Source organism: Pseudomonas sp. FW305-7, assembly GCF_058786735.1.
Window position 1 is genome coordinate 1 of the sequence record NZ_JBYSZA010000015.1, and the last position, 57671, is coordinate 57671.

Genomic DNA, 57671 nt, shown 5'->3' on the forward strand with positions numbered 1-57671 from the left:
GAGCCACCCCCTCACCCCAGCCCTTTCCCCCAGGGGGGAGAGGGGGAAAGGGAGCCGATCGGGGGCCTTTCAATATTGGAGTTCGGCTCGGTGGTGCAGGTCGGCGTAGCTCGCATGAACAACGCGGTCAGTCCCCTCTACCCCTGGGAGAGGGCTAGGGTGAGGGCAACGGTTTGAAGCGAACGCATTACTCGCTGAAACTCATCCCATGCTTTTCCTTGGTGGTTTTCACCGCCTCAAGCACCGCCAGCAAACAATCATCACGATAGCGCTCCAGCGCCGAAATGCTGTGGCGGCCAAGCTGCTCACTGGTGCCATCCACCACATCATCGATCAACTTGTCCGTCAGCTCGGGCGCCGGCAGATACGTCCACGGCAACTGCAAGGCCGGACCGAATTGCGACATGAAGTGGCGCATACCGGCATCACCACCGGCCAGCGTGTAAGTCAGAAACGTGCCCATGAACGACCAGCGCAAACCGGCGCCAAAGCGGATCGCATCGTCGATTTCACCGGTAGTCGCCACGCCGTCGTTGACCAGATGCAGCGCCTCACGCCACAGCGCTTCGAGCAAACGGTCGGCGATGAAACCGGGCACTTCCTTGCGTACGTGCAACGGGCGCATGCCGAGGGATTCGTAGACTTTCATCGCTGCCTGAATAGCTTCCGGCGCGGTGTTCTTGCCACCCACGACTTCGACCAATGGCAGCAGATAAACCGGGTTGAACGGGTGACCGACCACGCAGCGCTCTGGATGCGTCGAACTCTCGTAGAACTCGCTCGGCAGCAGACCCGAAGTGCTCGAACCAATCAGCGCATCGGCCTTGGCCGCCGCGCTGATTTTGCTGTGCAGATCGAGTTTCAGCTCCAGTCGTTCCGGGGCGCTTTCCTGAATGAAATCGGCATCACAGACGCACTCTTCGATGGTCGCGACAAAACGCAGACGATCCTGCGAGGCGCCGGGCGCCAGACCGTTTTTCTCCAGCGCACCCCAGGCATTGGCTACGCGTTTGCGCAGTGCCGCTTCAGCGCCGGGCGCCGGGTCCCAGGCCACCACGTCGAGGCCATGGGCGAGGGCACGGGCCACCCAGCCGCTGCCGATGACACCGCTGCCCAGTGCGGCGAAGGTTTTGATTTCGGTGATAAAGCTCATGGCGAATTCCTGAAAATATTCGGTGATCCCGTGTGAAACCGGTTCTTGTGGCGAGGGGATTTATCCCCGTTGGGTCGCGCAGCGGCCCCAAGAATTTTGCGACTGCTGCGCAGCCGAACGGGGATAAATCCCCTCGCCACAATTCCGGTTCCCAAAGGGAATAGATGTAGGGTTAACCGCGCTGGGTCAGGCCCATTTTCTTGCGACCTTCCGCCGGGGTCAGTACCCGGGCGCCCAAGCGGCTGAGGATCTCGGTGGCGCGTTCGACCAGTTGGCCGTTGGTTGCCAGCACGCCCTTGTCCAGCCACAGGTTGTCTTCCAGCCCGACCCGCACGTTGCCGCCGAGCAGGACTGCTTGCGCGGCCATCGGCATCTGCATGCGGCCAATGCCGAACCCGGCCCACACCGCATCGGCGGGCAGGTTGTCGACCATGGCTTTCATGGTGGTGGTGTCGGCCGGCGCGCCCCACGGGATGCCCAGGCACAACTGGAACAGCGGGTTGTCGAGCAAGCCTTCCTTGATCATCTGCTTGGCGAACCACAGGTGCCCGGTGTCGAAAATCTCCAGCTCGGCCTTCACGCCCAGCTCGGTGATGCGCTTGGCGCCGGCGCGCAATTGCGCCGGGGTGGAGACGTAAATGGTGTCGCCATCGCCGAAATTCAGCGTGCCGCAATCGAGAGTGCAGATTTCCGGCAGCAGTTGTTCAACATGGGCCAGGCGGGTCAGCGGGCCAACTAAGTCGGTGTTCGGACCGAACTCCATCGGGTGCTCGCCAGCACCGATCTCGAGGTCACCGCCCATGCCGGCGGTGAGGTTGACGATGATGTCGACGTCCGCCTCACGGATGCGCTCCATCACCTCGCGGTATAGCGCGACGTCACGGCTGAACTTGCCGGTCTGCGGATCGCGCACATGGCAATGCACAACGGTGGCGCCAGCCTTGGCCGCTTCCACCGCCGCCGCCGCGATTTGTTTCGGGGTGACCGGCACGTGGGGGCTCTTGGCGGTCGTGTCGCCAGCACCGGTGAGTGCGCAGGTGATGATGACGTCGTGGTTCATGGTGCGGTTTCCTTCAGGCGTGATGGGTCTGTCCGCAGCCCATTTCGGGGCTGCGAAGCTTCGTCCGGTTCCCTCTCCTCAGGGAGAGGGTCAGGGTGAGGGGCTTTCCAATCGGGGGATTATTTGCTGGTCAGCTGGAGATTTTCAGCGGCCGGTTTGCCGTCGAATGTGGTTACACCGTCAAGCCAGCGCTGCTTGTCTTCCGGGTGATCCTTGAGCCATTGCCTGGCCGACTCAAAGGCGTCCTTGTGATCAAGCAGCGGCTGCATCATCCGGCTCTCGTCTTCGGCGGTGAACGTCAGGTTGCTCAGCAGGCGGCCGACGTTCGGGCACTGTTCGGCGTATTTCGGCGCAGTGACCGTCCACACCGTGGCCATGCCTTCGTTCGGGCCAAGGGCGTCATCGCTGCCGGTGAGGTAGGTCATTTTTACGTTGACGTTCATCGGGTGCGGCGCCCAGCCGAAGAACACCACGGCCTCCTTGCGGCGCACGGCGCGATCAACGGCGGCGAGCATCCCGGCTTCGCTGGATTCAACCAGCTGGAATTTGCCGAGGCCGAACTGGTTCTTGGCGATCATCGCCTTGATCTGCGTGTTGGCGCCCGAGCCCGGCTCGATACCGTAGATCTTGCCGCCCAGTTCTTTCTCGAATTTGGCGATGTCGGCGAAGGTTTTCAGGCCCTTGTCGGCCAGATAGGTCGGCACGGCGAGGGTGGCGCGGGCGTCTTTCAGGCTCGGTGCTTCGAGGACTTTGACCTGATTGGCGTCGACGAACGGGGTGATGGTCTGGGTCATCAGCGGGTTCCAGTAGCCGAGGAACAGGTCCAGCCGCTGGTCACGGATACCGGCGAAGATGATTTGCTGGGACGCGCTGGTTTGTTTGGTGTTGTAGCCGAGGCCGTCGAGCAGGACCTGGGTCATGGCACTGGTGGCGATCACGTCGGTCCAGTTGACCACGCCCATGCGTACGTTCTGGCAAGACGCGGGTTCGGCCGCCATGACGCTGGCGCTCAAGAAAGCGGTACCGCTGAGTGCAAGAACACAGCTGCTGATCAGTCGTTTCATGTCGGGTTCCTCGGCAGGTCGTTTATTGTGGTTCCCGGCGTCTGATGCGCCGGTGATGCAAAGTTACGCAGCTGTGTGCCTTTGAAAGCGCACTGCGGCGACTGGCATTTGCACTGTAGCGACCTGTGCTCTTGAATGCCGAAGACAACTGGCGTATCAACATTCCACGCTACCCGCCAACCGAGTGCGCCCATGTCCCAGGACTTCTACTTCTTGCTGATGCCGGGGTTCTCCGCCATTGGCTTTATCTCTGCGATTGAACCGCTGCGCGTGGCCAACCGTTTTCGTGGCGAGTTGTACCGCTGGCATGTGCTCAGTGCCGATGGCGGGGCGGTGCTGGCGAGCAATGGCATGTCGGTCAACGCCGATGCGGCGCTGGAACCTTTGAAGAAAGGTGCGACGCTGTTGGTGGTGGCCGGGTTCGAACCGCTGAAGTGCGCCACGCCGACGCTGGAACATTGGCTGCGGCGGCTGGATAACGAAGGCGTCACCCTCGGCGCCATCGATACCGGTAGTTTCGTGCTCGCCGAGGCCGGTTTGCTCGATGGCCATCGCCTGACCCTGCACTGGGAAGCCATCGATGCCTTCAAGGAATCTTATCCACAGCTCAGCGTGACCCAGGAACTGTTCGAGATTGACCGCCGGCGCATCACCTCGGCCGGTGGTACCGCCTCCATCGATTTGATGCTCGACCTGATCGCCCAGGCCCACGGCCCGCAACTGGCGATTCAGGTCAGCGAGCAGTTCGTGCTGGGACGGATCCGCCCGCGCAAGGACCACCAGCGCATGGAAGTCGCCACGCGCTACGGCATCAATAACAAGAAACTGGTGCAGGTGATTGGCGAGATGGAGCAGCACAGCGAACCGCCGCTGACCACGCTGCAACTGGCGGAATCGATCAAAGTGACGCGACGGCAGCTTGAGCGTTTGTTTCGGCTGCATCTGAACGACACACCGAGCAATTTCTATCTGCGGCTAAGGTTGGAAAAGGCCCGGCAGTTGTTGCGCCAGACCGACATGAGTGTGCTGGAAGTCAGCATCGCCTGCGGCTTTGAATCGCCGTCGTACTTCACCCGTAGCTATCGCGCCCGCTTTGCGCGCTGCCCCCGTGAAGACCGCCGCACCGCCCAAGCCTGAACGGCTTCAGTAACGCCATAGAACCCTGTGGGAGCGGGCTTGCCCGCGATAAGGCCAGCACATCCAACATTGTCATTGCCTGACACACCGCCATCGCGGGCAAGCCCGCTCCCACAGGTTCCGTGTGATGTCGGGAATCGGGTTACTTCTTCACCAACGCCGAACACGCCGCCTTGTACGCCTCATGCTGATACTTGTTCAGCGTCCCCGGCAGCTCGAAATTGTGCTTCTTGGCCTGCGCATTGATCGTCTGCGGCGACAACAACGTCACCTCACACCCATCCAGCAACTGAAACACCCCCTCAATCTTGAACGTCGTGGGCCCACCGGCAAATTCACCCTTCTTGCTGCGCTTCTTGATCGCAATCCGATCAATCGAATTCTCGCGCACAAACGAAGCGACCTGCGCCGCAAAGCGTTTGACGTTGGCCGCCTCGTCGTCATCGTCGAGGGCGATTTTCTTGGTGCTGAGGGCGACGTGACTCAGGGTCGAACCGTCGAGAGCGGCCACGGCGATGATCGCTTCGCTGCCTTTGATTTCGATGCCGCAGATGTTCATGGGGAATTCCTTCAAGTGAAGAGGGCAGCTTACAGTTCAAGCTGATTGGCTGTGATGCCGAAGGCTGCTGCAATTTTCTCGCGCGTGGCCTTGCGAGGCTTGGCGACTGTTTCCTGCTGGGCAAACGCCGGTTGCGAAATGCCCATGCGTTTGGCGACTTCTTCCTGTGTCAGATTCAGGTGCTCGCGCCAGGCACGGATCGGTGTCGCCCCGTCGACCATTCGACTGACCACCTCATGCGGGATCAGATCGGGCTGCATTTTCTGTGCGACGTATTGAGCGTAGGGAATTACTACGAAGGCGGGGTTGCCCTCGGCATCGTTGATGATTTGGATGTCAGTAGGTGCGTTCATCGCGTTTTTTGACCTCTTGAATACTGACCACTTTGATTGCGCCATCCCAGTCGAACATGACTCGATAATTGCCGACGCGCAGGCGGTAGGCGTAGTCATGGCCAATCAGTGCTTTGACATTGCCAACATCAGGCATTTCGGCAAGCGCCGTAACGGCATTCCGAACCTGTACCTGATGCACGGAGTGCAATTTCAAGAGTTGCTTAACGGCCTTTCGTGTCCAGTGGATGCTGTTCATGGAAGAATATAAGTCTTTTATAAGATTTGCGAATCTTTACTTATATTTTCAAGGCGACCAATCAAGAACAGTTGTCAGCATATTGCGTGAAGGGCCCGTACATCGGGACGTTCACGCAATAGGTGTAGGCGAAATCGGCATGTCCCGTAAGAAGAGGAGATTCACGCGGCGAAAGCACAAAGCGGTTCCAATTTTCCTCGGAGTTTAAGGACTATTCCTGCCCAATCGACTCCAAAAACTCCGACCGTTCATCACTCATCCGCGCCACGCAGTCATTCTGCGCAATCGTGAACGCCTTGCTCCCCGCCGTCGCCGGGAATGCTTCTACCGCGCAATCCGCATCCCGTGTCTTCAGCCACTGCTGCTGGGCGGTTTTGAGTTTGGCGGTGATATCCGCCAGTTGCGTGGCGTTTTTGCCGTACGCGGTCTGCATGCGCTCGTTGAGGCTGGCGTAGTTGTCCTTGAGCAAATCTTCGGCGGTGGTGCGGCTGTAGGTCGAGCATTCCAGGGTCTGGACGTCGTTTTCCACCGCGTCGCACGGGTTGTTGTCGGTCTCTTCGGCGGCGTGTACGCCGGTCGCAATCAGTGCCAGGGCCAGGAAGATCGATTTCATGTTGTCGCCGCTCTAATCCAGTGGTGTATCCAAGATGCGCCAGATTCTGGCTCAAGCTGGCGGGCTTGAACAGGTAGCTGATCGGAGCGCCTGGCGACCCTTTGTCGCGGATTGACGCTTTCGGCAATTCCCCTGTCGTTTTTGCACCCGGTCGCCCCGGCACCGAGGCATATGCTGGCCCCAAAGCGCCGGCAGACGATTCGGCGCGTGAATCGCCAATAAGGGGACGCCTGATGAGCCCAGCCGAATTACACGCCGACAGCATCGTTATCGACGGTCTGATCATTGCCAAATGGAACCGCGAGCTGTTCGAAGACATGCGCAAGGGCGGTCTGACGGCGGCCAACTGCACCGTGTCGGTGTGGGAAGGCTTTCAGGCGACCGTGAACAACATCGCTGCCAGCCAGAAGCTGATCCGCGAGAACAGCGACCTGGTGATGCCGGTGCGCACCACCGTCGACATCCGTCGCGCCAAGGAGCAGGGCAAGACCGGCATCCTCTTCGGCTTCCAGAACGCCCACGCGTTTGAAGACCAGATCGGCTATGTCGAGGTGTTCAAGCAGCTCGGCGTCGGCATCGTGCAGATGTGCTACAACACCCAGAACCTGGTCGGCACCGGTTGCTACGAGCGTGACGGCGGCCTGTCGGGCTTCGGTCGCGAGATCGTTGCCGAGATGAACCGCGTCGGCGTCATGTGCGACCTGTCCCACGTTGGCTCCAAGACCTCCGAAGAAGTCATCCTCGAATCGAAAAAACCGGTCTGCTACTCCCACTGCCTGCCGTCGGGGCTCAAGGAGCACCCGCGCAACAAGTCCGATGCAGAACTGAAGTTCATTGCTGATCACGGCGGTTTTGTCGGCGTGACCATGTTTGCGCCGTTCCTGGCCAAGGGCATCGATTCGACCATCGACGACTACGCCGAAGCCATCGAATACACCATGAACATCGTCGGCGAAGACGCCATCGGCATCGGCACCGACTTCACCCAGGGCCATGGCCAGGACTTCTTCGAATACCTGACCCACGACAAGGGCTACGCCCGCCGCCTGACCAGCTTCGGCAAGATCATCAACCCGCTGGGCATCCGCACCGTCGGCGAGTTCCCGAACCTGACCGAAACCCTGCTCAAGCGCGGCCACTCCGAGCGCGTCGTGCGCAAGATCATGGGCGAGAACTGGGTCAACGTCTTGAAAGATGTTTGGGGCGAATAAGCCACCGCACTTCTGAATCCTTTCCCCCGGCCGTCCGCGCCGGGGGTAACAAACCAAATTTTCTGGAGTTAAGTTTCCATGGCCAAGATCGCCCCGCAATTGCCAATCGAAGTCGACAGCGAAACCGGTGTCTGGACCTCCGACGCCCTGCCGATGCTCTACGTGCCGCGCCACTTTTTCGTCAACAACCACATGGGCATCGAAGAGGTTTTGGGCGCTGAAGCCTATGCCGAAATCCTCTACAAGGCCGGCTACAAATCCGCCTGGCACTGGTGTGAAAAAGAAGCCGAATGCCACGGCCTGGAAGGCGTCGCGGTGTTCGAGCACTACATGAAGCGCTTGTCGCAACGCGGCTGGGGCCTATTCAAGATTCAGGACATCGACCTCGACAAAGGCACCGCCAGCGTCAAGCTCGAACACTCGGCGTTCGTCTACGTCTACGGCAAGGTCGGGCGCAAGGTCGACTACATGTTCACCGGCTGGTTTGCGGGTGCCATGGATCAGATTCTTGAAGCGCGCGGCAGCAAGATTCGCACGGTTGCCGAGCAAGTCTACGGTGGCTCCGAAGAAGGCCACGACGACGGCCTGTTCACCGTCAAGCCGTTGTAAGTCGAGGAACCCGCCATGGCTTTCGAAGCAATGTTCCAGCCGATCCAGATCGGCAAACTGACCATCCGCAACCGCGTGCTCAGTACCGCGCACGCCGAGGTCTACGCGACCGACGGCGGCATGACCACCGACCGCTACGTCAAATACTACGAAGAGAAAGCCAAGGGCGGCATCGGCCTGGCGATCTGTGGCGGTTCTTCCAGTGTGGCCATCGACAGCCCGCAAGGCTGGTGGAAATCGGTGAACCTGGCGGATGACCGGATCATCCCGCACTTCCAGAATCTGGCCGACGCCATGCACAAGCATGGCGCCAAGATCATGATCCAGATTACTCACATGGGCCGTCGCTCGCGCTGGGACGGCGAGCACTGGCCGACCCTGCTGTCGCCGTCGGGCATCCGTGAACCGGTGCACCGCGCAACCTGCAAAACCATCGAACCGGAAGAAATCTGGCGGGTGATCGGCAACTACGCTACCGCTGCCGCACGGGCCAAGGCCGGTGGTCTCGACGGCGTCGAACTGTCTGCCGTGCACCAGCACATGATCGACCAGTTCTGGAGCCCACGGGTCAACAAACGCACCGACGAATGGGGCGGTAGCTTCGAGAACCGCATGCGTTTTGGCTTGGAAGTGCTCAAGGCTGTGCGCAAGGAAGTCGGCGACGATTTCTGTGTCGGCATCCGCCTGTGCGGTGACGAGTTCCACCCGGACGGTTTGTCCCACGAGGACATGAAACAGATCGCCAAGTATTACGACGACACCGGCATGATCGACTTCATCGGCGTGGTCGGTTCGGGGTGCGACACCCACAACACCCTGGCCAACGTTATCCCCAACATGAGTTATCCACCGGAGCCGTTTCTGCATTTGGCTGCCGGTATCAAAGAGGTTGTGAAGGCCCCGGTTCTGCACGCGCAGAACATCAAGGACCCAAACCAGGCCACGCGCATCCTTGAAGGCGGTTACGTCGACATGGTCGGCATGACCCGCGCGCACATCGCCGACCCGCACTTGATCGCCAAGATCAAGATGGGCCAGGTCGACCAGATCAAACAGTGCGTCGGCGCCAACTACTGCATCGACCGTCAGTACCAAGGGCTGGACGTGCTGTGCATCCAGAACGCCGCGACCTCCCGTGAATACATGGGCGTGCCGCACATCATCGAGAAATCCACTGGTGTGAAACGCAAAGTGGTGATCGTCGGTGCTGGGCCGGCGGGCATGGAAGCGGCGCGTGTGTCGGCCGAGCGTGGCCACGACGTGACCCTGTTCGAGAAAAAAGAATTTATCGGCGGGCAGATCACCACCGCGTCGAAAGCACCGCAACGTGACCAGATCGCCGGTATCACCCGCTGGTTCCAGCTGGAGCTGGCACGGCTGAAAGTCGACCTGCGTCTGGGCACGGCGGCAGATATCGCGACCATCATGGACTTGCGTCCGGACGTGGTGGTGCTGGCGGTGGGCGGTCATCCGTTCCTTGAGCAGAACGAACACTGGGGCGCCGCCGAAGGGCTGGTGGTCAGCAGTTGGGACGTGCTCGACGGCAAGGTCGCGCCGGGCAAGAGCGTCTTGGTCTACGACACCATTTGTGAGTTCACCGGGATGTCGGTTGCCGACTTCCTCGCCGACAAGGGCAGCCAGGTCGAGATCGTCACCGACGACATCAAACCGGGCGTGGCCATCGGCGGTACGTCGTTCCCGACCTACTACCGCAGCATGTACCCGAAAGAAGTGATCATGACCGGCGACATGATGCTGGAGAAGGTCTACCGCGAGGGCGACAAGTTGGTGGCGGTGCTGGAGAACGAATACACCGGCGCCAAAGAGGAGCGGGTGGTCGATCAAGTGGTGGTGGAGAACGGCGTGCGTCCGGACGAAGAGCTGTATTACGGGCTCAAGGACGGTTCGCGCAACAAGGGCCAGATCGACATTGACGCACTGTTCGCGATCAAGCCGCAGCCGTCGCTGAGCACCACGGGTGACGGCTACTTGCTGTTCCGCATCGGTGACTGTGTGGCGCAGCGTAATACCCACGCTGCGATTTATGACGCACTCAGACTGTGTAAAGACTTCTAAAGGCTTGCACATGACCCTGTGGGAGCGGGCTTGCCCGCGATAGCGGAGGGTCAGTCAATGCAACTGTGACTGACAGAATGCAATCGCGGGCAAGCCCGCTCCCACAGTGACCGAGTAAGGCAACTCGACCTGCAAGACCCTGCGGTCTTTGGGAGCTTCACCTATGTTGAACACCCTTCTTCCAATCCTGTTGTTCGCAGCCCTGGCCCTCGCGGTGCTGGGCGCGTTGCGGCGGGTAGCGATGTGGCGTCGGGGCCGGGCCTCGAAGGTCGATCTGATCGGCGGCCTGCTCGCCATGCCCAAGCGCTACATGGTCGATTTGCACCATGTGGTGGCGCGGGACAAATACATCGCCAACACCCACGTCGCCACGGCCGGTGGTGCAGTGGCATCGATTGTGCTGGCGATTCTGGTACACGGTTTCGGCTTGCATAACCGCATCCTTGGCTATGCGTTGCTGCTGATGACGGCGGTGATGTTCGTCGGTGCAATCTTCGTTTACCTGCGTCGACGCAACCCGCCGGCACGGTTGTCGAAAGGCCCGTGGATGCGCCTGCCGAAAAGCTTGTTGGCGTTCTCGGCGTCGTTCTTTCTGGTGACCTTGCCGGTGGCCGGGATCCTCCCGGAGAACTTCGGCGGGTGGCTGCTGGCAGCGATTCTCGGGATTGGCGTGCTGTGGGGCGTGTCGGAACTGTTCTTCGGCATGACCTGGGGCGGGCCGATGAAGCACGCCTTCGCCGGGGCCCTGCACCTGGCCTGGCACCGTCGCGCCGAGCGTTTTGGTGGCGGTCGCTCCACCGGTTTGAAACCGCTGGATCTCAATGATCCAAGCGCGCCGCTGGGCGTGGAAAAACCCAAGGATTTCACCTGGAACCAACTGCTCGGTTTCGACGCCTGCGTGCAGTGCGGCAAGTGCGAAGCCGCGTGCCCGGCGTTCGCCGCCGGCCAGCCGCTGAACCCGAAAAAGCTGATTCAGGACATGGTCGTAGGTCTTGCTGGTGGCACTGACGCGAAATTCGCCGGTAGCCCGTATCCCGGCAAGCCAATTGGTGAGCACAGCGGCAACCCGCATCAACCGATCGTCAACGGTCTGGTCGATGCCGAAACCCTGTGGTCGTGCACCACTTGCCGCGCCTGCGTCGAGGAATGCCCGATGATGATCGAGCACGTCGACGCCATCGTCGACATGCGCCGTCATCTGACTCTGGAAAAAGGCGCGACCCCGAACAAGGGCGCCGAGGTTCTGGAAAACCTCATCGCCACCGACAACCCGGGCGGTTTCGCCCCGGGCGGGCGGATGAACTGGGCGGCGGACTTGAACCTCAATCTGCTCAGCGAGAAGAAGTCCACCGACGTGCTGTTCTGGGTCGGCGACGGCGCCTTCGACATGCGTAACCAGCGCACCTTGCGCGCCTTCGTCAAAGTGCTGAAGGCGGCGAAAATCGACTTTGCCGTACTCGGTCTCGAAGAGCGTGACAGCGGTGACGTGGCCCGTCGGCTGGGCGATGAAGCGACCTTCCAGTTGCTCGCCAAACGCAATATCCAGACCTTGGGCAAATACAGTTTCAACCGCATCGTCACCTGCGATCCGCACAGCTTCCATGTGCTGAAAAACGAATACGGTGCCTTCGACGGCCACTACCTGGTGCAGCACCACAGCACCTACATGGCGGAAATCATCCAGGCTGGCGCGCTCAATCTTGGCCAGCACAAAGGCAACAGCGTGACCTATCACGACCCGTGCTACCTCGGCCGTTACAACGGCGAGTACGAGGCGCCGCGTGAAGTGCTGCGTGCCCTCGGCATCGAGGTCAAAGAGATGCAACGTTCCGGCTTCCGCTCGCGCTGCTGCGGCGGCGGTGGCGGCGCGCCGATTACCGACATTCCGGGCAAGCAGCGGATCCCCGACATGCGCATGGAAGACATCCGCGAGACCGGCGCCGAGCTGGTGGCCGTGGGTTGTCCACAGTGCACGGCGATGCTCGAAGGCGTGGTCGAACCGCGTCCGTTGATCAAGGACATCGCCGAACTGGTGGCCGATGCGCTGCTCGAAGACGCCGCGCCAGGCAAGCCGACTGCACCGGCCAAACGTGAACCTGCGGAGGCCCACTGATGAGCGACATTATCCGCCGCGACCCGCGCGCCGAATGGATTGCCCGTAACCGCCTGCACCCGCTGCACGCGGCGATGCAACCGGCGCAACACAGCTGGATGGGCCCCAACGGCGTCATTCGCAAGAATCTGCATGGCATCGGCTTCATCGGCCCCAACGGCATCAAACGCATCGACCGTAGCGGCGCGCAGCAGGGCGGGGCGGTCAAACGCTCGGCCACGGTTGAAGTGCAATTGCCGCTGCATCAGGTCGCGGCCCCGGCGTTCTACATCAGCGTGGTGCCGGACATGGTTGGCGGCCGCCTGAGCAGCCACGACCGTGACCTGCTGGGCCTCGCGCATCAACTGGCGGGCAAGGACGGCGCAGTGCTGGCGGTGGTTTTTGGCGAGCACAAGGAAAACGCCTTCACCACGGCGGGCGTCGATCGCTTGCTGGTGCTGGAGGGCGATGAGTTCAGCGGTTATGCACCGGAGCAACGAGTGCAAGGTTTGCGCGCTGTGGATAACCAGTTCAATCCACGCCATTGGCTGCTGCCGGACAGTCGCAGTGGCGGCGGCGAGCTCGGCCGCCGTTTTGCCGCAGCACTGGGCGAGCGCCCGGCGACCCGCGTCTGGCAGGTCAAGGATCAGGAATGCATCGGCCGCGCCGGTGCGGGTTTGCAAGACCTTGCCCGTCCGGTCGCACGCTTGATTCTGGCCTCGGCCGAGTGCGCCGAACCGGTCAGCGAAACCCGTCATGAAGTGCTGCCGGTGGAGTTATCCACAAGTGTCGCGCGCAGCCTGTCGCGGATCGAGGATCTCGGTGCGGTCGCAGTGGATCCGGCGGCAATTCCGATGGCCGAAGCTGAATTCATTTTCTCCGGCGGTAACGGCGTCAAGGATTGGCAGCTGTTCCACGAAACAGCGGCAGCACTCGGCGCTACCGAGGGGGCGTCGCGGGTAGCAGTGGACGATGGCTTCATGGCCCGTGATCGGCAGGTCGGCGCGTCCGGCACTTGGGTCACCGCACGGGTTTACGTGGCTGTGGGTATCTCCGGGGCGATCCAGCACCTGCAAGGCATCGGTGCTTGCGACAAAGTGGTGGCGATCAACCTCGACCCGGGTTGCGACATGATCAAACGCGCCGACCTGTCGGTGATCGGCGAGAGCGCGGAGATTCTTCAGGCCTTGATCGCGGCGGTAGCGGCTTACCGCAACGACGCCAAGCGCGATGCGGCTTAAGGAAGCGCTATGAACACGAAAATTATCACTCTGGTTTCAATCGGCGCCCACCCGACTTCCGGTCGACCGCGCCGCGCCGAACAGGATGCCCGCGCCGTGGAACTGGGCCTGCAACTGGCTGGGGATAACCTGCAAGTGCTGCATGCCGGGGATGTCGCGGAACCGGCACTGCGCGCCTATCTGGGCATGGGCCTGGAACAGATGCACGTGCTCGAACAACCCGCTGGCGCCGATGCCTTGCCGGCGTTGACGGCGTATTTGCGCGAGGCCGGTGCGCAGGTGGTGCTGACCGGTAGTCAGGCGGAAACCGGTGAAGGTTCGGGGATGCTGCCGTTTCTGCTGGCCGAAGGGTTGGGCTGGCCATTGGTGGTCGGGCTGGCGCAGGTCGAGTCGATCAACGACGGTTCGGCGTTGGTGCTGCAAGCATTGCCCCGGGGGCAGCGGCGGCGCTTGAAGGTGAAACTGCCGTTTCTGGCGACTGTGGATAACGCTGCGCCGAAGCCTCGGCAAAGCGCTTATGGCCCGGCGCGGCGGGGTGTCTTGCAGGCTGAAGATGTGGAAGTTGTGGATGATGAGTTGCTCGCGGTTGCCACTTTGCAACCGGCCAAACCACGGCCGAAACGCTTGAAGGTGATCAAGGCCAAAAGCGGTGCCGACCGAATGAAAGCCGCGACGGCCAAGGCCAGTGGTGGCGGGGGGCAGGTGCTCAAGGGTGTTACCGCAGAGGCCGGAGCTGAAGCCATCCTCAAACTGCTGATCGAAGAAGGTGTCGTCCGCTGAAAAGCCCCTCACCCTAGCCCTCTCCCGGAGGGAGAGGGGACCTACGATGCGTTACATCGACCTGAAAGATCAGCGCAAACTCAGGCTTGGCCAGGCTAAGGTCACCGTGGTGCTGCAGGTCGATGTATTTGGCCGATACAACTCTGTGGGGCCCCTCTCCCTCCGGGAAAGGGCTGGGCGGTCGGCGTTCCGATGAGGGCAGGCTGTTTACCCACAATCCCTGTTGGCGGATCTGTGGATAACGTGTTCGCCCATCACTGCACCCCACGTCAATCAAGCCTTTCAGCCATCCGATCAAAAAACAACCAGCCTAAGCTGCGGTTTTTTCTGGCTTTTTCCAATGGATAACTCGCCAAGTTGCCCCCAATCTCTGTTGGCGCTTCTGTGGATAAGATGTTCGCTATCCGCTGAGACCCATATAAACCGTGGCTTACGAGGAGTCGATCAAAAAACAATCAAATCGTCTGGTTTTACGCAAAACTCCCGCGTAAACCCCGATTTCACGAAGCCTTCGATGCTTTTCCACAGATAAGCCAAAGTTACCCCCGATCTCTGTTGGCGCTTCTGTGGATAACGTGTTCGCCATCCGCTACAGACCATGTGCAACGTGGCTTACACGCAAGTGATCAAAAAACATCCAATACCTCTCGCAAACCGTCCTTCTGGATAAGTCACGATTTTTCTTCACAAATCAGCCACTTATTTTCGGAGTCATCCACAGTTACCCCCATTTGCTGTGGGTGGCTATGTGGATAACTTGTTCGTCAAACCGTGTAAGCCCCGCCGGCCATAGTCCAAACGGCACTTGATCACATTTCATACAGTTCTAAGGCGTTGCCTTGACTTCGAATCCTCTGCTGTCTTCACTGCAATGGCATAAGGACAGCCGTCACTTATCCACATCTGGTTCTGGGAGAACGCATGATGGATAGCCGCCCACATCGCCCAACCCCCTCGCCACGCAAGCGCACGTTACGTCGTGCGGCCAATCAACACGCGCGTCTATAGCGCGTAAGTCCTGCCCCAACCGCTGTGCTGTCGCCGGGTCCGCCCCGGAGGCCAGGTGCTCGTTCGCCCATTGATTGCAGGCAACCGCAGAGTTGCCCCATCAGCCTGAGAAAGGATCAGTCTCATGACACGCATTGCAACGCCCATCAGCGAGATCAAGGAACATTACGACGTCATCGTCATTGGCTCCGGTTATGGCGGCGGCATTGCTGCCTCGCGCCTGTCCCGGGCCGGCAAACGGGTGTGTTTGCTCGAGCGCGGCCGAGAGATTCAGCCCGGTGAATACCCCAACACCATGATTGCCGCCACCGAAGAATTGCAGGTGCACGATCCCGATGGCCATATCGGCTCGCGCACGGGGTTGTTCGACCTGCACGTCAACGCCCAGCAGAACGTCGTGGTCGGTTGCGGCCTCGGCGGTACGTCGCTGATCAACGCCAACGTTGCCCTCGAGCCGGAGCCCGGTGTGTTCGACGACCCACGCTGGCCGCAGGCCGTGCGTGAGCATCGCGACACGCTGCTCAAGGACGGTTACGCCCGCGCCCGGGAGATGCTCAAACCCAATCCTTACCCGAGCACTGCACCGAACCTGCCCAAGCTCGACGCCAACAAGAAGTCCGCGGATTACCTCAAGCAGGGCGCGCACTTCTACAAGCCGCCGATCAACGTGACCTTCGACAAACTGCCGAACAACCTCAACCACGTCGGTGTTGAGCAACTGCCGTGCAACCAGTGCGGCGACTGCGTGTCGGGCTGTAACAACAAGGCCAAGAACACCACGCTGATGAACTATCTGCCGGACGCCTGGAACCACGGTGCGGAGATTTTCTGCCAGGCCGAAGTGCGGCATCTGGAGCGTGACGGTGACGGCTGGATCGTGCACTTCCAGTATCTGGACAGCGGCCGCGAGAAGTTTTCCGCGCCGACGCTGTTTGTGAAGGCCGACATCGTCGTGGTCTCCGCCGGAACGCTCGGCTCTACCGAAATTCTCCTGCGCTCGCGCGACAAAGGCCTGGTGATGTCCGGCCAGCTCGGCGAGAACATGAGCGGCAATGGCGACATCCTCGGCTTCGGCCACAACTGCGAGCAGACCATCAACGGCATCGGCTTCGGCGCGCACCCTGCCAAGGAACTGCACCCGGTCGGCCCGTGCATCACGTCGGTGATCGACATGCGTACCGAAGGTGACTGGCGCAGCCGCATGGTTATTGAAGAGGGATCGATCCCCGGCGCCCTGGGCCGGCCGATGGTGCCGAGCATGGCCGGGTTCGCCGAGATGATCGGCGTCGCCACCGACGACAGTTTCAGCGGCAAGGTGAGATACAAGGAACGCGAAGCGGAAAGTTTCCTGCGCGGTCCGTATTACGGCGCACTGCACAACATGCAGACCTACCTGATCATGAGCCACGACAGCGGTCAGGGGCGCATGGTGCTGGATAACAAGGATCAGTTGCGCATCGACTGGCCGGGTGTTGGCGAGCAAGAGAACTTCAAACTCGGCAACGAGCGTCTGCACCAGAGCACCAAGGCGCTGGGCGGCGTCTGGGTGGAGAACCCGATCTGGACCAAATTGCTCAAGCACAGCATCGTCTCGGTGCATCCGCTGGGCGGTTGCGTGATGGGCGAAGATGCCGGGCAAGGCGTGGTCAACCACAAGGGCCAGGTGTTCAGCGGCGCGGCCGGCACCGATGTCTACGCCAATCTGTACGTGACCGACGGCGCGGTGATTCCGACGTCGCTGGCGGTCAATCCGCTGCTGACCATTTCCGCCGTGAGCGAACGCAACATGGGCCTGCTCGCCGCCGACCGTGGCTGGCAGATCGACTACACGCTGCCATCGGCACCACGCAAACCGGTGGCGCCGCCAACCCTTGGCGTGCAGTTCACCGAAACCATGAAGGGCTATTTCTCCCGAGCCTTCACTGCTGCGCAAAGCACCGATCTGAAAGTCTATGAAGCCGCCGCCAAACGCGGCGAGGCGGACAACTCGCCGATCGACTTCACCCTGACCATCACCGCCGCCGACATGAACCGGATGATCAAGGAGCCGGAGCACGCCGCAACCATCGTCGGTACGGTCATCGCCCCGGCGCTGTCGCCAGAACCGCTGACCGCCAGCAACGGTGTGTTCAACCTGTTCGAGCAGTTCGAGCAGCAGGTCGATACGCGCCACATGAAATACGACATGAAGCTGACCGCCGAGGACGGCAACGATTACTTTTTCAGCGCCTTCAAAACCGTGCCGGAAGACAACGGCGTGCTGAATATCTGGCACGACACCAGCACGCTGTACGTGACGTTGTATCGCGGGCCGGACAAGAGCGGCGAGGTCATCGGCTCGGGGGTGATGCACATTCATCCGACCGATTTCGCCAAACAGATGACCACCATGAAAGTGCTCAATGCGCGCAACGAGCGTGAGCGCATCGAAGGGCTGGCGCGGTTCGGCAAGTTCTTCGCCGGAATCCTCTGGGAAAGTTACGGCGGGGTGTTTGCCGGCGATATCTACTTCAACCCCGACGCGCCGCCACGGCTGAAACGGCCACTGGATGCGCCAACCCCGGCGGTGCATTTTTTCCCCACCGAGGACGGTGTCGAACTGCGCCTGAGCCGTTATCAGGCCGGCAGCAAAGGCCCGGTGATGCTGGTGCATGGTTTGGGCGTCGGTTCGAATATCTTCTCCACCGACACCATCCAGACCAACCTGCTCGAATACCTGTGCAAGCACGATTACGACGTCTGGCTGCTGGATTTCCGCGTGAGCATTCTGTTGCCGGCGAGCAAGAAGGAATGGAACGGCGACCAGATTGCCCAGTACGACTTCAAGGCTGCCATCGCGCAGATTCAGCAGGAGACTCAGGCCAAAGACGTGCAGTGCGTGGTGCATTGCTACGGCGCAACGACTTTCTTTATGTCGCTGCTCGCCGGTTTGCAGGGCGTGCGTTCGGTGGTCTGCTCGCAGATTGCCGCGGACACCGTGGTCGCCACCGCTACCGGATTAAAGGCTGGATTGCACCTGCCGGGAATGCTCGATGCGATCGGCATCAAGTCGATGACCGCTTACGCCGACAGCAAGGAGAACTGGTTCAACAAACTCTACGACAAGGCCCTCAACGGTTACGCGCGGATCGAAGCGCAGGGTTATTGCACCAACCCGGTGTGCCACCGCATCACCTTCATGTACGCCTCGTTGTATCGCCACGACACCCTCAACGAAACCCTGCACGACAACCTGCACGAGCTGTTCGGCGAGTCGAACATCGAGACCTTCGAGCACCTGGCGCTGATCGTGCGCAAAGGGCATCTGGTGGATTTCAAAGGCAACGATGTGTACATGCCGCACTTTGATCGGCTGACGATGCCGATCTGCTTTATCAGCGGTGCCGACAACCAGTGTTATCTGCCGGAAAGCACCCTCAAGACCTACCAGCGTTTGTGCGACCTGCACGGGCCGGAGCGCTATAGCCGGCAGGTGGTGCCGGGCTACGGCCACATCGACTGCATGTTCGGCAAGAACGCGGTGGTTGATGTCTATCCGATCATCCTTGAACACCTGGAGAAAACTGCCTTGGGCTGACTTGAAACCGAGTCGACTGCATCGCTGGCAAGCCAGCTCCCACATTGGGTGGTGCCAGGCACAGATCCTGTGAACACCTCTAGACCCTGTGGGAGCTGGCTTGCCAGCGATAGCTGAAGGTCAGGCGCTACATCTCTTGGGTCTTTACAAGGAAATGGACGATATGGACAGCTACATCCGCTGGTTTCAACGCTTCATCTGGCTAGGCATCGCGATGAACATGGTGTTCGCGATCCCCGCGCTATTCGCGCCGGGATTGCTGACATCCGTGGTCGGGTTGCCGCCGCAACTCTCCGACCCGTGGCTGGAAAACGCCGGGATGCTGCTGGTCGGCATCAGTGTGTTTTACATGCCGTCGGGCTTCAACGCGCCGCGCTATGTGGTGCATTCCTGGCTGTGCGTACTGACGCGGTTGATCGCGGTGGTGTTCTGGATCTACCTGATCAACACCAGCATTCAGGGTTCGGTGTTCGTGCCGATGCTGATGGGCGATCTGAGCTTTTTCCTGATCCTCGGGATTCTCCTCTACCTCGGCACCACGCCTGAGAACCGGCCATGGGCGCTGCTCGGCGATGGCTGGCGCGAATGGCGCGCGGCGTGGCGGCGGCAATGGCAGAGTCACGCCTTCAAGGTTGGCACGCTGATCGTGGTCGCGGTGCTGGGCTTCATTGGTTATGAAACCTGGTATCAGATGCTCCGCGTCGTCCCTGAACAGGAATATGCCTCCGACGAAGACCACTACAAATACGCCGCCATTGGCCTCGGCATCGAAGCGCGCATCCCGTATTACCTGTTCGCCGTGCTCCCGCAAATGTGCCCGGAAAAGATGCCCAAACCCGGCGGCTGGGAAGTCTTCGGCTTTCTCTTCGAGAACGGCAAGGACCTGCCAATAGGCATGGCCAAGCGGCAGATTGGCTACCCGACCGTCGAGCCGAACTGCGCGTTGTGCCACACCGGTTCCTACCGGGCGAATGCCAGCGACGTCGCCGTAAACGTGCCGAGTGCGCCGGCCAACACCCTGCAACTGCAAGCCTTCCAGTGGTTCGCGTACGATTGCGCCAGCGATCCGAAATTCACCACCGACGCGGTGATGGCGGCGATCAACGCCAGGTTCCAGTTGGGCTTTTTCGAAAAGCTCTACAACCGTTATCTGATCATGCCGATGGCGAAAAGCGCGCTGCTCAAGCAGAAACAGGCGTACGCCTGGCAGAAGCTGCGTCCGCAACAGGGCCCGGGCCGCACCGACACGTTCAACCCGACGAAAATGGTGGTGTTCGGCTTCCCGGATGACTCGACCATCGGCACCGTCGACCTGCCGCAGGTATGGAACCAGAAACCGCGGGAATCGATGTACCTGCACTGGGACGGCAATAACAACAAAATCCATGAACGCAACTACGCCGCCGCGATGGCCGTGGGCGCAACGCCGGAATCGGTGCTGCCGCCCAGCTTCAATCGCGTGACCAACTGGCTGCTCGGGCACAAGGCGCCGGCGTGGCCGTGGGCGCTGGATCAGGCCAAGGTCGCGCAGGGCAAACCGATCTGGGACAACAACTGCGCCGGTTGTCATGACTTCGGTCGCACCGATACCGGACAGGTCACTACCAACATCGACCAACTCGGCACCGATCCGCACCGGCTCGATTCGTTTACCACAGGCTTGGTGGCCGCATTCCACTCCTTCAAAAAACCGCCGTTCGACTTCGGCGCCTACCGCAAGACCCAGAGCTACAGCAACACGCCTACCGACGGCATCTGGCTGCGCGCGCCTTACCTGCATAACGGTTCGGTGCCGACCCTGTGGGACCTGCTGCAACCACCGGAAAAACGTCCGCAGGTGTTCATCACCGGTTCCGACGTGTACGACCCGGTCAATGTCGGCTTCGTCACCAGCGGCGCGCAAGCAAAAGCCTCGGCCGACTTCAAGTACGACACGCGGCTGGAGGGCAACCACAACAGCGGTCACCTGTACGGCACGACGCTGTCGGACGCCGACAAGCGTGCGCTGATCGAATTCATGAAAACCCTGTGAACCCTTTTGGATAGAGGATTACGCCATGTCAGCGGTCGGTCATCTGAAACACGAATACGACAAGGTCAAAGTGCGCATTCACGGCTTGTTCACGCGCATGGAAATGGCCTGGATGAAGCTCATCAGCGAGCTGGAGCCGCAGGAGTTCCAGGCGATCATCAAACTGCTGCAGCGCGGGCACGATCAGGCGCAGTACGTGCTGAAAAACGGCGAGCTGCCGACGGATGAACCGACAGTGCCGTGGGAGTTGTCCCACGGCTTGTCGATCCTGCGCATTGGCAACGCCGCGCCCTTGCCGCAGTCGAGCGATCAACTGCAAACCCGGGTGCTGAAGGACGGCAGTCTGCTTGGTTGTCGCAAGTGGGAACTGCTCGATCTGCTGTGGAGCGAGGCGCTGCTCAAGTGGATCGAAAACCTGCGTCATCACGCGACCTTCGGCACTGATCCGGCGGTGGTGCAGATGGAGCGCGACGTGACCCTGGCGATTGCCGGCGACTGGGGCACCGGGCCGTTCGACAGTCATGCGCCGGCGGTTTCAGTCGCCAACCAGATGCAACTGGCCCAGGCCGATTTCACCATTCATTTGGGCGATGTGTATTACGCCGGCAGTCACTCCCAGGAAGACGTCGACATGGCCGGTTGGCCGATGGGCACCCATGGCTCATTCACGCTCAATTCCAATCACGAGATGTACAGCGGCGCCCACGGTTATTTCAAGGAACTGGCCAAGCGTTTTCCGGGGCAGCAGGGCACCAGTTACTTTGCATTGATCAACGATGACTGGCTGGTGGTCGGGCTGGATTCGGCGTACGCCTCGGATGCGATGAACCTGTACATGGACGGCACCCTCAACGAGCCGCAGATCGAGTGGATGAAAGGCCTGCCGAAACGCAAAAAGATCATGGTGCTCAGCCATCACCAGGGCTTCGATATTTCCGGACACAACAAGACTGCGCTGTATCAACCGGTGTGCGATGCGCTGGGGCGCGAGCCGGATTATTGGTATTGGGGGCATTTGCACAACGGCATCGTCTATGCGGCGCAGGGCGGTTTGCATGCGCGTTGCGCCGGGCACGGGGCGATTCCCTACGGCAATGCCAGCGAGCTGGACGGGCATTCGCGGGTGTTGTGGTCGGAGACGCAGGATGCGAATGACCCGGCGTATCCGCTGCGGGTGCTGAACGGCTACGCGAAAATCAGGTTGGTGGGGGAGGAGATTTTTGAGGAGTTTATTGGTGAGGATGGCAGTGTGAGGTGGTCATCTCACTGACTGATCGTTCCCACGCTCTGCGTGGGAACGCCTCAACGGACGCTCCGCGTTCGGCCTTTTGGGACGCAGAGCGTCCCGGGCTGCATTCCCACGCAGAGCGTGGGAACGATCAGGCAGGAGGGAATCAGCCCTGAACCGGGACACCTTTTAGGTATGGCGCAGGCTCGGCACCGAGGTTGTTCAACAGGCGCTCGCTGTACCAGTCGACAAAGTTGACCACACCAAACTCATAGGTCTTGGAGTACGGCCCAGGCTGGTAGGCCGTGGAGTTGATCCCGCGCTGGTTCTCTTCGGCCAGACGCCGATCCTGGTCGTTGGTCGCGTCCCACACCTGGCGCATACGCTCGACGTCGTAATCGACGCCTTCAACCGCATCCTTGTGCACCAGCCATTTGGTGGTGACCATGGTTTCCTGCGCACTGATCGGCCACACGGTGAAGACGATGATGTGGTCGCCCATGCAGTGGTTCCACGAGTGCGGCAGGTGCAGGATGCGCATCGAACCGAGGTCCGGATTCTTGATCCGGCCCATCAGTTTCGCGCAGCCTTGTTTGCCGTCGAGGGTCATCGACACGGTGCCCTTGAGCAGCGGCATGCGCACGATGCGGTTACGCAGGCCGAAGCTGGCGTGGGCGTAAGGAATTTTCTCGGCTTCCCAGGCGGCGGCGGATGCAGCAACGTGATCCTTGAACGCCTGATCGGCGCGCGGGTCGGTGACGTCGTCCCATTCCAGCAGGGTTTTCAGCAGTTCCGGGTGCGAGGCGTTGCAGTGGTAGCACTCGCGGTTGTTTTCCAGCACCAGTTTCCAGTTGGCCTTCTCCATCAAGGTGGTGGTGATCGCCACCTTGGTGTTCTCCATGTCGTACGGTTCCATGTAGTGGTTGAGCGTCGACAGGAAGTCATCAATGGCCGGCGGATTCTCGGCCAGGCTGATGAAGATGTAGCCGCCGGCCGTTTTCACGTTCACCGGTTTCAGGCCGTACTGCTTCATGTCGAAGTCGGCGCCCATTTCGGTGCCGGCGAACAGCAGACGACCGTCCAGCTCGTAGGTCCACTGGTGGTAATGGCAGACCAGTTTGGCGACTTTGCCTTTTTCACTGGTGCACAGACGCGAGCCACGGTGGCGGCAGACGTTGTGGAACGCATGCACCACGCCTTCGGCGCCACGGATGACGATGATCGGGTTCTTGCCGATCTGCAGGGTCAGGTAGTTGCCCTTGGCCGGGATTTCGCAGGTCATGCCGGCGATCAACCATTCCTTCTGGAAGATCTCCTGCATGTCGATATCGAACAGCCGCTCGTCGCTGTAAAACGGTTGTGGCAGCGAAAAGGTGCGCTCGCGTTCCTGGAGCATTTGTGCGGTGGCCTTGCGTGCGGGTTCCAGCGGATCGCCCAGGCTGATTTTTGCGGTGACGTCCATCGATGTGATCCTCATGGCCATCTGCGTGGCCGGCGAAAGTGGCTAATCAGGTGTGCTGTAAACAGTTGCTACGCAAGGTGTAAAGAATCTGTTTGGGTGTTGAGGCGAGTGTGGGGCCGGCGCTGGGCGGAACCTTATCCATGGGCGACATGGTGCAATCTGTTCCCGACGCGCAACCCCCGGTGGTTGGGGGCTGGTCGCGATAAGTATGTCAATGTCGCGGATAGGTAAACGGGCGGTTCGCGCTATACGCAGAATCGCCGACATGAGGCCGACAGTCGGCCGTGGAGAACAGCATGTCCAACAGCTTCCTGAATCCGGTCACCACCCAGACCTGGGCCAATGGCCGACACATCGTCCGTTGCGTCAAAGTCATCCAGGAAACCTGGGACGTGCGCACCTTCTGCTTTATGGCTGACCAGCCGATCCTGTTCTTCTTCAAGCCCGGCCAGTTCGTCACCCTGGAGCTGGAAATCGAAGGCCAGCCGATCATGCGTTCGTACACGATCTCCAGTTCGCCGTCGGTGCCGTACAGCTTTTCGGTGACGATCAAACGAGTGCCGGGCGGCAAGGTTTCCAACTGGTTGCACGACACGTTGCATGAAGGGCAGGAGCTGGCGGTGCACGGGCCGGTCGGGCTGTTCAATGCCATCGACTTCCCGAGCCCGAAAGTCCTCTACCTCAGCGGCGGCGTGGGAATCACCCCGTGCATGTCGATGGCGCGCTGGTTCTACGACACCAACGCCAACGTCGACATGACCTTTATCCACAGCGCGCGCTCGCCAAAGGACATCATTTACCACCGCGAGCTGGAACACATGGCGTCGCGGATCGATAACTTCAGCCTGCATTTGATCTGTGAAAAGCACGGTCTGGGCGAGCCGTGGGCCGGGTACCGCGGCTATCTGAATCACAAGATGCTCGAACTGATGGTTCCCGATTTCCTTGAGCGCGAAGTGTTCTGCTGCGGCCCGACGCCGTATATGACGGCGGTGAAGCGTTTGCTGGAAAACGCCGGTTACGACATGGCGCGTTATCACGAGGAGTCCTTCGGCGCGACGCCGCCCGAGGCTCGCGCCGATGCGGTGGAGCAAGCCGAACAGGCCGCCGACGCACCGGAAATCGATGCCGCGGATCTGCATCAGGTCGAATTCACCGCGTCCGGCAAAAGTATTCGTGTGGCACCGGGTGAAACGGTGCATGCGGCGGCGGCCAAGCTTGGGCTGATGATTCCGAAGGCTTGCGGGATGGGGATTTGCGGGACGTGCAAGGTGCTCAAACTGGGGGGCGAGGTGGAGATGGAGCACAACGGCGGGATTACCGAGGACGACGAGGCGGAAGGATTTATCTTGTCGTGCTGCAGTGTGCCTAAAGGCGACGTGCGCATCGAATTCTGAGTGGGGCGAATTTTTGCGTTCGACTTGCCCCTCACCCCAGCCCTCTCCCGAGGGAGAGGGAGCCGACCGAGTTGTCTGGCTTTCGACATCGACCTGTACGACCTTATCGACTATGGATTCGGTAAAGCAGATTCAGGTCGGCGTATTCCTGGAGCATCCCTCTCCCTCCGGGAGAGGGCTAGGGTGAGGGGCTTTTCAGTCAACGAACAAATCCGGCATCAACGCCGCATCACTCCCCGGTTCGAACCGGTAATGCTCAAACTCGCTAACGCCGCTCTCCCGCAAAATCTCCTCATCAATCAACAACCGCCCGCTGATCTGCCGCCCGCGACTACTCAAAATCACATGCCCCGCATCAGCCATGATTGCTGGCGTACGCGCGTGCTTGAACGATTCCCGATTGCCCAGCTGAAACTCGATCGCTGCCGTCGCAATCATGGTCTGCGGCCATAGCGAATTGACGCTGATCCCGTAACTGGCAAATTCCTCGCTCATGCCCAGCGTCAGCATGCTCATGCCGTATTTGGTCACCGTGTAAGGGCTGAACTGGGCGAACCATTTACTCGCCAGATTCAACGGCGGCGACAAGTTGAGAATGTGCCCGGCGGATTTCTTCAGATAGGGCAGGGCAGCCTGGCTGCACAACAGCACCGCGCGGGTGTTGATCTGGTGCATCAGGTCGAAACGCTTGAGTTCGATGTGTTGCACGCCAGTCAACTTGATCGCCCCGGCATTGTTCACCAGCGCATCGATCGCGCCGAAATGCTCGTTGGCCTGGGCCAGTGCCTGTCGCACGGCGTCTTCATCACGCACATCCACCTGCAGCGCGAGGGCCTTGCCGCCCGCAGCTTCGACTTCCGCCGCGACGCTGTGAATAGTGCCGGGCAGTTTGGCGTGGGGTTCGGCGCTCTTCGCCGCAATGACGATATTGGCCCCGTCCTTCGCGGCCCGCAGTGCAATCTCACGGCCAATGCCACGGCTGGCGCCGGTGATGAACAGGGTTTTGCCTTGTAACGACATGCCGATGCTCCTGCTTATTGTTATGAGAACGGAGGGCTCGACAAACAATGTAGACCAAGGAGCTGACGCGACTGAAATAGGTGCCCTGATCGTTCCCACGCTCCGCGTGGGAATGCAGCCTTTGACGCTCCGCGTCATGACTGTGCTCGGCGTCGCATCAGTGGTGGGGCTGGAACGCGGAGCGTCCCGGGAGGCATTACCACGCGGAGCGTGGGAACGATCCGAAAGGGGATGGCCAGCTGCTTTAGTACCAGCGTTGAATCTCGATCAATCCCTCTAGTCCTGCATAATTTCGGGCGCTCGAATACCGCCAGTGCTCCGGCAACTCTACATAACCACGCTTTACCGGGTTGTTATGGATGTAATCGAGTTTCTGGCGCATGACTTCTTCGCTGTAGACCATTTCTGCATGAGAGCCTTCCTGCCACATTTGATACACCCGATCTTGCTTGTGTGCCCGCTTGTTGAAACGAAGGCGCTTCAGTGCTCTTTCGGCGCCCTTGCTTTGAAGGTCATCAATAATCTGTCGCGCGGTGAATGATTTGAACTGGCTGAGGCATTTGCTCAGGTCGGGTGCTTGGGCGACAAAGTGAAGATGGTTTTCCAGAATCACGAAGCCGTACAGCCTCAAGTCATGATGAGTCTGTTGATAACGCCAGCAGTTGAGCAGGTGGTCGACGATGTAAGGGCGGATGAACAGGGGTAACCATTCCATGACCGTGCAGGTCAGAAAATGGGGTTTGTCAGTTTCGGTAATGGTGTAGCGGCTGCGGCCCATGGGATTCTTCCTTGAATCTTGCGGTGCATTGGAGATGGAACGCGGAGCGTCCCGGGATGCATTACCACGCGGAGCGTGGCAACGATCAGGGTGGGACGGACAGGGTATTCGCGATAGAGGGGAAGTCTGGTATTGCGGTGGGAAAAGTCATTCCCGAGCCAAGATCGTTCCCACGCTCCGCGTGGGAATGCAGCCATTGACGCTCCGCGTCATCACGATGCCAAGGTGTAACGCTGGCGGGGGAAATGGAACGCGGAGCGTCCCGAGAGGCATTCCCACGCAGAGCGTGGGAACGATCAGTTAGGTGGAGTGAGATCAGGCAGACATGACTTCGCGGATGTCGCGCGCCAGTTCGCGCACGCGCTCTTCTTCGGTGTCCCACGAGCACATGAAGCGCGCGCCGCCCTTGCCGATGAAGGTGTAGAAGCGCCAGTCCTTCGCGGTCAGCGCGGCAATCGCCGGTTCCGACAGTTGCAGAAACACGCCGTTGGCCTGCACCGGGAACATCAGTTCGACGCCCGGAATGTCGCTGACCAGCTCGGCCAGCAATTGCGCGCAGTGGTTGGCGTGGCGGGCGTATTTCAGCCAGGCGTCGTTTTCCAGGATGCCGACCCATGGCGCCGAGAGGAAGCGCATTTTCGACGCCAGTTGCCCGGCCTGTTTGCAGCGGTAGTCGAAGTCTTCGGCCAGTTTGTGGTTGAAGAACAGGATCGCTTCACCCACCGCCATGCCGTTCTTGGTGCCGCCGAAGCACAGCACGTCGACGCCAGCCTTCCAGGTCAGGTCGGCCGGCGAGCAGCCGAGGAACGCGCAGGCGTTGGAGAACCGCGCGCCGTCCATGTGCAGGTGCAGGCCCAGTTCCTTGCAGGTGGCGCTGATGGCGCGGACTTCTTCCGGGGTGTAGACACTGCCGACCTCGGTGGCTTGGGTCAGGGTCACCACGCGTGGTTTCGGGTAGTGAATGTCCTGGCGCTTGAGGGCGACTTCGCGGATCGACTGCGGGGTGATCTTGCCGTTTTCAGTGCCGGCGATCAGCAGTTTCGAACCGTTGGAGAAGAATTCCGGGGCGCCGCATTCGTCGGTTTCGACGTGGGCAGTTTCCGAGCAGATCACGCTGTGGTAACTCTGGCACAGCGACGATAGCGCCAGCGAGTTGGCGGCGGTGCCGTTGAAGGCGAAGAACACTTCGCAGTCGGTTTCGAACAGTTGGCGGAAATGATCGGACGCGCGTGCGGTCCATTCATCATCGCCATAAGCGCGTTGGTGGCCGTGGTTGGCCTGTTCCATGGCAGCCCAGGCTTCAGGGCAGATACCGGAATAGTTGTCGCTGGCGAATTGTTGGCTCTTGTCGGTCATGGCCGGCTTCCGTGATCGAGGCGCTTGTGGCGCCTCGTTGGTCAATGATGGTGCGCACTTTACCGAAGATCTTCCGGGGAGCACACGAGATGTCGCTGGCAGAACATTACATGGACGCTTGCCGATTATGCACCTGAGAAAACGTGACGGCGCCCTGGATCTGCTCAAGTGGCTGGCGCTGCTGAGCATGTTGCTCGATCACCTGCGATATGTCGGGATCAGCGCCGATTGGTTCTACGTGCCGGGGCGGTTGGCGTTTCCGTGGTTCTGTCTGGCGATGGCGGCGAATCTGGCCCGGGCCGGAGCGCGGAAAACCGAATGGCGTTATCTGGGCTGGCTGTTGCTGTTCAGCGCGGTGAGTGAAATTCCTTACCGTTTGTACATTCCCGATCCGGATACGTTGAACGTCATGCCGACATTAGCGTTGGGCTTGTTGGTGGCGCGCGGCTGGCAGGATCCATCGATCATGTCGCGGTTGCTGGGTGTCGCTGCGTTGGTGCTGGCCGCTGTGTTTTCTGAGCGACTGATGTTCGGCTTCTTCGGCGTTCTGCTACCGCTGGCGATGCTGTGGGTGTTTCGTCGTCCGTGGTACTTCAGCTTGCTGTCGGGATTGATATGTCTGGCCGCCAATCAGTGGCAGGTGCTGTACGACTCGGCGAGGTTCGGTAATAGCGTTGCCATTTTTGGCATTGCCACCTGTCTGTTTGCGCCACTGCTCGGAATGTTCCTGTTGCGACATGTGCGACATCTCCAGCCACCCCCAATGCGCCGCTGGGCTTATGCCCTCTATCCCGCGCATTTCTTCCTGCTACTACTTATCCGCCAAGTCGCCGCATAACCCTGTGGGAGCTGGCTTGCCAGCGATAGCGGCAGGTCAGCCGCCATCAATGCCAGATGGGCCACCGCCATCGCTGGCAAGCCCGCTCCCACAGGGATCTCCAGTGTTCAGGAGATCGGGTATGTCCTGTCCATTCCCCGCCATGTCGTAAACGCACCTTTGCGTGGCGTCCGTAGGCATTTGAGCTGTCTGCGCCGGTCATACCATCGGCATCAAAGGGCACTGCCTTGATTGCCAGTGCCTTACCGAGACGAATGGCGCACAGATGCCGCTGGGAGAGACGCGATGTTCAGCAAGCAAGACCAGATCCAGGGTTACGACGATGCACTGCTGGCGGCGATGAATGCCGAGGAGCAACGTCAGGAAGATCACATCGAGCTGATCGCGTCGGAAAACTACACCAGCAAACGCGTGATGGAAGCGCAAGGCAGCGGCCTGACCAACAAATACGCCGAAGGTTATCCGGGCAAGCGCTACTACGGTGGCTGCGAGCATGTGGATAAAGTCGAAGCGCTGGCCATCGAACGTGCCAAGCAACTGTTCGGCGCCGATTATGCCAACGTTCAGCCGCACTCCGGTTCCTCGGCCAACAGCGCCGTGTACCTGGCGCTGATCCAGCCGGGCGACACCATCCTCGGCATGAGCCTGGCCCACGGTGGTCACCTGACCCACGGCGCCAAAGTGTCGTCCTCGGGCAAGCTGTACAACGCGGTGCAGTACGGCATCAACACTGACACCGGGCTGATCGATTACGACGAAGTCGAGCGTCTCGCCGTCGAATCCAAACCGAAAATGATCGTCGCCGGTTTCTCCGCTTACTCCAAGACCCTGGACTTCCCGCGTTTCCGTCAGATCGCTGACAAGGTTGGCGCGCTGCTGTTCGTCGACATGGCCCACGTCGCCGGTCTGGTTGCCGCTGGCCTTTACCCGAATCCGCTGCCGTACGCCGACGTGGTCACCACCACCACGCACAAGACCCTGCGCGGTCCTCGTGGCGGCTTGATCCTGGCCAAGTCCAACGAAGAGATCGAAAAGAAGCTCAACGCTGCCGTGTTCCCCGGCGCCCAGGGTGGCCCGCTGATGCACGTCATCGCCGGTAAAGCCGTGTGCTTCAAGGAAGCGGCGGAGCCGAGCTTCAAGGCCTATCAACAACAAGTGATCGACAACGCTCAGGCCATGGCCGGCGTGTTTATCAAACGTGGCTACGATGTAGTGTCCGGCGGCACCGACAACCACCTGTTCCTGGTCAGCCTGATCCGTCAGGGCCTGACCGGCAAAGATGCCGACGCCGCCCTCGGCCGTGCGCACATCACCGTCAACAAGAACGCCGTGCCGAACGACCCGCAGTCGCCATTCGTGACGTCCGGCCTGCGCATCGGCACCCCGGCGGTGACCACTCGCGGCTTCAAAGTGACCCAGTGCGAGACGCTGGCTGGCTGGATCTGCGACATCCTCGACAACCTCGGCGATGCCGATGTCGAGGCCAATGTTGCCCAGCAGGTTTCGGCCCTGTGCGCAGACTTCCCGGTTTATCGCTGAGCGGTTTTGGAGTAACGACTATGCAACGCTATTCGGGCTTCGGCCTCTTCAAACACTCGCTCAGCCACCACGAAAACTGGCAGCGCATGTGGCGCACGCCAACCCCGAAAAAGGTCTACGACGTGGTCATCGTCGGCGGCGGCGGGCACGGTCTGGCGACGGCTTATTACCTGGCGAAAGAGCACGGCATCACCAACGTCGCCGTGGTCGAGAAAGGCTGGCTGGGCGGCGGTAACACCGCGCGCAACACCACCATCGTGCGCTCCAACTACCTGTGGGACGAGTCGGCGCACCTCTACGAACATGCGATGAAATTGTGGGAAGGCCTGTCGCAGGACTTGAACTACAACGTGATGTTCTCCCAGCGTGGCGTCTACAACCTGTGCCACACCTTGCAGGACATCCGCGATTCCGAGCGTCGGGTCAGTGCCAACCGCCTCAACGGCGTCGACGGCGAACTGCTCAACGCCAAGCAAGTCGCTGACGAAATCCCATACCTCGACTGCTCGAAAAACACCCGTTATCCGGTCATGGGCGCAACCGTTCAGCGTCGCGGCGGCGTCGCCCGTCACGATGCCGTGGCCTGGGGCTTTGCCCGTGCCGCCGACGCCCTCGGCGTGGACTTGATCCAGCAGACCGAAGTGATCGGTTTCCGCAAGGAAAACGGCGTGTGCATCGGTGTTGAAACCAATAAAGGCTTTATCGGCGCCAAACGCGTCGGCGTAGTCACCGCCGGTAACTCCGGGCACATGGCCAAACTCGCCGGTTTCCGTCTGCCGATCGAATCCCACCCGCTGCAAGCGCTGGTGTCCGAGCCGATCAAACCGATTATCGACAGCGTGATCATGTCCAACGCCGTGCACGGTTACATCAGCCAGTCCGACAAGGGCGACCTGGTGATCGGCGCCGGTATCGACGGCTACAACGGCTACGGCCAGCGCGGTTCGTACCCAGTGATCGAGCACACCATTCAGGCCATCGTCGAGATGTTCCCGGTGCTGTCGCGGGTGCGCATGAACCGTCAGTGGGGCGGCATCGTCGACACCACGCCGGACGCCTGCCCGATCATTTCGAAAACGCCGGTACCGAACATGTTCTTCAACTGCGGTTGGGGCACCGGCGGCTTCAAGGCCACACCTGGCTCGGGCAACGTGTTTGCCGCGAGTCTGGCCAAGGGTGAAATGCACCCATTGGCTGCACCTTTCTCCATCGACCGTTTCCACAACGGTGCGTTGATCGATGAACACGGCGCTGCTGCGGTTGCCCACTAACAGGAGAAATCCCCATGTTGCATATCTTCTGTCCTCACTGCGGCGAGTTGCGCTCCGAAGAGGAATTCCACGCATCCGGTCAGGCGCACATCCCGCGTCCTTTGGACCCTGCCAGCTGCACCGACGAGGAGTGGGGCGACTACATGTTCTTCCGCGACAACCCGCGCGGTCTGCACCACGAGCTGTGGGACCACGTTGCCGGTTGCCGTCAGTACTTCAACGTCACCCGCGACACCGTGACCTACGAGATTCTCGAAACCTACAAGATCGGCACCAAGCCGCAATTCACCGACAAGGCTGATTCGGCGAAAACAGCCCCGACGGCGCTGGGAGAGAAGGTATGAGCCAGACCAATCGCCTGTCCAACGGTGGACGGATCGACCGCAATAAAGTGCTGAGCTTCACCTTCAACGGCCAGACCTACAAAGGCTTCGAGGGCGACTCGCTGGCGGCTGCACTGATCGCCAACGGCGTCGACATCATCGGCCGCAGCTTCAAATATTCGCGTCCACGCGGCATCTTCGCGGCTGGCGCCGAAGAGCCGAACGCGGTACTGCAGATCGGCGCTACCGAAGCCACTCAGATCCCTAACGTGCGCGCCACGCAACAGGCGCTGTACCAAGGCCTGGTCGCCACCAGCACCAACGGCTGGCCGAACGTCAACAACGACATGATGGGGATTCTCGGCAAGGTCGGCGGCAAGCTGATGCCGCCAGGTTTCTACTACAAAACCTTCATGTACCCGCAATCGTTCTGGATGACGTACGAGAAGTACATTCGCAAGGCTGCCGGCCTGGGCCGTTCGCCGACCGAAGTCGATCCGGACACCTACGACTACATGAACCAGCATTGCGACGTGCTGATCGTCGGTGCTGGCCCGGCGGGTCTGGCGGCTGCACTGGCCGCTGCGCGCAGCGGTGCTCGCGTCATTCTGGCCGATGAGCAGGAAGAGTTCGGCGGCAGCCTGCTCGACTCCCGCGAAAGCCTCGATGGCAAACCGGCGATGGATTGGGTTGCCAGTGTCATCGCTGAATTGAAGGACACCCCGGACGTGCTGCTGTTGCCGCGCGCCACGGTCAACGGCTACCACGATCACAACTTCCTGACCATCCACGAACGCCTCACCGACCACCTCGGCGACCGCGCACCGATCGGTCAGGTACGTCAGCGCATTCACCGCGTTCGCGCCAAGCGTGTGGTGCTGGCGACCGGCGCTTGCGAGCGTCCGCTGGTCTACGGCAACAACGACGTGCCGGGCAACATGCTCGCCGGTGCGGTGTCGACTTACGTGCGCCGTTACGGCGTGGCACCGGGTAAAAAACTGGTGCTGTCGACCAACAATGATCACGCCTATCGCGTGGCTCTGGATTGGCTCGACGCCAGTCTGCAAGTGGTGGCCATCGCCGACGCCCGCAGCAATCCGCGCGGTGCGCTGGTGGAAGAAGCCCGCGCCAAAGGCATCCGCATTCTCACCGGCAGTGCCGTGATCGAGGCCCGTGGCAGCAAACGCGTGACCGCTGCCCGCGTCGCCGCGATTGATGTCAAAGCACACGCCGTGACCAGCCCAGGCGAATGGCTCGACTGCGACGTGATTGCCAGTTCCGGCGGTTACAGCCCGGTCGTCCACCTGGCGTCGCACCTCGGTGGCAAGCCGACCTGGCGCGAAGACATTCTCGGTTTCGTACCGGGCGAAGCCCCGCAGAAACGCGTGTGCGTCGGTGGCATCAATGGCGTCTACGGTCTCGGCGATTCGCTGGCGGACGGTTTTGAAGGTGGCGTGCGCGCTGCCAGCGAAGCCGGTTTCGCTGCGGTCGAAGGCACCTTGCCGAAAGCCCTGAGCCGTCTCGAAGAACCGACGCTGGCGCTGTTCCAGGTGCCGCACGAGAAGGGTACGGCACGGGCACCGAAGCAATTCGTCGACCTGCAGAACGACGTCACCGCCGCCGCCATCGAACTGGCCACCCGCGAAGGTTTCGAGTCGGTCGAGCACGTCAAACGCTACACCGCACTGGGCTTCGGTACCGATCAGGGCAAGCTCGGCAACGTCAACGGTCTGGCCATCGCCGCGCGTTCGCTGAACGTGACCATCCCGCAGATGGGCACCACGATGTTCCGCCCGAATTACACGCCGGTAACCTTCGGCGCCGTGGCCGGCCGTCACTGTGGGCACATCTTCGAACCGGTTCGCTACACCGCGCTGCATGCCTGGCATGTGAAGAACGGTGCCGAGTTTGAAGACGTCGGTCAGTGGAAGCGTCCTTGGTACTTCCCGAAAAACGGCGAAGACCTGCACGCCGCCGTGAAGCGCGAATGCAAAGCCGTGCGCGACAGCGTCGGCCTGCTCGATGCCTCGACCCTCGGCAAGATCGACATTCAAGGTCCGGACGCCCGCGAGTTCCTCAACCGCGTGTACACCAACGCCTGGACCAAGCTCGATGTGGGCAAGGCCCGCTACGGTTTGATGTGCAAAGAAGACGGCATGGTCTTCGACGACGGTGTGACGGCGTGCCTGGCGGACAACCATTTCGTCATGACCACCACCACCGGCGGCGCGGCCCGCGTGCTGCAATGGCTGGAGCTGTACCACCAGACCGAATGGCCGGACATGAAGGTCTACTTCACTTCTGTCACCGACCACTGGGCGACCATGACCCTGTCCGGGCCGAACAGCCGCAAGCTGCTCAGCGCCGTGACCGACATCGATCTGAGCAACGAAGCGTTCCCGTTCATGACCTGGAAAGAAGGTCTGGTTGGTGGCGTCCCGGCGCGGGTGTTCCGCATCTCGTTTACCGGTGAACTGTCGTACGAAGTCAACGTGCAGGCGGACTATGCGATGGGCGTGCTGGAGAAAATCGTCGAGGCCGGCAAGCAGTACAACCTGACGCCGTACGGCACTGAAACCATGCACGTCCTGCGTGCCGAGAAGGGCTTCATCATCGTCGGCCAGGACACCGACGGCTCGATGACCCCGGACGACCTGAACATGGGCTGGTGCGTGGGTCGTACCAAACCGTTCTCGTGGATCGGCCAGCGCGGCATGAACCGGGAAGACTGCGTGCGTGATCAGCGCAAACAACTGGTGGGCCTCAAGCCGATCGACCCGACCAAATGGCTGCCGGAAGGTGCGCAACTGGTGTTCAACACCAAGCAGGCGATCCCGATGACCATGGTCGGCCACGTGACCTCCAGTTACGCGCACAACTCCCTCGGCTATTCGTTTGCCATGGGCGTGGTCAAGGGCGGTCTGAAGCGCATGGGTGAGCGGGTGTTTGCACCGCTGGCCGATGGCAGCGTGATCGAGGCGGAGATTGTGTCTTCGGTGTTCTTCGATCCGAAGGGTGATCGCCAGAACATCTGACACTGATCGTTCCCACGCTCCGCGTGGGAATGCATCCCGGGACGCTCCGCGTCCCAAGAGCGGACGCCGAGCGTCCATGGCGGCATTCCCACGCAGAGCGTGGGAACGATCAAATCAAACAACAGGTGCTTTATGACCACAGCCAACGTGTACCAACAACGCCCGACCACCGGTGCCCGTGCCGAGTCGTCGCTGCACCATGCCGACCTCGCCAGCCTGGCCGGCAAGGGCCGCAAGAACGCCGGCGTGATCGTGCGTGAGAAAAAACTCCTCGGCCATCTGACGATTCGTGGTGATGGCCACGACGCGGCGTTCGCCGCCGGCGTGCACAAAGCCCTTGGCATCGAGTTGCCCGGTGCTCTGAGCGTCATCGTCAAAGGCGAAACCAGCCTGCAATGGATGGGCCCGGACGAGTGGCTGCTGATCGTGCCAAGCGGTGAAGAATTCGCCGCCGAACAGAAACTGCGCGAAGCGCTGGGCGATCTGCACATCGCGATCGTCAACGTCAGCGGCGGCCAGCAAGTGCTCGAACTGAGCGGGCCGAACGTGCGTCAGGTGCTGATGAAGTCCACCAGTTATGACGTGCACCCGAACAACTTTCCGGTGGGTAAAGCGGTCGGCACGGTGTTCGCCAAGTCGCAGCTGATGATCCGCCACACCGCCGAAGACACCTGGGAACTGCTGATTCGTCGCAGCTTTTCGGATTACTGGTGGTTGTGGTTGCAGGATGCTTCGGCCGAATACGGCCTCAGCGTTCAGGCCTGAAAAAGGATCAAGAGCCACCCCCTCACCCCAGCCCTCTCCCCCAGGGGGGAGAGGGGGAAAGGGAGCAGATTTGTGTGTTTTTCGAGCCTGAGTTCGACCCGATATTTCAGGTCGGTGTAGCTCGAAAGGACCACTCGGTCAGTCCCCTCTCCCTCTGGGAGAGGGCTAGGGTGAGGGAAAAACCTGACACCCCGCACAAGAACAGGAGTCACCGCACCATGAGCCGCGCCCCAGACACATGGATTCTGACCGCCGACTGCCCCAGCGTCCTCGGCACGGTGGACGCGGTCACGCGTTTTCTGTTCGAGCAGGGTTGCTACGTCACCGAGCACCACTCGTTCGATGACCGCCTCTCCGGGCGTTTTTTCATTCGCGTGGAATTCCGTCAACCCGACGGCTTCGACGAGCAATCCTTCCGCGCCGGCCTCGCCGAGCGTGGCCAGGCCTTCGGCATGATCTTCGAACTGACCGCGCCGAACTATCGGCCAAAAGTGGTGATCATGGTTTCCAAGGCCGATCACTGCCTCAACGACTTGCTCTACCGCCAGCGCATCGGCCAGTTGTCGATGGATGTGGCGGCGGTGGTCTCCAACCATCCTGACCTCAAGCCGCTGGCCGACTGGCACCAGATTCCCTACTACCATTTCCCCCTCGACCCCAACGACAAGCCGTCGCAGGAGCGTCAGGTCTGGCAGGTGATTGAAGAGTCCGGCGCCGAACTGGTGATCCTCGCCCGCTACATGCAGGTGCTGTCGCCGGAGCTGTGCCGCAAGCTCGATGGCAAGGCGATCAACATTCATCACTCGCTGCTGCCGGGCTTCAAGGGCGCCAAGCCGTATCACCAGGCCTACAACAAGGGCGTGAAACTGGTGGGGGCGACGGCGCATTACATCAATAACGACCTCGATGAAGGGCCGATCATCGCCCAAGGCGTCGAGGCGGTGGATCACAGTCATTACCCGGAAGATTTGATTGCCAAAGGGCGGGATATCGAGGGCCTGACGTTGGCCCGGGCCGTTGGTTATCACATTGAGCGCAGGGTGTTTCTCAACGCCAATCGCACGGTCGTTCTCTAGATCGCTTTCGCTGGCAAGCCAGCTCCCACAGGGATTTGTGTCGTATACAAAATCTGAATCCAACCCGAATCCTGTGGGAGCTGGCTTGCCAGCGATGAGGCCATAACAGGCAACACAACAATCAGCATCTATACCCGAGCACTCAACGCGCTGCCTGCCTGGGCAACGCGGTTCCATAAAAACAACAGCGAGGTGAAAGCATGTCTGGCAATCGTGGTGTGGTGTATCTCGGCGCTGGCAAGGTCGAAGTACAGAAAATCGACTATCCGAAAATGCAGGACCCGCGCGGTCGCAAGATCGAGCACGGGGTCATTCTCAAAGTGGTTTCCACCAATATCTGCGGCTCCGACCAACACATGGTGCGCGGCCGCACCACCGCTCAGACCGGTCTGGTGCTGGGCCACGAAATCACCGGCGAGGTGATCGAAAAAGGCTCCGACGTCGAAAACCTGAAAATCGGCGACCTGGTTTCCGTACCGTTCAACGTCGCGTGCGGGCGCTGCCGTTCCTGCAAAGAGCAACACACCGGCGTCTGCCTGACCGTCAACCCGGCCCGTGCCGGTGGTGCTTACGGTTACGTCGACATGGGCGACTGGACCGGCGGCCAGGCCGAATACGTGCTGGTGCCGTACGCCGACTTCAACCTGCTGAAACTGCCGGACCGCGACAAGGCCATGGAGAAAATCCGCGACCTGACCTGCCTCTCCGACATTCTTCCGACCGGTTATCACGGCGCCGTCACTGCCGGTGTTGGCCCGGGCAGTACTGTTTACATTGCCGGTGCCGGCCCGGTGGGTCTGGCGGCTGCCGCCTCCGCACGCCTGCTCGGTGCCGCCGTGGTGATCGTCGGCGACGTCAACACCATCCGTCTGGCCCACGCCAAGGCGCAGGGCTTCGAAATCGTCGACCTGTCGAAAGACACGCCGCTGCATGAACAAATCGCCGCCCTGCTGGGTGAGCCGGAAGTCGATTGCGCGGTGGACTGCGTAGGCTTCGAAGCCCGTGGCCACGGCCATGACGGAGTGAAGTCCGAAGCCCCGGCCACCGTACTCAACTCGCTGATGGGCGTGGTGCGCGTGGCGGGCAAGATCGGTATCCCGGGCCTGTACGTCACTGAAGATCCAGGTGCTGTGGACGCCGCCGCGAAAATGGGCAGCCTGAGCATCCGCTTCGGCCTGGGCTGGGCCAAATCCCACAGCTTCCACACCGGGCAAACCCCGGTGATGAAGTACAACCGCCAACTAATGCAGGCGATCATGTGGGATCGCATCAACATTGCTGAAGTGGTGGGTGTGCAGGTGATCAGCCTCGATCAGGCGCCGGAAGGTTACGGCGAGTTCGATGCAGGCGTGCCGAAGAAGTTTGTGATTGATCCGCATAAGTTGTTCAGTGCGGCGTAAGTTATTACCAATAAAAAAGGCAACCTGTCGGGTTGCCTTTTTTATTGCTGAATCAAACGGGTTATTTAAATGCGCATTTGCTGGCGTCACCGTCAGTGGTTGCACAATCATCCCCTTTCCAATTGCTTCCAGTGCCTGTGACCGGTGTGCCGTTCCGGTAACCAGCCGAGGCGCCGAGGTCGTCCTTGCCTTCATATCGGCAAATGACAACTGAATTGGGAGTGCCTTTGTCTTTCAGGCGTGCAGAGGTGAAAGTGAGATCTTCGGCATCCTGAGAGTGGGTCACTGAGAGAGTCGGGCAAGTAGCGGCATAGGCAGTGCTCATCATTGCCAGACTTAGCAAAACGCCGGTGGTCATTTTCAGCTTCATCATTTGTACTCCGTTACATAAAGGGAGCAGAAATGGTCGCTTTGATAATGCTTGCCGCCAACTGTCAGATCTGACAGTTATCTAGTTTGATTTGGAATAAAGGTGCCAGGTGGTCTGCCATAAATGGCTTAAACAGATTGCAGCTCTTTCGCCAACTCCTACACCGATCTATGCAGGAACTGCCGAAGGCTCGGATCGCGATTGGACGATCTTTTAATCTTGGCAATCAGAGAGCTGCCAAAGCACCCTGATAAAGCACCGCTCCAGTCGGTAGTCCGGTCGGCGAACCACCCTTCGGCTCCAGACTCACCGCCAGTGCAATCGGCTTGTCGATCAAGACTTTCTGCGCCTCACTCAACTCAACCTTGCCTTTACCCCCCGCTGGAATCACCCCCAGCGAAATCGGCTTGCCATCCGCCGGAATCGCCCACAGTTCCAGGCTGCGATCGGCATCAACCGCCGCCAATGTCAGCGGCTCGACCTGCAGATAATCTGCATGCGCCTCGACCTTCAGCGCCGGTTGCGCATTGGCGCTCAGCAGGGTGGCGCGGTAGCGGGCGTCGTCCCGGTCGTACAGCGAACCGAGGAAAACCAGCACAACGATTGAGGCGGCGGCAGCCGTGAGTCTCAGCCAATTCCAGAACGGACGTTTTTCCGGCACATGCAGCACTTGCGGCTCGATGCGCGCGGTAATGCCGTGCCACACGCGGTCGGGCACCGGTTGTTCCGGCAAGGATTCGGTGAGGCTCGCCAACGTTTCTTGCCATTGCGCCACTTCCGCCCGCAACGCAGCGTCATCCAGCAACATTTGCTCAAAGCGTCGACGCGCAGCCGTGGACATCAAGCCGATGGCGTAGTCGGCGGCGAGGGCACGGCGCAGGGCAGGGGTCTGGTAGTTCATGATTCAAGGCACCGACGCAGTCGCTCCATGCCCCGGCGGATCCACGATTTGACTGTGCCCAGCGGCGTGGCCAGATGCTCGGCCAGTTCGGTGCAGGACAACCCGTGAAAATACGCCACGCTGATCGACTGGCGCTGCATGCTGTCGAGGCTTTCCAGGCAGCGGTTCAGGGCGTGAGCCTCGCGGGCGCTGCTCAATTGCTCATGCGCCGAAGGGCTCTCATCCGCCAACGCGTCCTGCTCAAGAACGCTCAGCGGCCGGTCGCGGTGTTTGCGTAACTGATCGATCGCCTGATTGCGAGTGATGTTGATCATCCACGTCAGCGGTGCCGACAGATGCGCTTCGTAGCGCGAGGCGTTGTTCCAGATGCGCACAAAGCTTTCCTGCAAGACCTCTTCGGCCAGATCCGCACGCCCCATAAAGCGCAGGGCCACACCGTGCAGGCGCGGGCCGACGCTGCGGTACAGCGTTTCGAAGGCGCGACGATCACCCAGTGAACACTGGGCCAACAGCTGTCGCAACTGATCGGTGTCGGCGATGGAAATGACGTCTCTCCAGGCAAAAGGCAGGCGACGAGGACTGATCTCGGTTTGCTCACAGGCTAGTTCAGCGATAGCGCTTGTGCCATTCATCGCGGCCATTCCGGGGTTTCACGATTTATATACGTGGCTATGCTGAAAATGGATGCGCAGGTTTGGAACATGCCGGCGGAAACCCGGTCAAATCGGCAGTTTCGCCGCCCGTCGAAGGGTGGTTTTTGCAGCGCAAGAGGATGTCTGAATGAAGATTTCACGCGGTATTGCAATGGCTTCGCTGATGACCCTTGCGGCCAGCCCGGTGTTCGCCGGTTTCAGCCTGGACGATGTGACCAAAGCGGCTGCGAGCATGCAGGGTGGCAACTCGGCCACCGCCGCCGCGCCGACCTCGGAAACCGCCGGTTTGCTGCAAGCCGTCACCGGTCTGGGTGTTACCCCTCAGCAAGCGGTCGGCGGCACCAGCGCCATGCTTGGCCTGGCCAAGAACCAATTGAGCAGCACCGATTATTCGCAATTGGCCAAAGAAGTGCCGGGCATCGACAAGCTGTCGGGCGGTAGCGGCAACATGGCGGCGTTGAGCGGCTTGCTGGGTTCGTCGGGCAAATCCGCCGGGCTGGAAAACGCCCTGGGCAACGTCAAGAACACCAATGACCTGAACAATGCGTTCGGCGCATTGGGCATGGACAGCGGCATGGTCGGCCAGTTTGCCCCGGTGCTGCTCAAGTATCTGGGTGATCAAGGCGTCGGCGGCCCGCTGCTGCAAAGCCTGGGCAGCATCTGGGGCGCCGGCACCGGTAGCTGATTCAGTTGCGCTCGCCGCGTAGTTCGGCGATGCGCAGATCTTTCTCGGTCCAGAGCTGGTTGACCCAGCTCTGGACCTTCTCGCGAAACAGCGGATCGTTCTCGTAATCGCCCTGCCACAGCGCCGGGTCGAGTTCGCGGGTCTGGATGTCGATGATCACCCGCGGCACGTTGCCGCTGATCAAGTCCCAGAACCCCGGAATGTTCTCCTGTGGATAAACCACGGTGACGTCGAGAATCGCATCCAGCTGTTCACCCAGCGCCGCCAGGACAAACGCCACGCCGCCGGCCTTGGGTTTGAGCAAATGCTTGAACGGTGATTGCTGCTGTGCGCTTTTCGTAGCGGTGTAGCGGGTGCCTTCCAGATAATTCACCACGGTCACCGGCTGCCGCTTGAACAACTCGCAGGCTTGTCTGGTGATTTCCAGATCCTTGCCCGCCAGCTCCGGGTGCCTGGCCAGAAACGCCTTGGTGTAGCGCTTCATGAACGGGTAATCCAGCGCCCACCACGCCAGCCCAAGGAACGGCACCCAGATCAGCTCTTTCTTGAGGAAGAACTTGAAGAACGGCGTGCGCCGGTTGAGTGTCTGGATCAGCGCCGGAATATCGACCCACGACTGATGATTGCTGACCACCAGATAGGACGTGTCGCCACGCAGGTCTGCGCCGCCGCGAATGTCCCATTGAGTGGGAATGCACAGGCGAAAAATCAGCTTGTCGATTTCGGCCCAGGTCTCGGCGATCCACATCACCGCCCACGACGCGTAATCGCGCCAGCGCCCGGGCGCCACCAGTTTGAGCAGGGCAAACACCAGCAACGGCCCGATCAGGATCAGGGTGTTGAGCAACAGCAGCAGGGTGACGAAACAGCCGGTGAGCAGGCGGCGCATAAGCAACTCTATGAAGTCGGATGAGCGCGCCATGATAAGTGGCTTCGGGCGACAGGCCAAATCGGGGGTGACGAATGTTTCACTTTTGGCTGGGTATGCTTGGGTCAGATATTTCGCTGAATGTGCTGGCCTCATCGCTGGCAAGCCAGCTCCCACAGGTTTATCGGGTGTCCGCAAGAATTACATTCGTTGAAGATCCTTGTGGGAGCTGGCTTGCCAGCGATGCGGGCTCAGCGGCGAACGAATTGCTTGCTGGCTGTCTAAAATCCCACGTCTGCCGCCCTCATTTTCCAAGGAAGCCCCTTACGTGAAATCCCTCCTTGCACTGTTTGCCCTCGTCGCCCTCCCGGTCATGGCCGCCGAGCCGACCCTGTACGGGCGCTACGAATACATCGCGCTGCCGGAAATCGGCGGTGAAGTGCTCAAGGCCAAGATGGACACCGGTGCGCTGACAGCGTCGCTGTCGGCCAAGGACATCGAAACCTTCACCCGTGATGGCGAAGACTGGGTGCGTTTCCGTCTCGGCACCAAGGACGCCAGCAACAAGGTCTACGAGCACAAGGTCGCGCGAATCAGCAAGATCAAGAGCCGTTCGGATGAAGAAGACGAAGGCGAAAGCACCGAAGTCGCGAAACGGCCAGTGGTCGATCTGGAGCTGTGCCTGGGCGACGTCAAGCGTACCGTGGAGGTCAATCTGACCGACCGCAGCAACTTCAACTATCCGCTGCTGATCGGTGCCAAGGCCTTGCGTGAATTTGGCGCGGCGGTGAACCCGGCGCGGCGCTTCACCGCCGACAAACCGGACTGCTAGCGCCAAGTGGTCTCATTGACGTAAAGGCACGCTTGGGGCACCGTTCGCGCACTTAACCCACGGGCTCGGACGCCATGCCTCATATCCTGATTGTCGAAGACGAAGCGGCGATTGCCGACACGCTGATTTTTGCCTTGCAGGGCGAGGGGTTCACCACCACTTGGGTGAGCCTCGGTGAGGCAGCGCTGGCGCACCAGCGCCAGACGCCGGCCGATCTGATCATTCTCGACATCGGCCTGCCGGACATCAGTGGTTTCGAAACCTGCAAGCAGCTACGCCGATTCAGCGAAGTGCCGGTGCTGTTCCTCAGCGCCCGCAACGCCGAGATCGACCGTGTTGTGGGGCTGGAGATCGGCGCCGACGACTACGTGGTCAAGCCGTTCAGCCCTCGAGAAGTCGCGGCACGGGTCCGGGCGATCCTCAAGCGCATGGCGCCGCGCCCGCCAATCGAGGCCTCCTCGGCGCTGTTTCGCATTGATCCCGAGCGCGTGCAGATTGCCTATCGCGGCCAGACCCTGAGCCTGACCCGCCACGAATTCCGCCTGTTGCAATGTCTGCTCGACCAACCCGAACGGGTGTTCAGCCGCGAGCAATTGCTCGATGCGCTGGGTGTCGCCGCCGATGCCGGTTACGAGCGCAGCATCGACAGCCACATTAAAAGCGTGCGGGCCAAACTGCGACTGGTGCGCGCCGACGCCGAGCCGATCCAGACCCATCGCGGCCTCGGTTACAGCTACAGCCCGGGGCACAGCTGATGTCGTTGGGGCTGAGGATTTTTCTGGTGTATGTGCTGTTTGTCGGCCTGACCGGCTATTTCGTGCTCAACACAGTGATGGAAGAAATCCGCCCCGGCGTGCGCCAGTCCACCGAAGAAACCCTGGTCGATACCGCCAACCTGATGGCGGAAATTCTCCGTGACGACTTCAAGGCCGGCACCCTCAGCGAGAACCGCTGGCCCGAGTTACTGCGCGCCTATGGCGAGCGCCAGCCGCAAGCGACGATCTGGGGCTTGCCGAAAAATCAGGTCAACCATCGCATCTACGTCACCGACGCCAAAGGCATCGTGGTGCTCGATTCCAGCGGCGTGGCGGTCGGTCAGGATTACTCGCGCTGGAACGATGTCTATCTGACCCTGCGCGGCGAATACGGTGCGCGTTCCAGTCGCAGCGACCCGGATGACCCGGCCTCGTCGGTGATGCACGTCGGCGCCCCGATCCGCGATAACGGCCAGATCATCGGAGTGGTCACCGTGGCCAAACCCAACAGCTCGTTGCAGCCCTATGTCGATCGCACCGAACGGCGTTTGCTGTTCTACGGTGCGGGCCTGATCGGCCTCGGCCTGTTGTTCGGCGCCTTGCTGTCGTGGTGGCTGAGCCGCGCGCTGCACCGTTTGACGAGGTATGCCGAGGCTGTCAGCGAAGGTCGGCGCGTTGAAGTGCCGCACTATCGCGGCGGTGAGCTGGAGCAACTGGCTACGGCGGTCGAGCAGATGCGCACGCAACTGGAGGGCAAGGCTTACGTCGAGCGCTACGTGCACACCCTGACCCACGAACTGAAAAGTCCGCTGGCGGCGATTCGCGGCGCGGCGGAGTTGCTGCAAGGTGACATGCCTGCGATTCAGCGACTGCGGTTTGTCGGCAACATCGACAGCGAAAGTGCGCGGATGCAGCAGTTGATCGAGCGCTTGCTGAATCTGGCGCAGGTCGAACAGCGGCATGGCCTGGAGGAACGGGTGGCGGTGCCGCTGGCGGTGTTGGTCGATGAGTTGTTGCAGGCGCAGGCGGCGCGGATTGAAGGCAAACAGTTGTGGATAGAACAGACGATTGCGGCGGATGTGTTGCTGATCGGCGAACCGTTTTTGCTGCGTCAGGCGTTGGGCAATCTGCTGGAAAACGCGCTGGATTTCACCCCGCCGCAGGGGTTGTTGCGCTTCAGCGCCGAGCGCGTCGGCGAGCAGATCGAGTTTCGCTTGTTCAATGAAACTGCGCCGATTCCGGATTACGCCTTGCCGCGTTTGACTGAGCGCTTCTACTCATTGCCGCGCCCGGACAGTGGGCGCAAAAGCACGGGATTGGGGCTTAACTTCGTTGAAGAGGTGGTCAAGTTGCATGGTGGGTCGATGAGCATTCGCAATGTTGAAAACGGCGTTGAAGTGGCCCTGCGCTTGCCTTGAAACCGTGTCACGGCCATCGCGGGCAAGCCCGCTCCCACAGGATTTTCTGTCGTAAGCCACGATTGTGTACACCTGAATCATTGTGGGAGCGGGCTTGCCCGCGATGGGGCCCGAACTGTCTCCACACAATCTCCACATTCCCCCATAAAACCCTCAAACAGCCGAATCAGACTCTGCCCATCGAAACAGGGAGAGTCCCATGAACAAGAATCTGACCATTAAGCTCGGGGCCATTGCCCTGTTGATCCTGCTGTTACTCATACCGTTAATGATGATCGACGGCGTAATCGACGATCGCCAGCAATTGCGCGACGGCGTGCTGCAGGACATCGCTCGCAGTGCCAGTTACAACCAGCAAGTGAGCGGGCCGGTGATGGTGGTGCCGTATCGCAAGGTGATTCACAACTGGAAGATCAACGACAAAACCAACAAGCGCTACGACGATCCCCGGGAGGAACGCGGGCGTTTGTACTTTCTGCCGGAGCGCTTCGAACTCGATGGCCAAGTGCAGACCGAGTTGCGCGCCCGGGGTATTTACGAAGCGCGGTTGTTCCACGCCGATAACCGCATCAACGGTCAGTTCTCGCTGCCGGCCCAGTTGGGCATCAAGGAAGACTTCGCCGACTACCAGTTCGACGCGCCGTTTCTCGCGGTCGGCATCAGCGACATTCGCGGCATCGAAAACGCTTTGAAAATGGAACTCGACGGCCAGCGCCTGGACTTTGTCCCGGGCACCCAGGTCGGCTGGCTCGGCGAAGGTGTACGCGTCACGTTGCCGCTGCTCGACACCAGTAAAGCCACCGAATTGGCGTTCGGTTTTGATCTGCGCCTGCAAGGCACCGGTTCACTGCAGGTGCTGCCGGTGGGCAAGAGCAGTAGCGTGAGCCTCACCGCCAACTGGCCGCACCCGAGCTTCATCGGCAACTTCCTGCCCGCCAAACGTGAAATCAACGATGCCGGTTTCAGCGCCGACTGGCAGACCACGTTCTTCTCCACCAATTTGCAGGACGCCATGAGCCGTTGCGTGAGCAACAATGACTGCGAGACGTTCAACAGCCGCAGCTTTGGCGTGAGCTTCATCGATCCGGTGGATCAGTATCTGAAGAGTGACCGGGCGATCAAATATGCGCTGCTGTTCATCGTCCTGACATTCGCCGGTTTCTTCTTGTTCGAAGTGCTCAAGAGCCTTGCGGTGCACCCCGTGCAGTACGCGCTGGTCGGCGTGGCGCTGGCGTTCTTTTACCTGTTGCTGCTGTCGCTGTCAGAGCACATCGGGTTTGCCTTGGCGTATCTGTTGTCGGCCAGTGGCTGCGTGTTGTTGATCGGCTTTTACGTTTGCCACGTGCTGCGCAGCGTGCGCCACGGTTTGAGTTTTTCGGCGGGATTGGCGGCGTTGTATGGCCTGCTCTATGGATTATTGAGTGCCGAGGATTACGCGCTGTTGATGGGCTCGCTGTTGTTGTTCGGCTTGCTCGGTGTGTTCATGGTGCTGACGCGCAAACTCGACTGGTACGGGATCGGGCAGAAGCCGGCCAAGCCGTTGGAGTTTGATATTGGGGCGGTGCAATGAGCGGGCTGCGTGAGGATCAGCGAGAGGCCGAGGTGTTGGTGACGTTGATCTTTGCGTCACTGCCGCCGGAACCGAGGTGGTGCAATCGCCGGCAAGCCAGCTCCCACACTGGATTGATGTCTTACGCGTATTTGCGATCCGACAAGGATCCTGTGGGAGCTGGCTTGCCAGCGATGAGGCCGGAACAGGCGCCGCCGATTTAAACCTTGGGCATGGTCGCGATCATGGACGGTCGCTGGCTGACTTCAAAGTACCAGTTGGCCAATTGTGGATTGGCGGTCCGCCAGTCCATTTCAGGGAAGCGCAGGTCAAGGTAGCCCAGTGCACAGGCGACGCTGATCGCGGCGACATCGAAGTGACTGGTCAGCTCGGCGATCGCGTCCGTTTCCAGCAGTGCGAGCGCACGGCGGATCTTCTCGCGCTGGGCGTCGAGCCATTCGTCCCAGTGCTTTTCCGGAGCACGCAGCGCCTGTTCGTAACGCACCATCACCGAAGCGTCCATGATCCCGTCGGCCATCGAGGCCAGGGTCAGGCGCCGCCAGCGGGCCGAGCCGTCGCGGGGGATCAGCGGGTTGCCGACGTGTTGGTGGTCGAGGTAATCGAGGATCACGCGGCTGTCATGGATGACGTTGCCATCGGCCAGGCGCAGGGCCGGGATCTTGCCCAGCGGGTTGTCAGCGTTAAGGGTCGGATCGGGGCTGACCGGGCTGAGCACGCAGTCTTGCAACGCGACGCGATCCTGCTGACCGGTCTCGTGCAGCAACACCATCACTTTGCGAACGAACGGGGACAGCGAGTTGTGGAACAGGGTCATGCTGGGGGCGGACATTGGCAAACCTCGTGGGCATCGAAGAGCAGGAGGTTAGCCTAGCTACAACCACTGTGGCTGGCGAGGAATTGATGGTGTTCGTGAGATCGCCATCGCTGGCAAGCCAGCTCCCACAGTTTTTGCAGCGAACACAAATTTCAGATTCAGCATCAACCCCTGTGGGAGCTGGCTTGCCAGCGATGAGGCCATTACCGACAACAAAGAAACTACCTGCGCTGCAACAATCCCCTGATCGCCAGAAATGCCGGAACACCCAGCCCGATCCAACTCAACGCATCCCAGATCCCATCCCCCAGCAACGCCGCAAACAACCCCGCCGCACTGAGCAGAGCGATCACCAACGGTGTGCTGAACACTTTCCAGAAATTCGACTGACGCGGCTTCATGCAGACGCCTCCGCCGTTTCCAGCGCAGGCTTGGCCGCTTTGCGCCGCACCACCCACAGGTACACGCCACTGCCGAGGACGATGATGGTCAGCACATCCAGCGTCGCCCAGAGAATCTTCATCGGCATGCCGCCGTAGTCGCCGAAGTGCAGCGGCTGCGACATGCCCATGGCGTCCATGTACCACGGGCGTTCGGCCACGGCGGTGACTTGCAGGGTAGTGGCGTCGATCAGCACCGGCGTCAGCAGATGCGAGGTCAGGTGCGTGCCGCCCTTCATGAACACCGAGTAGTGGTGTTCGCTGGAGAACCGTGTGCCGGGAAAGGCAATGAAGTCTGGTTTCATCCCCGGCGCGACTTCGCCGGCGATGTCGAGCAAACGCGTGGCCGGTGCCAGTTGCGTCAGCGGCGGCGCATCGCGGTAGGGCGCAATCAATGTGTTCAGCGCATCGTTGCGCCAGGCGGCGATCAGCAGGTCGGCGCAGGCACTGATCACCCCGGTCACGCCGACCACCAACGCCCAGGTCAGGGTGACGACGCCGATCAGGTTGTGCAGGTCCAGCCAGCGCAGGCGTGTGGATTTGCCCTGACGCACGGTGGCGAAGTTCAGGCGGCGCATGAACGGCAGGTACAGCACCGTCCCCGAGACAATCGCCACGACAAACAGCAGTCCCATGAACGCCAGCAGCAATTTGCCCGGCAATCCGGCGAACATGTCGACATGCAAGCGCAGGATAAACAGCATCAGGCCACCGTTGGCCGCAGGGGTTTCCAGCGCTTCACCGGTGCGTGCATCGAGCATGAAGGTGTGCGAAGAGTTCGGCTCGGTGCCGGCGGTTTTCGCCATGATCGTCAGGACGGCATTCGGCTCATCGTCGTCGAAGCCGAAGTACTGCACGACTTCATCCGGGCGATGTTTTTCCGCGGCCTCAACCAGTTGCGCCAGATTCAGACGCGGCGTGTCCGCCGGCATCTCGCGCACTTCAGGAGCATCGCCGAGCAAGTGCTCGATTTCGTGGTGAAAGATCAGCGGCAGACCGGTCAGTGCCAGCATCAGCAAAAACACGGTGCAAACCAGGCTGGTCCAGGTGTGGACGAACGACCAGCGGCGAATTGTTTTACTTTTCATTTCATGACCTTCAAAAACACCGAAGCCGTCCACGGGGGACGGCCTGGTAACAGGGCCTGTTTCAGCTCAGTCGTTTACCACTTGTAAGTAGCGCTGGCGACCACACTGCGCTGGTCGCCGTAGTAGCAGTAGTAACCGTCGCAGGTGGAGATGTAGTCCTTGTCGAACAGGTTGGTGGCGTTGAGTGCCAGCGACGCGCCTTTGAGGCTGTTGTCCAGACGGCCGAGGTCGTAATGCACAGCCGCGTCGAACACGGTGTAGGCGTCGGCCTTGCCCAACCTGGTGTTGGCCTTGTCGCCGTAGGTGTTGCCGGTGTAGCGCACGCCGCCGCCGATGCCGAAACCGTCGAGCACGCCGCTGTGCCAGGTGTAGTCGGTCCACAGCGAGGCTTGCTGGTTCGGCATCAGTTGCAGGCGATTGCCCTTGTCGACACCTTTCTGCACTTCGGACTTGGCCAGGGTGTAGGCGGCGATGACTTTCAGGTTATCGGTGACATCCGAAACCGCTTCCAGCTCCAGGCCTTTGACTTTCACTTCGCCGGTCTGGCTGGTGATGGTCACGTTGTTGACGATGTTGTTGACCGCGACGTTCTTCTGGGTCAGGTCATACACCGCTGCACTGAGCAGGGTTTTGCTGCCCGGTGGCTGGTACTTGATGCCCAGTTCCCATTGTTTGCCTTCGGTCGGCTTGAACGACTCAGTGACGCTGGCATCGGCGCCGCTGGTTGGCTGGAAGGATTCGGCATACGACAGGTATGGCACGAAGCCCGAGTCGAACACATAGCTGATCGCTGCGTTACCGCTGAACGCCTTGTCACGCTGGGTGTTGGTGGCGTCGCCCTTGTTGAGGAATTTGGTGCTGGTGTGCACCCAGTCTTCACGACCGCCCAGGGTCAGACGCCACTGGTCCAGCGCCATCTGGTCCTGCACGTAGAGGCCGGTCTGGTTGGTTTTCTGGTTGTAGTCGTAGAACGCCGAGGAACGTGGCGGACGCGTAATCGGCTGGCCGTAGATCGGGTTGTTGACGTTGATGTCCGGCGCGCTGCCGAAGATCGAGGTGTAGTTGTCGTTGCTGCGCTGATGGTCGAGACCCAGCAGCAAGGTATGACGGATGTCGCCCGTAGCGAAGTCAGCCTGGAAGTTGTTGTCCACGGCGATCTGGCTGATGTCCTCATCGACATTGGTGGTGCCGCGACCGACATTGCCCTGATCGTCAACGGTGAAGCCGGGAATGGTCGTGTTGTAGCTGTTGACGGTCACGGTCTGGAACGACAGATCGGACTTGGTGTAACGCAGATTCTGTTTGAACTGCCAGACATCATTCAGGCGATGTTCAAAGGCATAACCGAGCGCGTAGTAGGTGCGGTCGTAGAAGTCGTAGTCAGGATCGCCCAGGTTCTTGTGGTGGGAAATCTTGCCGAACGGCATGTCGATCTTGGTGCCCTGGATCGGATAGAACTGACTGGTGACCCCGGTATCGTCGCGGGTGAACTGCGAGAGCAAGGTCAACTTGGTGTCGTCGTCGATGTTCCAGGTCAGGCTCGGTGCAATGTTGTAGCGCTTGTTTTCGATGTGGTCGATCTGCGTGTCGCTGTCGCGCACCACGCCGCTGATGCCATACAGAAATTGCCCGGCGTCATCGATCTTGCCGGTGCTGGCGAAGTTGATCTGGCGGTGGTTGTCGCTGCCGTACTGCAACTGGATTTCGCTGCTGGCTTCGGCGCTTGGACGACGGCTGACCATGTCCAGCAGACCGCCTGGCGGGGTCTGGCCGTAAACCGACGAAGCCGGGCCGCGTAGCAGGGCGAGGCGATCGAGGTTCCAGGTTTCCGGTTTCGGGTTGGCGTAGATGCCTCTTGGCAGCGGCAGGCCGTCGAGGAACTGAGTCGGTTCGAAACCACGCACGCGCAGCCAGTCGATACGGGTGTCGCTGCCGTAGCTGCTGGCGGTGATGCCGGGCATGTAGCGCACGGCGTCATCGAGGCTGTGCACGCTGCGGTCGTCCATCTGCTGGCGCGTGGCCACGGAGATCGAACGCGGCGCTTCGACCAGCGCGGTGTCGGTCTTGCTACCGGCGGCGGTGCGGGTGGCGGTGTAGCCTTCGACCGGGCTCCAAGCGGTTTCCAGATTTTCCACACCGATGACCGATGTTTCCGGTAGCGCCATCACGCCTTCCGGCACGGCGACCAGGGTGTAAGTCCCCGTGCTGGCCTGTTCCAGTTGCAGACCGGTGCCTTGCAGAGCCGCGCGCAGAGCGCCGGCCGCATCGTACTGACCGTTGACCGGTGCCGAGGTCTTGCCAGCCGCCAGCGAAGGATTCAGCGACAGGGCGAGGCCGCCCTGGCTGGCGATCTGGTTGAGGGTGGTGGCCAAGGGCGCCGCCGGCAGGTTGTAGGCGCGAACGCTGGACGCTTGTTCAACGGCGAGCAACGGGCTGCTGATCAGCGGAGTGCTGAAAGCGATGGCGACGGCCAGCAGACTGGGGCGCAACAAGGTGTCTAGCGAACGGGACATACGGCGGCTCCTGAATGGAAATATTTCTCAATTGCCTGTGTGCCGGATGAAAACCAAAAAGTGATAGGGCTGGATGGAAATAATTTCGATTAACTTGCAGTGGTGCTGCTGATAGACATGGCGAGCCTGGTTTTGTGGAGCTGCTGGCGGCCTCATCGCTGGCAAGCCAGCTCCCACAGGGGAGTGCTGTAAACATCAACTTTGTGGGCAGCACTGAAACCTGTGGGAGCTGGCTTGCCAGCGATGGCGACCGCTCAGCCACCCGATCATTCAGGCTTGGAATCAGCCTTGGCCACCGTCACCCAATACGGTGTGTGCTGCTCGATCTGCACTGGCAGGGTTGGCAGCAGGGCGCTCAAGGCTTTGTCGGTGTCATGCAGCGGGAAGCTGCCGGTGATGCGCAAGTCAGCCACTTCCGGCGCAACGCCCAGATGCCCACGACGATAACGACCCAGCTCATGCACCAGATCGCTCAGTCGTGCGTTATCCACCACCAGCATGCCGCGCGTCCAGGCATCGGCGCCGGGCGTGAGGGCGACAATCGCGCCCAGCCCATCACCGCGCAGCAATACTTGCTGGCCTTCGCGCAAAATCTGTTCTTCGGGATTCGCTTGCGTGTGTGCCGCCACCGCTGATTGCAGCACGCTCAGACGCGTACCTTGGTCCTCGCGTTTGACCAGGAACCGCGTGCCCAATGCACGCATGCTGCCTTCGCGGGTTTCGACGATAAATGGCCGTGCATCGCCATGGCCGGTTTCGACGAGGATTTCGCCTTCCTGCAAGACGATCAGGCGCTGCTTCTCATCGAAGCGCACATCCACGGCGCTGTGAGTATTGAGGTTGAGCACGGTGCCGTCGGCCAGGCGTACGGTGCGTTGTTCGCCGGTAGCGGTGCGCTGATCGGCCAGCCAATAGTCCAGCGGCAAGTAATGCTCGGCGGCGAACACCCCCAGACCGATCACCACGACAACACTGGCCAGACTGCTGCCCAGTTTGCGCACGCGCCGGCGGATGCCTTCGCGCGATTGCAGTAGTGCACTGCGGGCCGGGCCCTTGGCCACGCTGAAGCGTTGGTCGAGCATGCCCAATTGACGCCATGCGCGGGCGTGTTCTTCATTTGCCGCGTGCCATTTGGCGAATTCCTCGCGCTCCAGCGGGCTGCTCGAATCGAGCGTCAACTGCCAGGCAATCGCCGCATCCAGTACATGCGCCGGCACCGGTCTGGAACTGGCAGGGCTCACGTCGGCTCACCGTACAGCGCGATGTAGCACTGACGAATCCCCTGAGCCAGATACTGGCGCACGCGCGGCACTGAAACGCCAAGTTTCTCGGCGATCTCGGCATGGCTGAGGCCATCGAGGCGGTTATAAAGGAAGGCGGCGCGGGCCTTGGTCGACAGTTTGCCGAGCAGACGGTCGATGGCTTTGAGGTCCTCAAGGATCATTTGCTGTTCTTCCACCGACGGTTGTTCGCCCTCGGGGATCAGCATCAACTCAGTGAGGTAAGCCTGCTCCAGCGCGGCGCGGCGGAAGTAGTCAAACAACAGACCCTTGGCAATCGCCACGAGAAAGGCTCGGGGCTCGCGCGGTGTCAGCAGTTCATCGCGCCCGAGCAGGCGCACGAAGGTGTCCTGGCTCAGGTCTTCGGCCCGCTGCGGACAGGCCACGTTGCGCCGTAGCCACGCCAGCAGCCAACCGCGATGGTCGCGATACATCGCACCGACGAGCTGACTGTGAGGGCTTGGGACTGACGACACCGGACATCACCGATTGGGAAATATTAACTAACGCGAATTGTTCGCGATTCTGGCAGAGGTGGGAATGGTTAGCAATTGGCCACTGGTCAGGTGGAGTGTCAGGGGCGCGCCCTCACCCTAGCCCTCCCGAAACGTCGGACCGCCCAGGGGGAGAGGGGACCGAGTGGGGGATATTTAAGAGATACAGCGACTTGAGCGATCTTCAGTGAATCCACAATCCATTCGAATTTATGCTTCACCCATCCATAATCGCCGCAGTCTTTCAGGTCGATGTTTAGCGCAAGACACCTCGGTCGGCCCCCTCTCCCTCGGGGAGAGGGCTGGGGTGAGGGGCTTTTGATTTAGAACGAATGGGTTTGTTGTCGGCGCTTCCATTGGCTCAAGCGCTGCTGCAAATTCAGCGGACTATGAATCTGCTGCCCCCGCGCCCGACTGAACAGAATCAACGCCAATTCCGCCGTGGCCAGCGCATCGGCACTGGCGTTATGCCGTTCGAAAACTTCCAGGCGAAACCAGTCGATCCACTCATCCAGCCCGGCCTCGCGAATATTCGCCTGCGGGCACACCAGCGGCGCAATATCCGCGACATCCAGAAACACCTGCTGCAACTTGTGCCCCAGATGCTCCTTCAGCGCGCGCCCGAGCATGTGCTGATCGAACGGCGCATGAAACGCCAGCACCGGGCTGTCGCCGATAAACTCCATGAGGTCCACTAACGCTTCGGCCGGGTCGCTGCCGGCGGCAAGTTCATTCGGCCCCAGGCCATGGATCAACACACTGGGGCTGAGCTTCAGTTCACGACATTGCAAGGTCCGTTCGAACTGCTGACTGAAATCGATCGCAGCGTCCTCGATCACCACGGCGCCGATCGACAACACGCGATCCTTGTTCAGGTTCAGCCCGGTGGTTTCTAGATCCAGCACCACCCAGCGCTGTTCGCGCAGGCTGCAATCGCTCAACGCGCTGATCGCCGGCAACCGCGCCAGGCGGTGTTGCAGCTCGGCCGGCACCACCGGGCTGGCCGTACGCAGCCACGAGAACAAGCTCATAGCTGATACCGCAAGGTCAGGCTGCTTTGCAGGCGTTGAGCCTGACGCAGGGATTCGCGCAGGATGCGTCGGTCGAGGTGGTTGAGGCTGTCGGGATCGACACGGTTGGAGTAGGGCAGATTCTCCCGGGTCTGCAGCTGATGTTGCTGCATGCGCGTTTGCTGAATGAAGTGGTAAGCCTCCTCATACGCGGCGCCGTCGAGTGGTTCAATGACCTCTTTATCGACCAGTTGGCGAAAGCGTTCGAGGGTGTTGTTGGCGTCGATGCCGTTGGCCAGCGCCAGCAGGCGTGCGCCATCGACGAATGGGGTCAGGCCCTGGACTTTAAGATCCAGCGTAGCTTTCTCGCCGTTCTTGCGCGCCAGTACAAACTCGCGGAAACGCCCGACCGGCGGGCGATTGCGCAGGGCGTTGTCGGCCATCATGCGCTGGAACAGACGGTTGTCGCCGACCTGCTCGAGTATCCCCCGACGCAGTTGTGCGCAACCGCTTTCATCGCCCCAGACCACCCGCAGATCAAAATAGATGCTCGAGCCCAACAGATTCTCCGGAGTCGCCTCGCGGATAAACGCCGCAAAACGCCGCGCCCATTCCGCGCGCGACAAACACAGCTCGGGGTTGCCGGCCATGATGTTGCCCTTGCACAGAGTAAAGCCGCATTGCGCCAGGCTCTGGTTGATCTGCTGCGCGATCGGCAGCAGCTTGCCGCGAATTTCCGCCGCGTGCGCCGCATCGCGAGCGTCGAACAGAATGCCGTTGTCCTGATCGGTGTGCAGCGTTTGCTCGCGCCGGCCTTCACTGCCGAAACACAGCCAACTGAACGGCACACCGGGGTCGCCTTTTTCGGCGAGGGTCAGTTCGATCACCCGGCACACGGTGTGGTCGTTGAGCAGGGTGATGATGTGGGTGATCTGGGTTGAAGAGGCGCCGTGGGCGAGCATGCGCTCGACCAGTTGGCCGATCTCACCACGCAACGTCACCAGTTGTTCGACGCGCTGGGCACTGCGGATGGTCCGGGCCAGGTGCACCAGATCGACGCGTTGCAGGGAAAACAGATCACGCTCGGACACCACGCCGCACAGGCGCTGATCCTTGACCAGGCAGACGTGAGCGATGTGCCGCTCGGTCATGGCAATCGCCGCGTCGAATGCACTGTGATCCGGCGACAGATAAAACGGCGCGCGGGTCATGTGATGTTCGATGGCTTCGCTGAGATCGCCGACGCCTTCAGCCACTACGTGGCGCAGGTCGCGCAAAGTGAAAATCCCCAGTGGCGCCTTGTGTTCATCCACCGCGACGATGCTGCCGACCTGTTGCTCATGCATCAACTTCACCGCGTCACGCAATGGCGTTTCAGGGCTGCACGTCACTGGATGGCGCATGGCCAATTCGCCGAGTCGGGTGTTCAGCGAATACTGGGTGCCGAGGGTTTCCACGGCTTTCTGCTGGACTTGCTGGTTGACCTGATCAAGCAGGCTGCTGACCCCGCGCAAGGCAAAGTCGCGAAAGGCGTTGGACAGCGCGAACAGTTTGATGAATGCCGGTTTGTTCAGTTGCAGGCAGAAGGTGTCTTCGCCGGCCAGATGCTCGGTGCGCGTCGCCCGCTCGCCGAGCAGCGCGGCGAGGGGAAAGCATTCGCCGGTGGTGATTTCAAAAGTGGTTTCGGTGCCGGGCTTGGTGATGTGCTGACGTTCACCCACCACGCGGCCCTGTTTGACGATGTAGAAGTGTTCGACCGGGCCATCGGTGGGTTTGATGATGCTCTCGCCCTGAGCGTAAAAGCGCAGTTGGCATTGCTCCACCAGATACGCAAGGTGGGCGTGTTCCATCTGATTGAAGGGCGGGAAGCGCTGAAGGAATTGCAGGGTGCCCTGAATGTTCTGCAACACCGCGGTTTTCCCTGCCTGGGTGAAGGCGTCCGCTTTACTCATAACCATTACCGCAGTCTTTTTCGAATTGTTGTTGTCGGATCGTTGCAGCCATGGTCGGCCCCTGCGCGCGGGGTGCCCATTGGACGTAAGTCTAGGTTTGCCATGCCGTTGGGCACATTTGGGAAGTGCCCTACAAAATCAGTCGGGAATTCAACCGTCCGGCTATTGGAAAAAAATCCGACGAAGTGCACATTGAAGCTCTGCATGGCGATGTCTGACGACTGTGCAGGTGATTGATTTGGAAACATAGAGAACGCCATGTCCGACCACGATATTTTGAGCGACGCCGAGCGGGAAGCGCTCAGCGCTGTGATGCTCGAACCCGACCTGCCGCCGCAGCGTGTGCTGATCGTCGATGACGACAAGGACGCTCGGGAGCTGCTCGCGGAGATATTGGCGTTGGACGGTATTCGCTGCATGACCGCCGCCAGCGGCGAAACGGCGCTGAAGATGCTCGAGGAAAAACCTTCGATCGGGCTGGTGATCACTGATTTGCGCATGGGCAATGTCGATGGCCTTGAGCTGATTCGACAGGTGCGCGAATCGGTGCGGGCGGCGCTGCCGATCATCATTGTGTCCGGCGATGCCGATGTGAAAGACGCGATTGCGGCGATGCATTTGAGCGTGGTGGATTTTCTGCTCAAGCCGATTGATACGGGCAAGTTGCTCGGGTTGGTCAAACATGAGTTGGGCATAGAGCCATAGCGCCTGATTTGCCGATCGTTCCCACGCTCTGCGTGGGAATGCCTCAATGGACGCTCTGCGTCCGCTGTTGGGACGCGGAGCGTCCCGGGCTGCATTCCCACGCGGAGCGTGGGAACGATCAACAATCACCTGTAGGAGCTGCCGAAGGCTGCGATCTTTTGATTCTGCTTTCACAAAAAAAAGCCCTGATCCAAAGATCAGGGCTTTTTCATATCCAGCGTCTACGTAGAATTACAGGCCGTTGGCAGCCTTAAACTCGCGACGACGACGGTGCAGCACCGGCTCGGTGTAACCGTTCGGCTGCTTGGTCCCTTCGATCACCAGTTCGACTGCCGCCTGGAAGGCGATGTTGCTGTCGAAGTTCGGCGCCAGCGGACGGTACAGCGGGTCGTTGGCGTTCTGACGGTCCACTACCGGCGCCATGCGCTTGAGGCTTTCCATCACTTGCGCTTCGGTGACCACACCGTGGCGCAGCCAGTTGGCGATGTGCTGGCTGGAGATACGCAGCGTGGCACGGTCTTCCATCAGGCCGACGTCATTGATGTCCGGTACTTTCGAGCAGCCAACGCCCTGGTCGATCCAGCGCACCACATAGCCAAGAATGCCCTGGGAATTGTTGTCCAGTTCGTTCTTGATCTGCTCTGGCGTCCAGTTCGGGTTGACCGCCAGCGGGATGGTCAGAATGTCGTCAACCGAAGCGCGGGCACGTTTGGCCAGCTCGGCCTGACGGGCGAACACGTCGACCTTGTGGTAGTGCAGCGCGTGCAGCGCAGCAGCCGTCGGCGATGGCACCCAGGCGGTGTTGGCACCGGCCAGTGGGTGGGCGATTTTCTGTTCGAGCATCGCTGCCATCAGGTCGGGCATCGCCCACATGCCTTTACCGATTTGCGCGCGACCTTGCAGGCCGGTGCTCAGACCGATATCGACGTTCCAGTTCTCGTAGGCGCCGATCCACTTCTCGGCCTTCATGTCGGCCTTGCGCACCATCGGGCCGGCTTCCATGGAGGTGTGAATTTCGTCGCCGGTGCGGTC

The 57671-nt window shown here is 60.6% G+C and carries 49 protein-coding genes (1 of these 49 running past the window's edge); 25 read left to right on the plus strand and 24 right to left on the minus strand.

The features are described from left to right. Positions 1-187: 187 nt before the first annotated feature. From AC3WMT_RS18085 to AC3WMT_RS18095, 3 genes are all read right to left on the minus strand, one after another. Positions 188-1153 carry an L-carnitine dehydrogenase gene (locus AC3WMT_RS18085; RefSeq protein ID WP_103304493.1) on the minus strand — a complete coding sequence of 322 codons (966 nt, stop codon included), beginning with the start codon at positions 1151-1153 and terminating at the stop codon, positions 188-190. A gap of 172 nt (positions 1154-1325) precedes the next feature. Further along, positions 1326-2213: a 3-dehydrocarnitine:acetyl-CoA trimethylamine transferase CdhC gene (gene cdhC / locus AC3WMT_RS18090; RefSeq protein ID WP_103304492.1), complete on the minus strand. Its 888-nt coding sequence runs from the start codon at positions 2211-2213 to the stop codon at positions 1326-1328. Positions 2214-2332: 119 nt separating this feature from the next. Beyond that, complete coding sequence (locus AC3WMT_RS18095) at positions 2333-3277, minus strand: choline ABC transporter substrate-binding protein (RefSeq protein ID WP_103304491.1); 945 nt, start codon at positions 3275-3277, stop codon at positions 2333-2335. 192 nt (positions 3278-3469) lie between these two features. Between AC3WMT_RS18095 and AC3WMT_RS18100 the strand changes: the two genes are divergently transcribed. Beyond that, positions 3470-4414, plus strand: coding sequence for a GlxA family transcriptional regulator (locus AC3WMT_RS18100; protein ID WP_103304490.1), 945 nt, complete (start codon positions 3470-3472; stop codon positions 4412-4414). A 142-nt stretch (positions 4415-4556) separates the two neighbouring features. Here the strand turns inward: AC3WMT_RS18100 and AC3WMT_RS18105 are convergent, their stop codons facing one another. From AC3WMT_RS18105 to AC3WMT_RS18120, 4 genes are all read right to left on the minus strand, one after another. Then, positions 4557-4973: a DUF3010 family protein gene (locus AC3WMT_RS18105; RefSeq protein WP_103304488.1), complete on the minus strand. Its 417-nt coding sequence runs from the start codon at positions 4971-4973 to the stop codon at positions 4557-4559. 29 nt (positions 4974-5002) lie between these two features. After that, positions 5003-5326, minus strand: coding sequence for a helix-turn-helix domain-containing protein (locus AC3WMT_RS18110; protein WP_103304487.1), 324 nt, complete (start codon positions 5324-5326; stop codon positions 5003-5005). Then, a complete protein-coding gene (locus AC3WMT_RS18115; protein WP_103304486.1) occupies positions 5310-5564 on the minus strand; it encodes a type II toxin-antitoxin system RelE family toxin in 255 nt (84 codons plus the stop codon). The genes AC3WMT_RS18110 and AC3WMT_RS18115 overlap by 17 nt, the downstream gene beginning before the upstream one ends. A 211-nt stretch (positions 5565-5775) precedes the next feature. After that, a complete protein-coding gene (locus AC3WMT_RS18120) occupies positions 5776-6177 on the minus strand; it encodes a lysozyme inhibitor LprI family protein (protein ID WP_103304485.1) in 402 nt (133 codons plus the stop codon). Between the two features lie 233 nt (positions 6178-6410). Between AC3WMT_RS18120 and AC3WMT_RS18125 the strand changes: the two genes are divergently transcribed. The 9 genes from AC3WMT_RS18125 (at position 6411) to AC3WMT_RS18165 (ending at position 22073) form a co-directional block, all read left to right on the plus strand. Next, positions 6411-7388: a dipeptidase gene (locus AC3WMT_RS18125; protein WP_103304484.1), complete on the plus strand. Its 978-nt coding sequence runs from the start codon at positions 6411-6413 to the stop codon at positions 7386-7388. Positions 7389-7466: 78 nt separating this feature from the next. After that, the gene (locus tag AC3WMT_RS18130) at positions 7467-7997 is read left to right on the plus strand and encodes a DUF5943 domain-containing protein (protein ID WP_008083165.1); all 531 of its coding nucleotides are present in this window, start codon (positions 7467-7469) and stop codon (positions 7995-7997) included. Positions 7998-8012: 15 nt separating this feature from the next. Beyond that, a complete protein-coding gene (gene dgcA / locus AC3WMT_RS18135; protein ID WP_103304483.1) occupies positions 8013-10073 on the plus strand; it encodes a dimethylglycine demethylation protein DgcA in 2061 nt (686 codons plus the stop codon). A gap of 163 nt (positions 10074-10236) precedes the next feature. Next, positions 10237-12186, plus strand: a complete 1950-nt coding sequence (dgcB, locus tag AC3WMT_RS18140; RefSeq protein WP_103304482.1) for a dimethylglycine demethylation protein DgcB — start codon at positions 10237-10239, stop codon at positions 12184-12186. Next, the gene (gene etfA, locus AC3WMT_RS18145; protein WP_103304481.1) at positions 12186-13406 is read left to right on the plus strand and encodes an electron transfer flavoprotein subunit alpha; all 1221 of its coding nucleotides are present in this window, start codon (positions 12186-12188) and stop codon (positions 13404-13406) included. The genes dgcB and etfA overlap by 1 nt, the downstream gene beginning before the upstream one ends. Positions 13407-13415: 9 nt before the next feature. Continuing rightward, complete coding sequence (gene etfB, locus AC3WMT_RS18150) at positions 13416-14186, plus strand: electron transfer flavoprotein subunit beta (protein WP_103304480.1); 771 nt, start codon at positions 13416-13418, stop codon at positions 14184-14186. 1132 nt (positions 14187-15318) lie between these two features. Beyond that, on the plus strand, positions 15319-18771 hold the full coding sequence (locus tag AC3WMT_RS18155; protein WP_103304479.1) for a GMC oxidoreductase: 3453 nt from the start codon (positions 15319-15321) through the stop codon (positions 18769-18771). A gap of 163 nt (positions 18772-18934) precedes the next feature. Continuing rightward, positions 18935-20803 carry a c-type cytochrome gene (locus tag AC3WMT_RS18160; protein ID WP_103304478.1) on the plus strand — a complete coding sequence of 623 codons (1869 nt, stop codon included), beginning with the start codon at positions 18935-18937 and terminating at the stop codon, positions 20801-20803. 25 nt (positions 20804-20828) lie between these two features. Beyond that, the gene (locus AC3WMT_RS18165; RefSeq protein WP_103304477.1) at positions 20829-22073 is read left to right on the plus strand and encodes a metallophosphoesterase family protein; all 1245 of its coding nucleotides are present in this window, start codon (positions 20829-20831) and stop codon (positions 22071-22073) included. Positions 22074-22197: 124 nt separating this feature from the next. Here AC3WMT_RS18165 and gbca read toward each other — a convergent pair whose 3' ends face one another. Beyond that, on the minus strand, positions 22198-23493 hold the full coding sequence (gene gbca / locus AC3WMT_RS18170) for a glycine betaine monooxygenase oxygenase subunit (protein WP_103304476.1): 1296 nt from the start codon (positions 23491-23493) through the stop codon (positions 22198-22200). A 296-nt stretch (positions 23494-23789) separates the two neighbouring features. Between gbca and gbcB the strand changes: the two genes are divergently transcribed. After that, the gene (gene gbcB / locus AC3WMT_RS18175; protein ID WP_103304474.1) at positions 23790-24890 is read left to right on the plus strand and encodes a glycine betaine monooxygenase reductase subunit; all 1101 of its coding nucleotides are present in this window, start codon (positions 23790-23792) and stop codon (positions 24888-24890) included. A gap of 195 nt (positions 24891-25085) precedes the next feature. On the opposite strand, the gene AC3WMT_RS18180 is transcribed toward gbcB, so the two are convergent. The 3 genes from AC3WMT_RS18180 to AC3WMT_RS18190 all read right to left on the minus strand — a co-directional run bounded on the left by AC3WMT_RS18180 (position 25086) and on the right by AC3WMT_RS18190 (position 28044). Next, complete coding sequence (locus tag AC3WMT_RS18180; RefSeq protein WP_103304473.1) at positions 25086-25910, minus strand: SDR family oxidoreductase; 825 nt, start codon at positions 25908-25910, stop codon at positions 25086-25088. Between the two features lie 244 nt (positions 25911-26154). Continuing rightward, positions 26155-26688: an REP-associated tyrosine transposase gene (locus tag AC3WMT_RS18185; RefSeq protein ID WP_103304472.1), complete on the minus strand. Its 534-nt coding sequence runs from the start codon at positions 26686-26688 to the stop codon at positions 26155-26157. A 315-nt stretch (positions 26689-27003) separates the two neighbouring features. Further along, on the minus strand, positions 27004-28044 hold the full coding sequence (locus tag AC3WMT_RS18190) for a threonine aldolase family protein (RefSeq protein WP_103304471.1): 1041 nt from the start codon (positions 28042-28044) through the stop codon (positions 27004-27006). Positions 28045-28171: 127 nt separating this feature from the next. Here AC3WMT_RS18190 and AC3WMT_RS18195 point away from each other — a divergent pair, with 127 nt between their 5' ends. The 8 genes from AC3WMT_RS18195 (at position 28172) to fdhA (ending at position 38291) form a co-directional block, all read left to right on the plus strand. Next, on the plus strand, positions 28172-28882 hold the full coding sequence (locus AC3WMT_RS18195) for a TraX family protein (protein WP_103304470.1): 711 nt from the start codon (positions 28172-28174) through the stop codon (positions 28880-28882). A gap of 285 nt (positions 28883-29167) precedes the next feature. Further along, positions 29168-30421: a serine hydroxymethyltransferase gene (gene glyA / locus AC3WMT_RS18200; protein ID WP_103304469.1), complete on the plus strand. Its 1254-nt coding sequence runs from the start codon at positions 29168-29170 to the stop codon at positions 30419-30421. Between the two features lie 20 nt (positions 30422-30441). Beyond that, positions 30442-31692, plus strand: coding sequence for a sarcosine oxidase subunit beta (locus AC3WMT_RS18205; protein ID WP_003206307.1), 1251 nt, complete (start codon positions 30442-30444; stop codon positions 31690-31692). A gap of 14 nt (positions 31693-31706) precedes the next feature. After that, a complete protein-coding gene (locus AC3WMT_RS18210) occupies positions 31707-32036 on the plus strand; it encodes a sarcosine oxidase subunit delta (protein ID WP_103304468.1) in 330 nt (109 codons plus the stop codon). Further along, entirely contained in the window at positions 32033-35050 is a 3018-nt protein-coding gene (locus AC3WMT_RS18215; protein ID WP_103304467.1) for a sarcosine oxidase subunit alpha, read from the plus strand. Before AC3WMT_RS18210 ends, AC3WMT_RS18215 begins: the two co-directional genes overlap by 4 nt. A gap of 132 nt (positions 35051-35182) precedes the next feature. Further along, a complete protein-coding gene (locus tag AC3WMT_RS18220) occupies positions 35183-35815 on the plus strand; it encodes a sarcosine oxidase subunit gamma (protein ID WP_103304466.1) in 633 nt (210 codons plus the stop codon). A gap of 218 nt (positions 35816-36033) precedes the next feature. After that, a complete protein-coding gene (purU, locus tag AC3WMT_RS18225) occupies positions 36034-36891 on the plus strand; it encodes a formyltetrahydrofolate deformylase (protein ID WP_008086918.1) in 858 nt (285 codons plus the stop codon). 200 nt (positions 36892-37091) lie between these two features. Then, positions 37092-38291: a formaldehyde dehydrogenase, glutathione-independent gene (fdhA, locus tag AC3WMT_RS18230; protein ID WP_042561444.1), complete on the plus strand. Its 1200-nt coding sequence runs from the start codon at positions 37092-37094 to the stop codon at positions 38289-38291. Between the two features lie 61 nt (positions 38292-38352). Here the strand turns inward: fdhA and AC3WMT_RS18235 are convergent, their stop codons facing one another. The 3 genes from AC3WMT_RS18235 to AC3WMT_RS18245 all read right to left on the minus strand — a co-directional run bounded on the left by AC3WMT_RS18235 (position 38353) and on the right by AC3WMT_RS18245 (position 40194). Next, positions 38353-38664: a hypothetical protein gene (locus AC3WMT_RS18235; RefSeq protein WP_103304465.1), complete on the minus strand. Its 312-nt coding sequence runs from the start codon at positions 38662-38664 to the stop codon at positions 38353-38355. A 223-nt stretch (positions 38665-38887) separates the two neighbouring features. Continuing rightward, positions 38888-39562: an anti-sigma factor gene (locus AC3WMT_RS18240; RefSeq protein WP_103304464.1), complete on the minus strand. Its 675-nt coding sequence runs from the start codon at positions 39560-39562 to the stop codon at positions 38888-38890. Continuing rightward, positions 39559-40194: a sigma-70 family RNA polymerase sigma factor gene (locus AC3WMT_RS18245; protein ID WP_103304463.1), complete on the minus strand. Its 636-nt coding sequence runs from the start codon at positions 40192-40194 to the stop codon at positions 39559-39561. Before AC3WMT_RS18245 ends, AC3WMT_RS18240 begins: the two co-directional genes overlap by 4 nt. A 148-nt stretch (positions 40195-40342) precedes the next feature. Between AC3WMT_RS18245 and AC3WMT_RS18250 the strand changes: the two genes are divergently transcribed. Further along, positions 40343-40900, plus strand: coding sequence for a DUF2780 domain-containing protein (locus tag AC3WMT_RS18250; protein WP_103304462.1), 558 nt, complete (start codon positions 40343-40345; stop codon positions 40898-40900). A 1-nt stretch (position 40901) separates the two neighbouring features. Here the strand turns inward: AC3WMT_RS18250 and yihG are convergent, their stop codons facing one another. After that, the gene (gene yihG, locus AC3WMT_RS18255) at positions 40902-41789 is read right to left on the minus strand and encodes a 1-acylglycerol-3-phosphate O-acyltransferase, YihG family (protein WP_103304461.1); all 888 of its coding nucleotides are present in this window, start codon (positions 41787-41789) and stop codon (positions 40902-40904) included. Positions 41790-42096: 307 nt separating this feature from the next. Between yihG and rloA2 the strand changes: the two genes are divergently transcribed. From rloA2 to creD, 4 genes are all read left to right on the plus strand, one after another. Then, positions 42097-42600, plus strand: coding sequence for a retropepsin-like aspartic peptidase RloA2 (gene rloA2, locus AC3WMT_RS18260; RefSeq protein WP_053124525.1), 504 nt, complete (start codon positions 42097-42099; stop codon positions 42598-42600). A 74-nt stretch (positions 42601-42674) separates the two neighbouring features. After that, positions 42675-43355 (plus strand): two-component system response regulator CreB, encoded by a 681-nt coding sequence (gene creB / locus AC3WMT_RS18265; protein WP_103304460.1) that lies wholly within the window; start codon positions 42675-42677, stop codon positions 43353-43355. Then, positions 43355-44773 carry a two-component system sensor histidine kinase CreC gene (gene creC, locus AC3WMT_RS18270; protein ID WP_103304459.1) on the plus strand — a complete coding sequence of 473 codons (1419 nt, stop codon included), beginning with the start codon at positions 43355-43357 and terminating at the stop codon, positions 44771-44773. Before creB ends, creC begins: the two co-directional genes overlap by 1 nt. Before the next feature lie 199 nt (positions 44774-44972). Continuing rightward, positions 44973-46343, plus strand: a complete 1371-nt coding sequence (gene creD, locus AC3WMT_RS18275; RefSeq protein ID WP_103304458.1) for a cell envelope integrity protein CreD — start codon at positions 44973-44975, stop codon at positions 46341-46343. Positions 46344-46542: 199 nt separating this feature from the next. On the opposite strand, the gene AC3WMT_RS18280 is transcribed toward creD, so the two are convergent. The 8 genes from AC3WMT_RS18280 to AC3WMT_RS18315 all read right to left on the minus strand — a co-directional run bounded on the left by AC3WMT_RS18280 (position 46543) and on the right by AC3WMT_RS18315 (position 55934). Beyond that, on the minus strand, positions 46543-47172 hold the full coding sequence (locus AC3WMT_RS18280; protein ID WP_103304456.1) for a glutathione S-transferase: 630 nt from the start codon (positions 47170-47172) through the stop codon (positions 46543-46545). A 206-nt stretch (positions 47173-47378) separates the two neighbouring features. After that, positions 47379-47558 carry a hypothetical protein gene (locus AC3WMT_RS18285; RefSeq protein WP_103304455.1) on the minus strand — a complete coding sequence of 60 codons (180 nt, stop codon included), beginning with the start codon at positions 47556-47558 and terminating at the stop codon, positions 47379-47381. Then, positions 47555-48685, minus strand: a complete 1131-nt coding sequence (locus AC3WMT_RS18290; protein ID WP_103304498.1) for a PepSY-associated TM helix domain-containing protein — start codon at positions 48683-48685, stop codon at positions 47555-47557. Before AC3WMT_RS18290 ends, AC3WMT_RS18285 begins: the two co-directional genes overlap by 4 nt. Positions 48686-48759: 74 nt before the next feature. Then, positions 48760-51198: a TonB-dependent siderophore receptor gene (locus AC3WMT_RS18295; protein WP_103304454.1), complete on the minus strand. Its 2439-nt coding sequence runs from the start codon at positions 51196-51198 to the stop codon at positions 48760-48762. Positions 51199-51464: 266 nt separating this feature from the next. Further along, on the minus strand, positions 51465-52439 hold the full coding sequence (locus AC3WMT_RS18300; protein WP_103304453.1) for a FecR domain-containing protein: 975 nt from the start codon (positions 52437-52439) through the stop codon (positions 51465-51467). Then, positions 52436-52912: an RNA polymerase sigma factor gene (locus tag AC3WMT_RS18305; RefSeq protein ID WP_249412166.1), complete on the minus strand. Its 477-nt coding sequence runs from the start codon at positions 52910-52912 to the stop codon at positions 52436-52438. The genes AC3WMT_RS18300 and AC3WMT_RS18305 overlap by 4 nt, the downstream gene beginning before the upstream one ends. Before the next feature lie 383 nt (positions 52913-53295). After that, positions 53296-54003 carry a 3'-5' exonuclease gene (locus AC3WMT_RS18310; protein WP_103304451.1) on the minus strand — a complete coding sequence of 236 codons (708 nt, stop codon included), beginning with the start codon at positions 54001-54003 and terminating at the stop codon, positions 53296-53298. Further along, positions 54000-55934, minus strand: coding sequence for a putative nucleotidyltransferase substrate binding domain-containing protein (locus AC3WMT_RS18315; protein WP_305888152.1), 1935 nt, complete (start codon positions 55932-55934; stop codon positions 54000-54002). The genes AC3WMT_RS18310 and AC3WMT_RS18315 overlap by 4 nt, the downstream gene beginning before the upstream one ends. Positions 55935-56192: 258 nt before the next feature. Here AC3WMT_RS18315 and AC3WMT_RS18320 point away from each other — a divergent pair, with 258 nt between their 5' ends. Next, positions 56193-56639 carry a response regulator gene (locus AC3WMT_RS18320; protein WP_103304449.1) on the plus strand — a complete coding sequence of 149 codons (447 nt, stop codon included), beginning with the start codon at positions 56193-56195 and terminating at the stop codon, positions 56637-56639. Positions 56640-56870: 231 nt separating this feature from the next. Here AC3WMT_RS18320 and AC3WMT_RS18325 read toward each other — a convergent pair whose 3' ends face one another. Further along, positions 56871-57671, minus strand: partial view of a malate synthase G gene (locus tag AC3WMT_RS18325; protein WP_103304447.1) — the 3' end only. Its footprint extends 1377 nt past the window's final position; 801 of the gene's 2178 nt are visible here — the last part of the coding sequence; its start codon lies beyond the right edge, outside the window — the gene reads right to left on this strand; the stop codon is at positions 56871-56873.

What these genes read in the sequence shown, in the direction of transcription:
- AC3WMT_RS18240 (WP_103304464.1), bottom strand. Translation starts at nt 39,562, where the DNA reads ATGAACTACCAGACCCCTGCCCTGCGCCGTGCCCTCGCCGCCGACTAC.
- AC3WMT_RS18210 (WP_103304468.1), top strand. Translation starts at nt 31,707, where the DNA reads ATGTTGCATATCTTCTGTCCTCACTGCGGCGAGTTGCGCTCCGAAGAG.
- AC3WMT_RS18110 (WP_103304487.1), bottom strand. Translation starts at nt 5,326, where the DNA reads ATGAACGCACCTACTGACATCCAAATCATCAACGATGCCGAGGGCAAC.
- AC3WMT_RS18205 (WP_003206307.1), top strand. Translation starts at nt 30,442, where the DNA reads ATGCAACGCTATTCGGGCTTCGGCCTCTTCAAACACTCGCTCAGCCAC.
- gbcB (WP_103304474.1), top strand. Translation starts at nt 23,790, where the DNA reads ATGTCCAACAGCTTCCTGAATCCGGTCACCACCCAGACCTGGGCCAAT.
- AC3WMT_RS18250 (WP_103304462.1), top strand. Translation starts at nt 40,343, where the DNA reads ATGAAGATTTCACGCGGTATTGCAATGGCTTCGCTGATGACCCTTGCG.
- creB (WP_103304460.1), top strand. Translation starts at nt 42,675, where the DNA reads ATGCCTCATATCCTGATTGTCGAAGACGAAGCGGCGATTGCCGACACG.
- fdhA (WP_042561444.1), top strand. Translation starts at nt 37,092, where the DNA reads ATGTCTGGCAATCGTGGTGTGGTGTATCTCGGCGCTGGCAAGGTCGAA.
- AC3WMT_RS18105 (WP_103304488.1), bottom strand. Translation starts at nt 4,973, where the DNA reads ATGAACATCTGCGGCATCGAAATCAAAGGCAGCGAAGCGATCATCGCC.
- purU (WP_008086918.1), top strand. Translation starts at nt 36,034, where the DNA reads ATGAGCCGCGCCCCAGACACATGGATTCTGACCGCCGACTGCCCCAGC.
- dgcA (WP_103304483.1), top strand. Translation starts at nt 8,013, where the DNA reads ATGGCTTTCGAAGCAATGTTCCAGCCGATCCAGATCGGCAAACTGACC.
- AC3WMT_RS18320 (WP_103304449.1), top strand. Translation starts at nt 56,193, where the DNA reads ATGTCCGACCACGATATTTTGAGCGACGCCGAGCGGGAAGCGCTCAGC.
- AC3WMT_RS18315 (WP_305888152.1), bottom strand. Translation starts at nt 55,934, where the DNA reads ATGAGTAAAGCGGACGCCTTCACCCAGGCAGGGAAAACCGCGGTGTTG.
- gbca (WP_103304476.1), bottom strand. Translation starts at nt 23,493, where the DNA reads ATGGACGTCACCGCAAAAATCAGCCTGGGCGATCCGCTGGAACCCGCA.
- AC3WMT_RS18180 (WP_103304473.1), bottom strand. Translation starts at nt 25,910, where the DNA reads ATGTCGTTACAAGGCAAAACCCTGTTCATCACCGGCGCCAGCCGTGGC.
- etfA (WP_103304481.1), top strand. Translation starts at nt 12,186, where the DNA reads ATGAGCGACATTATCCGCCGCGACCCGCGCGCCGAATGGATTGCCCGT.
- creC (WP_103304459.1), top strand. Translation starts at nt 43,355, where the DNA reads ATGTCGTTGGGGCTGAGGATTTTTCTGGTGTATGTGCTGTTTGTCGGC.
- AC3WMT_RS18195 (WP_103304470.1), top strand. Translation starts at nt 28,172, where the DNA reads ATGCACCTGAGAAAACGTGACGGCGCCCTGGATCTGCTCAAGTGGCTG.
- etfB (WP_103304480.1), top strand. Translation starts at nt 13,416, where the DNA reads ATGAACACGAAAATTATCACTCTGGTTTCAATCGGCGCCCACCCGACT.
- AC3WMT_RS18220 (WP_103304466.1), top strand. Translation starts at nt 35,183, where the DNA reads ATGACCACAGCCAACGTGTACCAACAACGCCCGACCACCGGTGCCCGT.
- AC3WMT_RS18155 (WP_103304479.1), top strand. Translation starts at nt 15,319, where the DNA reads ATGACACGCATTGCAACGCCCATCAGCGAGATCAAGGAACATTACGAC.
- AC3WMT_RS18100 (WP_103304490.1), top strand. Translation starts at nt 3,470, where the DNA reads ATGTCCCAGGACTTCTACTTCTTGCTGATGCCGGGGTTCTCCGCCATT.
- AC3WMT_RS18120 (WP_103304485.1), bottom strand. Translation starts at nt 6,177, where the DNA reads ATGAAATCGATCTTCCTGGCCCTGGCACTGATTGCGACCGGCGTACAC.
- AC3WMT_RS18280 (WP_103304456.1), bottom strand. Translation starts at nt 47,172, where the DNA reads ATGTCCGCCCCCAGCATGACCCTGTTCCACAACTCGCTGTCCCCGTTC.
- AC3WMT_RS18305 (WP_249412166.1), bottom strand. Translation starts at nt 52,912, where the DNA reads ATGTATCGCGACCATCGCGGTTGGCTGCTGGCGTGGCTACGGCGCAAC.
- dgcB (WP_103304482.1), top strand. Translation starts at nt 10,237, where the DNA reads ATGTTGAACACCCTTCTTCCAATCCTGTTGTTCGCAGCCCTGGCCCTC.
- cdhC (WP_103304492.1), bottom strand. Translation starts at nt 2,213, where the DNA reads ATGAACCACGACGTCATCATCACCTGCGCACTCACCGGTGCTGGCGAC.
- AC3WMT_RS18125 (WP_103304484.1), top strand. Translation starts at nt 6,411, where the DNA reads ATGAGCCCAGCCGAATTACACGCCGACAGCATCGTTATCGACGGTCTG.
- AC3WMT_RS18185 (WP_103304472.1), bottom strand. Translation starts at nt 26,688, where the DNA reads ATGGGCCGCAGCCGCTACACCATTACCGAAACTGACAAACCCCATTTT.
- AC3WMT_RS18285 (WP_103304455.1), bottom strand. Translation starts at nt 47,558, where the DNA reads ATGAAGCCGCGTCAGTCGAATTTCTGGAAAGTGTTCAGCACACCGTTG.
- AC3WMT_RS18165 (WP_103304477.1), top strand. Translation starts at nt 20,829, where the DNA reads ATGTCAGCGGTCGGTCATCTGAAACACGAATACGACAAGGTCAAAGTG.
- AC3WMT_RS18115 (WP_103304486.1), bottom strand. Translation starts at nt 5,564, where the DNA reads ATGAACAGCATCCACTGGACACGAAAGGCCGTTAAGCAACTCTTGAAA.
- AC3WMT_RS18235 (WP_103304465.1), bottom strand. Translation starts at nt 38,664, where the DNA reads ATGATGAAGCTGAAAATGACCACCGGCGTTTTGCTAAGTCTGGCAATG.
- AC3WMT_RS18190 (WP_103304471.1), bottom strand. Translation starts at nt 28,044, where the DNA reads ATGACCGACAAGAGCCAACAATTCGCCAGCGACAACTATTCCGGTATC.
- AC3WMT_RS18160 (WP_103304478.1), top strand. Translation starts at nt 18,935, where the DNA reads ATGGACAGCTACATCCGCTGGTTTCAACGCTTCATCTGGCTAGGCATC.
- yihG (WP_103304461.1), bottom strand. Translation starts at nt 41,789, where the DNA reads ATGCGCCGCCTGCTCACCGGCTGTTTCGTCACCCTGCTGCTGTTGCTC.
- AC3WMT_RS18290 (WP_103304498.1), bottom strand. Translation starts at nt 48,685, where the DNA reads ATGAAAAGTAAAACAATTCGCCGCTGGTCGTTCGTCCACACCTGGACC.
- AC3WMT_RS18310 (WP_103304451.1), bottom strand. Translation starts at nt 54,003, where the DNA reads ATGAGCTTGTTCTCGTGGCTGCGTACGGCCAGCCCGGTGGTGCCGGCC.
- AC3WMT_RS18085 (WP_103304493.1), bottom strand. Translation starts at nt 1,153, where the DNA reads ATGAGCTTTATCACCGAAATCAAAACCTTCGCCGCACTGGGCAGCGGT.
- AC3WMT_RS18295 (WP_103304454.1), bottom strand. Translation starts at nt 51,198, where the DNA reads ATGTCCCGTTCGCTAGACACCTTGTTGCGCCCCAGTCTGCTGGCCGTC.
- AC3WMT_RS18215 (WP_103304467.1), top strand. Translation starts at nt 32,033, where the DNA reads ATGAGCCAGACCAATCGCCTGTCCAACGGTGGACGGATCGACCGCAAT.
- glyA (WP_103304469.1), top strand. Translation starts at nt 29,168, where the DNA reads ATGTTCAGCAAGCAAGACCAGATCCAGGGTTACGACGATGCACTGCTG.
- AC3WMT_RS18130 (WP_008083165.1), top strand. Translation starts at nt 7,467, where the DNA reads ATGGCCAAGATCGCCCCGCAATTGCCAATCGAAGTCGACAGCGAAACC.
- AC3WMT_RS18245 (WP_103304463.1), bottom strand. Translation starts at nt 40,194, where the DNA reads ATGAATGGCACAAGCGCTATCGCTGAACTAGCCTGTGAGCAAACCGAG.
- creD (WP_103304458.1), top strand. Translation starts at nt 44,973, where the DNA reads ATGAACAAGAATCTGACCATTAAGCTCGGGGCCATTGCCCTGTTGATC.
- AC3WMT_RS18095 (WP_103304491.1), bottom strand. Translation starts at nt 3,277, where the DNA reads ATGAAACGACTGATCAGCAGCTGTGTTCTTGCACTCAGCGGTACCGCT.